The 57,671-nt window shown below is 57.7% G+C and carries 53 protein-coding genes (2 of these 53 only partly in view); 10 read left to right on the top strand and 43 right to left on the bottom strand.

Annotation, left to right across the window (positions count from 1 at the left end; all coding sequences use genetic code 11):
* Nucleotides 1–72, top strand: the 3' end of a protein-coding gene (locus tag DK870_RS13125; RefSeq protein ID WP_161548824.1) for an Mpo1-like protein. The gene continues 291 nt to the left of window position 1, outside the view; the window shows 72 of its 363 coding nt (coding positions 292–363); the start codon falls outside the window, past its left edge; its stop codon occupies nucleotides 70–72.
* 2 nt (nucleotides 73–74) lie between these two features.
* Here DK870_RS13125 and DK870_RS13120 read toward each other — a convergent pair whose 3' ends face one another.
* From DK870_RS13120 to DK870_RS13110, 3 genes are all read right to left on the bottom strand, one after another.
* On the bottom strand, nucleotides 75–872 hold the full coding sequence (locus tag DK870_RS13120) for an acyl-CoA thioesterase II (protein ID WP_161548823.1): 798 nt from the start codon (nucleotides 870–872) through the stop codon (nucleotides 75–77).
* A 90-nt stretch (nucleotides 873–962) separates the two neighbouring features.
* Nucleotides 963–1,724, bottom strand: a complete 762-nt coding sequence (locus DK870_RS13115; protein ID WP_161548822.1) for a CHAD domain-containing protein — start codon at nucleotides 1,722–1,724, stop codon at nucleotides 963–965.
* 40 nt (nucleotides 1,725–1,764) lie between these two features.
* Nucleotides 1,765–2,043 (bottom strand): hypothetical protein, encoded by a 279-nt coding sequence (locus DK870_RS13110; protein WP_017734442.1) that lies wholly within the window; start codon nucleotides 2,041–2,043, stop codon nucleotides 1,765–1,767.
* Nucleotides 2,044–2,259: 216 nt separating this feature from the next.
* On the opposite strand from DK870_RS13110, the gene DK870_RS13105 reads away from it, so the two are divergent.
* Nucleotides 2,260–3,297 (top strand): patatin-like phospholipase family protein, encoded by a 1,038-nt coding sequence (locus DK870_RS13105; RefSeq protein WP_060753234.1) that lies wholly within the window; start codon nucleotides 2,260–2,262, stop codon nucleotides 3,295–3,297.
* 126 nt (nucleotides 3,298–3,423) lie between these two features.
* On the opposite strand, the gene DK870_RS13100 is transcribed toward DK870_RS13105, so the two are convergent.
* From DK870_RS13100 to kdpF, 6 genes are all read right to left on the bottom strand, one after another.
* Nucleotides 3,424–4,113, bottom strand: a complete 690-nt coding sequence (locus DK870_RS13100) for a response regulator (protein WP_090366049.1) — start codon at nucleotides 4,111–4,113, stop codon at nucleotides 3,424–3,426.
* 37 nt (nucleotides 4,114–4,150) lie between these two features.
* Nucleotides 4,151–6,802, bottom strand: coding sequence for a sensor histidine kinase KdpD (locus DK870_RS13095; protein ID WP_161548821.1), 2,652 nt, complete (start codon nucleotides 6,800–6,802; stop codon nucleotides 4,151–4,153).
* Nucleotides 6,803–6,947: 145 nt separating this feature from the next.
* Nucleotides 6,948–7,493, bottom strand: a complete 546-nt coding sequence (gene kdpC / locus DK870_RS13090) for a potassium-transporting ATPase subunit KdpC (protein WP_161548820.1) — start codon at nucleotides 7,491–7,493, stop codon at nucleotides 6,948–6,950.
* 40 nt (nucleotides 7,494–7,533) lie between these two features.
* The gene (gene kdpB, locus DK870_RS13085) at nucleotides 7,534–9,591 is read right to left on the bottom strand and encodes a potassium-transporting ATPase subunit KdpB (protein WP_178126869.1); all 2,058 of its coding nucleotides are present in this window, start codon (nucleotides 9,589–9,591) and stop codon (nucleotides 7,534–7,536) included.
* Nucleotides 9,592–9,605: 14 nt separating this feature from the next.
* Nucleotides 9,606–11,300 carry a potassium-transporting ATPase subunit KdpA gene (gene kdpA / locus DK870_RS13080; RefSeq protein WP_161548818.1) on the bottom strand — a complete coding sequence of 565 codons (1,695 nt, stop codon included), beginning with the start codon at nucleotides 11,298–11,300 and terminating at the stop codon, nucleotides 9,606–9,608.
* Between the two features lie 9 nt (nucleotides 11,301–11,309).
* Nucleotides 11,310–11,399: a K(+)-transporting ATPase subunit F gene (gene kdpF / locus DK870_RS13075; RefSeq protein WP_057703805.1), complete on the bottom strand. Its 90-nt coding sequence runs from the start codon at nucleotides 11,397–11,399 to the stop codon at nucleotides 11,310–11,312.
* Nucleotides 11,400–11,799: 400 nt separating this feature from the next.
* Between kdpF and eat the strand changes: the two genes are divergently transcribed.
* Both eat and DK870_RS13065 read left to right on the top strand, forming a co-directional pair.
* Nucleotides 11,800–13,164, top strand: coding sequence for an ethanolamine permease (gene eat, locus DK870_RS13070; protein WP_060753228.1), 1,365 nt, complete (start codon nucleotides 11,800–11,802; stop codon nucleotides 13,162–13,164).
* A gap of 109 nt (nucleotides 13,165–13,273) precedes the next feature.
* Nucleotides 13,274–13,441, top strand: a complete 168-nt coding sequence (locus tag DK870_RS13065) for a DUF2897 family protein (RefSeq protein WP_008437727.1) — start codon at nucleotides 13,274–13,276, stop codon at nucleotides 13,439–13,441.
* 6 nt (nucleotides 13,442–13,447) lie between these two features.
* Here DK870_RS13065 and DK870_RS13060 read toward each other — a convergent pair whose 3' ends face one another.
* From DK870_RS13060 to mtnA, 27 genes are all read right to left on the bottom strand, one after another.
* On the bottom strand, nucleotides 13,448–14,296 hold the full coding sequence (locus tag DK870_RS13060) for a DUF1989 domain-containing protein (RefSeq protein ID WP_161548817.1): 849 nt from the start codon (nucleotides 14,294–14,296) through the stop codon (nucleotides 13,448–13,450).
* A gap of 14 nt (nucleotides 14,297–14,310) precedes the next feature.
* The gene (locus DK870_RS13055; protein WP_161548816.1) at nucleotides 14,311–14,955 is read right to left on the bottom strand and encodes a GntR family transcriptional regulator; all 645 of its coding nucleotides are present in this window, start codon (nucleotides 14,953–14,955) and stop codon (nucleotides 14,311–14,313) included.
* A 142-nt stretch (nucleotides 14,956–15,097) separates the two neighbouring features.
* Nucleotides 15,098–15,430 (bottom strand): helix-hairpin-helix domain-containing protein, encoded by a 333-nt coding sequence (locus tag DK870_RS13050; protein WP_060753225.1) that lies wholly within the window; start codon nucleotides 15,428–15,430, stop codon nucleotides 15,098–15,100.
* A gap of 111 nt (nucleotides 15,431–15,541) precedes the next feature.
* Nucleotides 15,542–17,536, bottom strand: a complete 1,995-nt coding sequence (locus DK870_RS13045) for a nucleoside-diphosphate sugar epimerase/dehydratase (RefSeq protein WP_104995876.1) — start codon at nucleotides 17,534–17,536, stop codon at nucleotides 15,542–15,544.
* A gap of 94 nt (nucleotides 17,537–17,630) precedes the next feature.
* On the bottom strand, nucleotides 17,631–18,659 hold the full coding sequence (locus DK870_RS13040; RefSeq protein ID WP_104995875.1) for a glycosyltransferase family 4 protein: 1,029 nt from the start codon (nucleotides 18,657–18,659) through the stop codon (nucleotides 17,631–17,633).
* The gene (locus tag DK870_RS13035) at nucleotides 18,656–19,615 is read right to left on the bottom strand and encodes an SDR family oxidoreductase (protein ID WP_161548815.1); all 960 of its coding nucleotides are present in this window, start codon (nucleotides 19,613–19,615) and stop codon (nucleotides 18,656–18,658) included. Before DK870_RS13035 ends, DK870_RS13040 begins: the two co-directional genes overlap by 4 nt.
* 14 nt (nucleotides 19,616–19,629) lie before the next feature.
* Complete coding sequence (gene wecB / locus DK870_RS13030) at nucleotides 19,630–20,757, bottom strand: non-hydrolyzing UDP-N-acetylglucosamine 2-epimerase (RefSeq protein WP_161548814.1); 1,128 nt, start codon at nucleotides 20,755–20,757, stop codon at nucleotides 19,630–19,632.
* A complete protein-coding gene (locus tag DK870_RS13025) occupies nucleotides 20,750–21,760 on the bottom strand; it encodes a nucleoside-diphosphate sugar epimerase/dehydratase (protein ID WP_104995872.1) in 1,011 nt (336 codons plus the stop codon). Before DK870_RS13025 ends, wecB begins: the two co-directional genes overlap by 8 nt.
* A gap of 15 nt (nucleotides 21,761–21,775) precedes the next feature.
* Nucleotides 21,776–22,633 (bottom strand): SDR family oxidoreductase, encoded by an 858-nt coding sequence (locus DK870_RS13020; RefSeq protein WP_104996222.1) that lies wholly within the window; start codon nucleotides 22,631–22,633, stop codon nucleotides 21,776–21,778.
* Nucleotides 22,634–22,642: 9 nt separating this feature from the next.
* Nucleotides 22,643–23,875, bottom strand: coding sequence for a glycosyltransferase family 4 protein (locus DK870_RS13015; protein WP_178126868.1), 1,233 nt, complete (start codon nucleotides 23,873–23,875; stop codon nucleotides 22,643–22,645).
* A 1-nt stretch (nucleotide 23,876) separates the two neighbouring features.
* Nucleotides 23,877–25,088: a glycosyltransferase family 4 protein gene (locus DK870_RS13010; RefSeq protein WP_104995871.1), complete on the bottom strand. Its 1,212-nt coding sequence runs from the start codon at nucleotides 25,086–25,088 to the stop codon at nucleotides 23,877–23,879.
* A gap of 15 nt (nucleotides 25,089–25,103) precedes the next feature.
* A complete protein-coding gene (locus DK870_RS13005) occupies nucleotides 25,104–26,234 on the bottom strand; it encodes an EpsG family protein (protein ID WP_161548813.1) in 1,131 nt (376 codons plus the stop codon).
* Nucleotides 26,219–27,499 (bottom strand): O-antigen translocase, encoded by a 1,281-nt coding sequence (locus DK870_RS13000; RefSeq protein ID WP_234016618.1) that lies wholly within the window; start codon nucleotides 27,497–27,499, stop codon nucleotides 26,219–26,221. Before DK870_RS13000 ends, DK870_RS13005 begins: the two co-directional genes overlap by 16 nt.
* Complete coding sequence (rffA, locus tag DK870_RS12995; RefSeq protein WP_104996218.1) at nucleotides 27,483–28,628, bottom strand: dTDP-4-amino-4,6-dideoxygalactose transaminase; 1,146 nt, start codon at nucleotides 28,626–28,628, stop codon at nucleotides 27,483–27,485. The genes DK870_RS13000 and rffA overlap by 17 nt, the downstream gene beginning before the upstream one ends.
* Nucleotides 28,612–29,184 (bottom strand): acyltransferase, encoded by a 573-nt coding sequence (locus tag DK870_RS12990; RefSeq protein WP_161548812.1) that lies wholly within the window; start codon nucleotides 29,182–29,184, stop codon nucleotides 28,612–28,614. Before DK870_RS12990 ends, rffA begins: the two co-directional genes overlap by 17 nt.
* A gap of 267 nt (nucleotides 29,185–29,451) precedes the next feature.
* The gene (locus DK870_RS12985) at nucleotides 29,452–30,729 is read right to left on the bottom strand and encodes a Wzz/FepE/Etk N-terminal domain-containing protein (protein WP_161548811.1); all 1,278 of its coding nucleotides are present in this window, start codon (nucleotides 30,727–30,729) and stop codon (nucleotides 29,452–29,454) included.
* Between the two features lie 425 nt (nucleotides 30,730–31,154).
* The gene (locus DK870_RS12980; protein ID WP_161548810.1) at nucleotides 31,155–31,397 is read right to left on the bottom strand and encodes a lipopolysaccharide assembly protein LapA domain-containing protein; all 243 of its coding nucleotides are present in this window, start codon (nucleotides 31,395–31,397) and stop codon (nucleotides 31,155–31,157) included.
* Nucleotides 31,398–31,422: 25 nt separating this feature from the next.
* Nucleotides 31,423–31,719, bottom strand: a complete 297-nt coding sequence (ihfB, locus tag DK870_RS12975; protein ID WP_003189779.1) for an integration host factor subunit beta — start codon at nucleotides 31,717–31,719, stop codon at nucleotides 31,423–31,425.
* Between the two features lie 131 nt (nucleotides 31,720–31,850).
* Nucleotides 31,851–32,135 (bottom strand): hypothetical protein, encoded by a 285-nt coding sequence (locus tag DK870_RS12970; protein ID WP_060753211.1) that lies wholly within the window; start codon nucleotides 32,133–32,135, stop codon nucleotides 31,851–31,853.
* A 161-nt stretch (nucleotides 32,136–32,296) separates the two neighbouring features.
* Nucleotides 32,297–33,982 (bottom strand): 30S ribosomal protein S1, encoded by a 1,686-nt coding sequence (rpsA, locus tag DK870_RS12965; protein ID WP_090366094.1) that lies wholly within the window; start codon nucleotides 33,980–33,982, stop codon nucleotides 32,297–32,299.
* 119 nt (nucleotides 33,983–34,101) lie between these two features.
* Entirely contained in the window at nucleotides 34,102–34,791 is a 690-nt protein-coding gene (cmk, locus tag DK870_RS12960) for a (d)CMP kinase (protein ID WP_003172653.1), read from the bottom strand.
* On the bottom strand, nucleotides 34,788–36,998 hold the full coding sequence (locus tag DK870_RS12955) for a bifunctional prephenate dehydrogenase/3-phosphoshikimate 1-carboxyvinyltransferase (RefSeq protein WP_161548878.1): 2,211 nt from the start codon (nucleotides 36,996–36,998) through the stop codon (nucleotides 34,788–34,790). Before DK870_RS12955 ends, cmk begins: the two co-directional genes overlap by 4 nt.
* 28 nt (nucleotides 36,999–37,026) lie before the next feature.
* Nucleotides 37,027–38,139, bottom strand: coding sequence for a histidinol-phosphate transaminase (gene hisC, locus DK870_RS12950; RefSeq protein WP_090366095.1), 1,113 nt, complete (start codon nucleotides 38,137–38,139; stop codon nucleotides 37,027–37,029).
* Nucleotides 38,140–38,148: 9 nt separating this feature from the next.
* Complete coding sequence (gene pheA, locus DK870_RS12945; RefSeq protein ID WP_003218812.1) at nucleotides 38,149–39,243, bottom strand: prephenate dehydratase; 1,095 nt, start codon at nucleotides 39,241–39,243, stop codon at nucleotides 38,149–38,151.
* On the bottom strand, nucleotides 39,243–40,328 hold the full coding sequence (gene serC / locus DK870_RS12940) for a 3-phosphoserine/phosphohydroxythreonine transaminase (RefSeq protein WP_161548809.1): 1,086 nt from the start codon (nucleotides 40,326–40,328) through the stop codon (nucleotides 39,243–39,245). Before serC ends, pheA begins: the two co-directional genes overlap by 1 nt.
* A gap of 231 nt (nucleotides 40,329–40,559) precedes the next feature.
* Nucleotides 40,560–43,214 carry a DNA gyrase subunit A gene (gene gyrA / locus DK870_RS12935; RefSeq protein ID WP_060753207.1) on the bottom strand — a complete coding sequence of 885 codons (2,655 nt, stop codon included), beginning with the start codon at nucleotides 43,212–43,214 and terminating at the stop codon, nucleotides 40,560–40,562.
* Between the two features lie 346 nt (nucleotides 43,215–43,560).
* Nucleotides 43,561–44,631 carry an S-methyl-5-thioribose-1-phosphate isomerase gene (mtnA, locus tag DK870_RS12930; RefSeq protein ID WP_161548808.1) on the bottom strand — a complete coding sequence of 357 codons (1,071 nt, stop codon included), beginning with the start codon at nucleotides 44,629–44,631 and terminating at the stop codon, nucleotides 43,561–43,563.
* A 109-nt stretch (nucleotides 44,632–44,740) separates the two neighbouring features.
* Between mtnA and DK870_RS12925 the strand changes: the two genes are divergently transcribed.
* From DK870_RS12925 to DK870_RS12910, 4 genes are all read left to right on the top strand, one after another.
* Nucleotides 44,741–46,072, top strand: coding sequence for a TRZ/ATZ family hydrolase (locus DK870_RS12925; protein ID WP_161548807.1), 1,332 nt, complete (start codon nucleotides 44,741–44,743; stop codon nucleotides 46,070–46,072).
* Between the two features lie 64 nt (nucleotides 46,073–46,136).
* Nucleotides 46,137–46,835, top strand: a complete 699-nt coding sequence (ubiG, locus tag DK870_RS12920) for a bifunctional 2-polyprenyl-6-hydroxyphenol methylase/3-demethylubiquinol 3-O-methyltransferase UbiG (protein ID WP_060753204.1) — start codon at nucleotides 46,137–46,139, stop codon at nucleotides 46,833–46,835.
* A gap of 4 nt (nucleotides 46,836–46,839) precedes the next feature.
* Complete coding sequence (gene mupP, locus DK870_RS12915) at nucleotides 46,840–47,511, top strand: N-acetylmuramic acid 6-phosphate phosphatase MupP (protein ID WP_060753203.1); 672 nt, start codon at nucleotides 46,840–46,842, stop codon at nucleotides 47,509–47,511.
* 200 nt (nucleotides 47,512–47,711) lie between these two features.
* The gene (locus DK870_RS12910) at nucleotides 47,712–48,452 is read left to right on the top strand and encodes a YciK family oxidoreductase (protein ID WP_104995863.1); all 741 of its coding nucleotides are present in this window, start codon (nucleotides 47,712–47,714) and stop codon (nucleotides 48,450–48,452) included.
* A 65-nt stretch (nucleotides 48,453–48,517) separates the two neighbouring features.
* Here the strand turns inward: DK870_RS12910 and DK870_RS12905 are convergent, their stop codons facing one another.
* From DK870_RS12905 to DK870_RS12880, 6 genes are read right to left on the bottom strand one after another with little or no spacing between them, the layout of a single operon-like run.
* The gene (locus tag DK870_RS12905) at nucleotides 48,518–50,032 is read right to left on the bottom strand and encodes an ABC transporter substrate-binding protein (RefSeq protein ID WP_161548806.1); all 1,515 of its coding nucleotides are present in this window, start codon (nucleotides 50,030–50,032) and stop codon (nucleotides 48,518–48,520) included.
* 16 nt (nucleotides 50,033–50,048) lie between these two features.
* Entirely contained in the window at nucleotides 50,049–51,035 is a 987-nt protein-coding gene (locus tag DK870_RS12900; RefSeq protein ID WP_060753200.1) for an ABC transporter ATP-binding protein, read from the bottom strand.
* Nucleotides 51,032–51,988 carry an ABC transporter ATP-binding protein gene (locus tag DK870_RS12895; RefSeq protein ID WP_161548805.1) on the bottom strand — a complete coding sequence of 319 codons (957 nt, stop codon included), beginning with the start codon at nucleotides 51,986–51,988 and terminating at the stop codon, nucleotides 51,032–51,034. Before DK870_RS12895 ends, DK870_RS12900 begins: the two co-directional genes overlap by 4 nt.
* On the bottom strand, nucleotides 51,985–52,842 hold the full coding sequence (locus tag DK870_RS12890; RefSeq protein WP_161548804.1) for an ABC transporter permease: 858 nt from the start codon (nucleotides 52,840–52,842) through the stop codon (nucleotides 51,985–51,987). Before DK870_RS12890 ends, DK870_RS12895 begins: the two co-directional genes overlap by 4 nt.
* Nucleotides 52,839–53,786 carry an ABC transporter permease gene (locus DK870_RS12885; RefSeq protein WP_161548803.1) on the bottom strand — a complete coding sequence of 316 codons (948 nt, stop codon included), beginning with the start codon at nucleotides 53,784–53,786 and terminating at the stop codon, nucleotides 52,839–52,841. The genes DK870_RS12890 and DK870_RS12885 overlap by 4 nt, the downstream gene beginning before the upstream one ends.
* 3 nt (nucleotides 53,787–53,789) lie before the next feature.
* Entirely contained in the window at nucleotides 53,790–54,677 is an 888-nt protein-coding gene (locus DK870_RS12880; protein WP_161548802.1) for a proline iminopeptidase-family hydrolase, read from the bottom strand.
* Between the two features lie 183 nt (nucleotides 54,678–54,860).
* On the opposite strand from DK870_RS12880, the gene DK870_RS12875 reads away from it, so the two are divergent.
* Together DK870_RS12875 and DK870_RS12870 are read left to right on the top strand one after the other, a co-directional pair.
* Nucleotides 54,861–55,625: a LuxR family transcriptional regulator gene (locus DK870_RS12875; protein WP_104995858.1), complete on the top strand. Its 765-nt coding sequence runs from the start codon at nucleotides 54,861–54,863 to the stop codon at nucleotides 55,623–55,625.
* A gap of 94 nt (nucleotides 55,626–55,719) precedes the next feature.
* The gene (locus DK870_RS12870; protein WP_161548801.1) at nucleotides 55,720–56,652 is read left to right on the top strand and encodes a proline iminopeptidase-family hydrolase; all 933 of its coding nucleotides are present in this window, start codon (nucleotides 55,720–55,722) and stop codon (nucleotides 56,650–56,652) included.
* Between the two features lie 93 nt (nucleotides 56,653–56,745).
* Here the strand turns inward: DK870_RS12870 and DK870_RS12865 are convergent, their stop codons facing one another.
* A protein-coding gene (locus DK870_RS12865) for a nucleobase:cation symporter-2 family protein (protein ID WP_060753193.1) crosses the window boundary here: on the bottom strand, nucleotides 56,746–57,671 show its 3' portion. It continues 577 nt past the right edge of the window; the window shows 926 of its 1,503 coding nt (coding positions 578–1,503); its start codon lies off the right edge, out of view; its stop codon occupies nucleotides 56,746–56,748.

The following is a 57,671-nucleotide window of genomic DNA, read 5'->3' as shown; positions in this document are numbered from 1 at the left end:
TTCGTGACGTTTCCGCGTTTTGTATTGAGCGGTGGCTGGTGGCGTGCCTGGCGACAGCGCCACCGGCATTGAGGTCAGGCGAAGACCACGACGCTCTGGCGGCTGATGGCGATCAACTCGCCGCTCGGGCTCCAGAGTGCGGCAGCAGCATGCCCGTAGCCGTCGCGGGCGTGTTCGATATTGACGTAGTACTGGCACCAGTCGAGGGTGGTCAGGTGCTGCAACGGCTGGATAAATTCGATGGTCCAGGTCAGGGTGCTGCCCGGCGCGGGTTTGCTCAGGTGCGGCAGCAAGGCCGGTGGCCAAGCGTCCACCAGAGCGAGGATATGCGCCTCGGTCAACGCCTCTTCCTTCACATCTCCGCACAGGCGCACCCAACCGCCCATATCGCGTGATTTATTGCCGGTGAACGGCAGCCCGCCGACACTCCATCGCATGGCCAGGTGCCGCATGAACTCAGGTGTCACACCTTTGATGTACGGCAACTCCTGGCATTCATCCCAGTGTTTGAACACCGGTGCAGGTTCGCTTGCGACGTCAATCTGCGACTCACGCGCAGCGCCAAAGCTGGCCTGGACCAGGGTCGCGACTTCGCCGTTCTGCACCACACGGCCGAGCAACTGGCTGACGGCTTTGCCTTCGCGCAATACTTCCACGTGGTAACTGGCGGCTACCTCAGGCTCAACCGGGCCGACGAAGGTGATCGCCAGTGAGCGTAACGGACGGTCCGCCGGTACCTGCGCGCGCAGGGCTTCATATTGCAAGGCGGCGACCAACCCACCAAACGTAGCCCGGCCCTGGCCCCATTCGGCCGGAATGGTCACATCCAGCGGGTTGCTACGGGCGGCATCGAGCAAATCACTAAAGCGCATCGGGACCTCACATCAAGAACACGGATGGGGTGATCTTAACCAGCGTGGGGTGACTGCACAGCGCCCATACCGGCCAAAAACCGGACCGGTTCAGAAACAATCGGCGCTGAGTTTATCCAGCACCCGATCCGCGTGCCCTTCTGCCTGGGCCATGGTGCGATGCCACACCGCAACGCAGGGTTGCAAATCCGCTTGGTGTTCGGCCTGGGCCAGCCACTGCCAGCAGTCGTGCCAATCGCCCAACGCGCTTTGGGCACGCTTGAGACGGGACATTGCTTTGGCGGGGAGTTTGTCCAGGTTGGGATACGCCTCGGCCGCGTAGCGCACGCGCTTGATCAGCAACCGTAGACGGTGACGGTCATGATCGGGGTCCTTCAAGGCGTCACCGAGCTTTTGCCATTGCTTGGCCAGACGCTTTTCGATGCGCGGGCGCAAGCCCTTGAGCAACTTCTGGTGCTCGGACGCACGAATAAACCTGGGGAAAGCATCGAGGATCAACAGCAGGTGGGCCACTTCGGGGGATTGCGCAACCTGCCGATAAGCCTCGGGTTGCAAGCGCAAACGCCGCGCAGCCGCCTCATGATATCCCTGCTGGTGCAGGTAGGCGGCCAGTACTTCTCGGTCGCGCAGGGGCGTGGTCAATTGACCCACCGCACTGGCGGCCAATTCAAGTTGCTCCACCCCCGGCAAGCCGCGCAGGGGCCGCAACAGGCTGCGCAGACGCCGCACGGTGGTGCGCAGATCATGCAAGGCCTCATCGTCGGTGATGGCAGCGAGGCGAGCCTGGCAGCTCAGTAACCCTACTTCCAGGCCAATGACCTGAGCGACTAACTGATCGACCAAAGCTGACATCCCTTCCTCCGCTGACGATGAAATGCTCTGTCGCTACGGCTTAACGGCCGGCACGCGACTCACGAATATAGAAGCGTGCTTTCTCGGCCTTGTTGGCGCACCCCTCAAAGGCTTCGAACTGCTGCTGGGTCTTGGCGCCAGTCAACAAAGACAGGGCCTTGGAGTAACTGACTGTCCCGGCAAAGCCTTCAGCCTTGGCCAGGTCCAGCTCATGCCAGGCGGCATCCAATTGCGTGCCACAGCTATCACGGTAAGCCGTTTTCCCAGCGCAACCGGCCAGGGCCAACACGATCACAGGCACACACATCCAGGCTTTCATTGATGACACCTCAAAATAAACAGAAACAGTCGTAGGCTGTAGACGTTGCCTACAAGGAAAAGTGCCTTGTCTGGCCGCCCAAAAGCATAACTGACGATCGCCAGAGCATACCCGAGCGCCCTGGCCAAGCAGCAAAAATATTCCGCACATCGACGAAGATTGAGCCGCCCCTCGGATGAGCGCATTGTGGTCAACTGTTTTGCGAAGGATCAGCTCATGAAGAAACGTGTGGCCTTGGTACTGGGTTCCGGCGGAGCCCGAGGGTACGCCCATATCGGCGTGATCGAAGAAATCGAACGGCGTGGCTATGACATCGCCTGTATCGCCGGCTGTTCCATGGGCGCGGTGGTGGGTGGGATCTACGCCGCCGGCAAGCTGGACGAGTATCGAAACTGGATCGAAAGCCTCGACTACCTCGACGTACTGCGCCTGGTGGATGTGAGCTTTCGCCTGGGCGCGATTCGTGGCGAGAAAGTGTTCGGGCAGATCCGCAAGATCGTTGGCGAACTCAATATCGAAGAGCTGCGCATTCCCTACACCGCCGTCGCCACCGACCTGACCAACCAACAGGAAATCTGGTTTCAGGAAGGCTGCCTGCACCAAGCCATGCGTGCCTCCGCGGCGATCCCCAGCCTGTTTACCCCCGTGATGCAGGGCAACCGCATGCTGGTCGACGGCGGCCTGCTCAACCCATTGCCGATCGTGCCGGTGGTGTCGAGCCATTGCGACTTGATCATCGCGGTCAACCTCAATGCCACCAATCAAAAACACTACCAGTTGCCGGTGATCCAGCGCCCGCCTGCGTTCAAGAGTCGCTTCAATAACCTGGCCAGATCCCTGGGCTCACACCTGCCGTTTCGACGTAAACAGGCTGAACAGTTACTGAAGCTGGAACAGGAGGCATTGCAGGCCGAAGCGGCAGAGATCAACCCATGGCTGGAGTCGGCCGAACCCGAAGCACAGCAGCCCGCCGCAGCGCCGGAAAAAGAAGGCGCACCGAAGTCCGCAACCGGGTCGTTCATCATCGACAACGTCGGCCCGGCGTCACTGCTGGACCTGATCAACCAGAGTTTCGAGGTGATGCAGACGTCATTGGCGCAGTACAAGATTGCCGGTTACCCGCCCGACGTGCTGATCAACGTGCCGAAACGGGTGTGCCGGTTTTTCGAGTTCTACAAAGCGCCGGAGTTGATCGCGCTGGGGCGGGAGATTGCCAGTGATACGCTGGATCGGTATGAGAGTGAGCAGCACTGAAGTTGAGCTGTAGCTGATGGCCTCATCGGGAGCAAGCCCCCTCCCACAGGGGACCGAGTTCTACTTTTGGAATGTGCTCAAATGTGGGGGCTTGCTCCCGATGGCGTCGGAACAGGCACCCGCAATCTAGGCATTCAACAACCGATACCCCACGCCCGCCTCGGTCACGATAAACCTTGGCTGAGTGGGGTCGTCCGCCAGCTTCTGCCGCAGATGGCCCACGACGATGCGCAGGTAGTGGCTATCCTCGGTATGGGTTGGCCCCCAGATGTCCTTGAGCAGTTGTTGCTGGGTGATCACCCGTCCCGGATGCCGGGCCAACTGCGCCAGTACCGCATATTCCTTGCGGGTAAGCGCCACTTCGGCACCGTCCAACAGCACGCGGCGATAGGCCAGGTCCACCGTCAGGGGGCCAAAATTCAAGGCGGCCTCCTGGGCCTCACCCACCGGCGCCTGGCGCAGCAATGCACGCACGCGGGCGAGAAACTCCTGGATGCCGAACGGCTTGGTCACGTAGTCATTGGCGCCGCCGTCGAGGGCCTCGACCTTCTGACCTTCGCTGGCCCGCACCGACAGCACCAGCACCGGCACGGTCGACCACTCGCGAAACTCGCGCAGCACTTGCTGGCCGTCCATGTCGGGCAGGCCAAGGTCAAGGACCAGCAAGTCCGGTTTGCTCAACGCCGCTTGGGCCAGGCCTTCGTTGCCGGTGCCGGCTTCGATCACCTTATAGCCTTGGGAGGCCAGGCTGATGCGCAGGAATTTGCGGATCTGCGGTTCGTCATCAATGACTAGAATCGTCGCGGTCTGGCTCATGGTGTCCAATCAAAATCCGTGGAGAAAAGAGGGTAGCTCAGGCCCCGTGTTCCAAGCCAGGTTGTGTCGGTAAAGGCAGGAACAAAGTGATGCAAGTGCCCCGCCCGTCGATGCCATCGGCCACGCTGATATGCCCACCGTGCGCGCCAACCATGCCCTGGCAGATCGCCAGGCCCAGGCCCGTGCCCTGCCCGCCCCGGTCACCACGGGCAGCGGTGTAGAACATATCGAAAATCTTCGCCCGCTCATCCTCGGGGATCCCCGGGCCCTCATCGGCCACCGCGAAAAACAGCTGCTCGTCCGCCACGCCGGCAGTCAGCTGCAAGCGGCCCTGAGGCGGCGAAAAACGTGCGGCGTTTTCCAGCACATTGACCAAGGCTTGTTCGATCAATGCGGCATGGACATACAACAGCGGCAGTTCAGCCGGCACATCGGTGCTTACGCGCAACGGCGCCAGCACGGCGCGCAAACGAGCGAGAGCACTGCCGACGATATCGCCGGGTGACACCCAGTCGCGCGCCAGCTTCAACGCACCATGCCCCAGGCGCGTCATATCCAGCAGGTTCTGGATGTAACGGTCGAGGCGCTCGGCTTCATCGCGGGTGCCTTCAAGCAACTCGCGGCGATCTTCCAGAGGGATCGCCTCGCCGAGAGCCAACAGACTGTCGATGCTGCCGCGCATGGAGGTCAACGGCGTGCGCAAATCGTGGGACACCGACGCCAGCAACGCGCTGCGCAACTGTTCGGTTTCGCCATGCAGCCGAGCGGATTCAAGTTCCTGGCCCAACTGAGCCCGCGCCAACGCCTGTGCCAGCGGCTGGCTCAACGCCGTGAGCAAGCGACGGCGTTGGCCGCTCAACTCCAGACCGGGCTTGGGGCTGACACCGAGCAAACCCAAAGGCCCCTCCTCGCTCGATAACGGCCACCACCACCAGCGCCCGAATGGCAAGGTGCCCGTGCCCATGCCGGCCGGTTGATCGTGTTGCCAGGCCCAATCGGCGGCGGCGCGTTCGGCTTCGGTCAGGGTCAGCGGGCTGCCGGTCTCGACCTTCCAACCGCCCTGGCCGTCACGGTTGACCAGGCACAGGTCGAGGTCACTCCAGCCTTCCAGATGATGCGCCGCCGCGCTGATCACCGCCTGGCGATCGGTGGCGGCAGTGAGTTTGCGCGACAGGTCGAGCAGTTCGCTGGTTTCTTCCTGGGTATCGCGCAGGGCCTGCAATTGCCGGCGTTGACGCGCAGCAAGGTTGCCGGTCAAGGCCGCCATCAACAAGAAGAACAGCAGGGTCAGCACGTCTTCTTCACGCTGGATGGCAAACGAGAAATTTGGTGGGATAAACAGGAAGTCGTAGGTCAGGAACGACAACGCGGCGCACACCAGGGCCGGTCCCAGGCTGCTGCGTACCGCCACCAGCAAGACGGCCGCGAGAAACACCAGGGAGATATTCGGCAGCGGCAACACACTGGCCACCGCCCAGGCCAACGCCGCCGCGACGATGGTCGCCAGCACCGCCAGGCCGTAGTCGAACCAGACCAGCCCGCGCACGTCCGGCAGGCGCGGCGGTGCGGGCATGTCGTCGCTGTCGAGCACGTTGATTTCCAGGCCCCGCGCATTGCGCAGCAAGCGCGCCGCCAAGCCACCGCCAAACAAGCGGCGGCGCCAACGCATCCGTGACTGCCCCACCAGCAACAAGCTGGCACGACGTTCGGCGGCATGCTGGATCAGGGTTTTCGCCACTTCCCCCGCCCGCAGCAGGACGACCTCACCCCCGAGCCGCTCAGCCAGTTGCTGGGCATTCTGCAGGTGCAGGCGTGATTGCTCATCGCGTGCGCGGCCGTTGTCGACATGCACCAGGCTCCAGGGTAAATGCCGACGCTGGGCCACGCGGCTGGCGTGCCGCACCAGACGTTCGGCCTGGGCATCGCCATCCACTCCCACCAACAAGCGTCCGCGTACCGTCGGTGCCGCCTGGCCGAGCTGACGATAGCCTTGAGCCAAGTCATCATCGACGTGCGCGGCGGCGGTTTGCATCGCCAGCTCGCGCAAAGCCATCAGGTTGGTCTGGGTAAAAAACGCGTCGATCGCCGCGCGCGCCTGTTCCGGCACGTAGACTTTGCCGTCGCGCAAACGCTCCAGCAGCTCGCGCGATGGCAGGTCGATCAAGAGTAATTCGTCAGCCTCTTGCAGCACCCAGTCCGGCAGGGTTTCACGCACTTGCACGCCCGTGATGCCACGGACCTGGTCGTTGAGGCTTTCCAGGTGCTGGACGTTGACCGTGGTGAACACGTTGATGCCGGCGGCGAGCAGCTCCTGGATGTCTTGCCAGCGTTTTTCGTGACGGCTGCCGGGGGCGTTGCTGTGGGCCAGTTCGTCCACCAGCACCAGCTTGGGTTTGGCGGTCAGCAGGCCGTCGAGGTCCATTTCTTCGAGCATCACGCCGCGGTATTCGCTGCGTACCAAGGGTTGCTGCGGCAGGCCACTGAGCAGGGCTTCGGTTTCGGCGCGGCCGTGGGTTTCGACCACCCCGGCGATCAGCCGCACGCCCTGGCGCAGCTGGGTGTGCGCGGCCTGGAGCATGGCGTAGGTCTTGCCCACACCCGGCGCGGCACCGAGGAAAACTTTGAGCCGGCCACGGCCGTCCCGGGGCAGTTCGGCTAACAGGGCATCGGCGCGGCCGGAGTCGCTCATGCGGGCAGTGTCCTTCAGGTATTTATCTAATCTGGCTCGATGAAGATCAACGGTGGGAGGGGGCTTGCTCCCGATAGCGGTGGGTCAGTTGCACTATCTGTAGCTGAGACACTGCTATCGGGAGCAAGCCCCCTCCCACACGGGATCAGAGTTTTTCCAGGGCCATGTTCAGTGCCAATACATTAACCACCGGCGGCCCCACCAACGGGCTTTCGATATGTTCATCCAACAACCGCTGCAAGGTCGAGACCGGCACATTCCGCGCGGCCGCCACCCGCGCCAGTTGATAGGCAATTGCCTGCGGTGGCAAGTGTGGATCAAGACCGCTGCCGGAGGTAGTCAGCGATGCCAGAGGGACCGGGCCCTGGCTGGGCACCCACTGTTTATTCGCGTCATCAAAAATGCGCGTTGCCAGCGCCGGGTTGCTTGGGCCCAGGTTGCTGGCGCTGCTGGACACCGTCGCAAAGGCACCGGCCGACGGGCGCGGATGGAACCAGCTGTCACCGGTAAAGTCCTGTGCGATCAGGCTGGAGCCGCGCACCTTGCCGCTACCATCGCGCACCAGGCTGCCATTGGCCTGGTCGGGAAACGCCACCTGGGCGACACCGGTGACGACCAAGGGGTAAGCCACGCCGGTGATCAGGGTCATGAGGACCAGCAGGCTCAGGGCCGGGCGGATCATGTTAGTCATCTTCACATCCTCAATAAATCGACAAACCAGTGGGGGTGGGTTACACCAGGTGCAGTGCGGTCAACAGCATGTCGATCGCCTTGATACCCACGAACGGCACCAGAATCCCGCCCAACCCATAGATCAGCAGGTTGCGCCGCAACAGCGCCGCCGCACTCGCCGCCTGCACGCGCACACCGCGCAGCGCCAGCGGAATCAGCACCACAATGATCAGCGCGTTGAACACGATGGCCGAGAGAATCGCGCTTTGCGGGCTCTGCAAGTGCATGACGTTGAGCACGCCCAACTGCGGGTAGATCGCGGCAAACAGCGCCGGCAGGATCGCGAAATACTTGGCCACGTCGTTGGCGATGGAAAAGGTGGTCAACGCACCACGGGTGACCAGCAACTCCTTGCCGATCTGTACCACGTCCAGCAGCTTGGTCGGGTCGCTGTCGAGGTCGACCATGTTGGCGGCTTCGCGAGCGGCCTGGGTGCCATCATTCATAGCCATGCCGACGTCGGCCTGGGCCAGTGCCGGGGCATCGTTGGCGCCGTCACCGCACATCGCCACCAACCGGCCGTCGTTCTGTTCGTGGCGAATGCGGGCAAGTTTCTTCTCCGGCGTGGCTTCGGCCAGCACGTCGTCCACACCCGCCTCGGCGGCAATCGCGGCGGCGGTCAGCGGGTTGTCGCCGGTGACCATCACCGTGCGGATGCCCAGTTTGCGCAACTCGGCGAAACGCTCGCGGATGCCAGGCTTGACCACGTCCTTGAGATGGATCGCACCCAGCAATTTGCCATCGGCGCACACCAGCAGCGGTGTGCCGCCGCTCTGGGCAATCTTGTCGATTTCGCGGGACAGTGCCGGTTGCAGATCACGACGTTGTTGGCCAATGAATGCCAGCAGCGAATCCACGGCACCTTTGCGGTACACACGGCCCTGGTAGTCGACACCCGATAAACGGGTTTCGGCACTGAACGGCACGGCGGTCAGTTGATCCAGGGTCGGCTCGGCCTGGGGGTGCAGGGCGCGCAGGTATTCGACGATGGACTTGCCTTCGGCCGTGTCGTCCGCCAGCGACGCCAGCAAGGCACCTTCGGCCAGGTCCCGGCCGCTGACGCCAGGCGCTGCGAGCACTGCCGCGCAGCGACGGTTGCCGAACGTGATGGTGCCGGTCTTATCCAGCAGCAATACGTGTACATCCCCCGCCGCTTCCACCGCACGCCCGGACTTGGCAATCACGTTGAGGCGCACCAGGCGGTCCATGCCGGCGATACCGATGGCCGACAACAGCCCACCAATGGTGGTAGGAATCAACGTCACCAGCAGTGCGACCAGGAACACCAGCGGCAAGCTGCCATTGGCGAAGTGAGCGAACGGCTGCAGGGTCACCACCACCAACAGGAAGATCAGGGTCAGGCCGATCAGCAAAATGTCCAACGCGACTTCGTTGGGGGTTTTCTGACGTTTGGCGCCTTCCACGAGGGCGATCATACGATCCAGGGTCGACTCACCGGGGTTGGCGCTGATGCGGATCAGCAACCAGTCCGACACCAGCCGGGTGTTGCCGGTGACGGCCGAACGGTCGCCGCCGGACTCGCGGATCACCGGCGCGGATTCGCCCGTGATCGCCGCTTCGTTGACCGCCGCGATCCCTTCGATGACCTCGCCGTCACCGGGGATCATTTCCCCGGCGGCAACGCGGACCACATCGCCTTTGCGCAGGCTGGTGGCCGGCACCACCTTGAAACTGCCATCGGCCTCTTTACGCCGTGCGCTCAGACCTTCACTGCCGGCCTTGAGGCTGTCGGCGCGGGCCTTGCCGCGACCTTCGGCCAAGGCTTCGGCGAAGTTGGCGAACAACACGGTGAACCACAGCCACACCGCGATTTGCACGGCGACAAAGGTCGGCACGGCGGTGTCGGGCACGAAGCACAACACGGTCGTCAGGATGGCGGTCAGTTCCACCACCAGCATGACCGGCGAGCGTTGCAGCTGCCGTGGGTCCAGCTTGACGAAAGCCTGGCCCAGCGCCCGGCGCCACAGGGCGGAGATGGCGGTTTTGGCGGGTTCCTGGGTGGCTACGGAAGCCGCATTTTTTGCAGGCATATTCATTGTCATATCCCTTATCAGAAGCCCATGCTCAAGTGTTCGGCGATGGGGCCCAACGCCAGTGTCGGCAGGAAAGTCAGGCCGCCCACCAGCAAGATGGTCACGGTCAACAACGTCACGAACAGCGGGCCGTGGGTGGGGAAGCTGTTCTGGCCGATCGGCGCGGTCTTCTTCATCGCCAGGCTGCCGGCCAGGGCCAGTACCGGGAGGATGTAGCCGAAGCGGCCGATCAACATGCCCAGGCCCAACATCAGGTTATGGAATGCGGTGTTGCCACTGAAACCGCCGAACGCCGAGCCGTTGTTGGCGCTGGCCGAGGTATAGGCATACAGCAACTGGCTGAACCCATGCGGCCCTGGGTTACTGATGGCACCGGCCGGGCCGGGCAGGCTGGCGGCGATAGCGCCGAGTACCAGCACACCCACCGGCATGACCAGCAGGGTCACGACGAGTAATTGCACTTCCTTGGCCTGCAGCTTCTTGCCCAGGTATTCGGGAGTTCGGCCGATCATCAGGCCGGCGAGGAAGACCGCGATCAACACGTTGAGCAACATGCCGTACATGCCCGCGCCGACGCCGCCGAAGATCACTTCGCCGACCATCATGTTGACCAGCGCCACCATCCCGCTCAGGGGATTGAGGCTGTCTTGCATGCCGTTGACCGAACCGTTGGACGCCGCCGTGGTAGTCACCGACCACAGCACGGTACCGGTGGTGCCGAAGCGCGCTTCTTTACCCTCAAGCGGTGCGGTTTGCTCAACCGCCGGGTTGCTCAGGGTCGGGTTGGGCTGGTATTCGGCCCACAGCGAAGTCGCGCCACCAATCAGGAACAGGGCCAGCATGCAGCCCAGGATCGCGCGGCTCTGGCGCAGGTCCTTGACGTAGTGACCGAAGGTGAACACCAGTGCCACGGGGATCAGGATGATCGCGGCCAATTCAAACAGGTTGGCCCAAGCAGTCGGGTCTTCGAAGGGATGGGCAGAGTTGACGCCGAAGAAACCGCCGCCGTTGGTGCCCAGTTGTTTGATCGCAATCTGGCTGGCCGCAGGGCCCAGCGGAATCACTTGATCCACGCCTTGCAGGGTCACGGCGTCCACGTAATGCGCGAAGGTCTGCGGTACGCCCTGCCATACCAGGAACAGCGCAAGCACCAGGCACAAGGGCAACAGGCCATAGAGGGTGGCGCGGGTCATATCGACCCAGAAGTTACCCAAGGTCTTGGTGGACTTGCGACCAATACCGCGGCAGAGCGCGACCAGGACGGCCAGGCCGGTGGCGGCGCTGACGAAGTTCTGCACGGTCAGGCCGACCATCTGGCTGAGGTAGCTCAGGGACGCTTCGCCGCTGTAGTTCTGCCAGTTGGTATTGGTCATGAAACTGACCGCGGTGTTGAAGGCCAGCGTCCACTCCTGCCCCGGCAATTTCTGCGGGTTCAGTGGGAGGTAGTCCTGGAACAGCAGGATCGCAAACAGCAACACAAAACCGGCCAGGTTAAACGCGATCAGCGCCAGCGTGTACTTCTGCCAGCTTTGCTCCTGGTGCTCGTCGACGCCCGACAGGCGATAGCAGGCTTTTTCCACCGGCGCCAAAACCGGGCTCAACCACGTGCGCTGGCCTTCCATCACCTTGTAGTAGAACCGCCCCAGGAACGGCGCCGGCACCAGCACCATGGCAAAAAAGGCGATGATCAGCCAATAGTCATAACTGTGCATAGCCCGCTCCTAGTTCCGATCCGCGCGTAACAGCGCAACCAGCAGATAAATGAACAGCGCCACGGCCAATAGCAGTGACACCGCGTCCAGAACGCTCATGGAAGTCTCTCCGTTTTGCGGCGATTGCCGCGTGTGAGGCAATTGTCCGCAGGAGCGGCGTAAAGGAACGAGACCGAGGGCGTGGGTGGGGCGTAAAGACGGCGTAAAGAGTGGCTTTACAGGAGGTTTACAGGGGCTGGGAGGGCCTCTTCGCGAGCAAGCCCGCTCCCACACTTGACCGCGTATTTTCTGATGAACCTCGGTGAAGTGTGGGAGCGGGCTTGCTCGCGAAAGCGCCAGTCGAGTCACTGCCGCACTTTGCTGGTGCAACTCCAGCGACTTTCAAACGCCAAACCGTTCCCCCGACGACAGTAGCGTGTCTTTACGACACGGTTGCGTGGGCTGGCATGGCCGCTGCAACACCTTGAATCATTCCAACCGGTTCAGGGAGCACCCCATAATGAATACACAACTCAAACCCACTTTGGGCACCTTGCACCTGTGGGGCATCGCGGTCGGCCTGGTGATTTCCGGCGAGTATTTTGGCTGGAGCTACGGCTGGGGCGTGGCAGGCACGCTGGGGTTTCTGGTGACGTCGCTGATGGTCGCGGCGATGTACACCTGCTTTATCTTCAGCTTCACCGAGCTGACGACTGCCATCCCCCATGCCGGTGGGCCGTTTGCCTACAGCCGCCGCGCCTTTGGTGAAAAAGGCGGCTTGATCGCCGGTCTCGCGACCTTGATCGAGTTTGTGTTTGCGCCCCCCGCCATCGCCTTGGCCATCGGTGCTTACCTGAATGTGCAGTTCCCCGCACTGGACCCGAAACACGCAGCCGTCGGTGCCTACATCGTGTTCATGGGCCTCAACATTCTCGGGGTGAAGCTCGCTGCCACGTTCGAACTGGTGGTGTGTGTACTCGCGGTCGCCGAATTGCTGGTCTTCATGGGCGTGGTCGCGCCGGCATTCAGCTTCAGCAACTTTGCCCTCAATGGCTGGGCCGGTGCGGATACCTTCGGCGCGCCGGCGATTGCCGGGATGTTCGCGGCGATCCCCTTCGCCATCTGGTTCTTCCTGGCTATTGAAGGTGCCGCCATGGCGGCCGAAGAGGCGAAAGATCCGAAACGCACCATCCCGAAAGCCTATATCAGCGGCATCCTGACGCTGGTAATCCTGGCCATGGGCGTGATGTTCTTTGCCGGCGGCGTGGGCGACTGGCGTGCACTGTCGAACATCAACGACCCGCTGCCCCAAGCCATGAAGGCCGTGGTCGGTAACGGTTCGGGCTGGCTGCACATGCTGGTCTGGATTGGCCTGTTCGGGCTGGTGGCCAGTTTCCACGGCATCATCCTCGGCTACTCGCGTCAGTTCTTTGCCCTGGCGCGTGCGGGCTACCTGCCGTCCTTCCTGGCCAAACTGTCGCGTTTTCAGACACCGCACCGGGCGATCATCGCCGGTGGCGTGGTCGGCATCGCCGCCATCTACAGCGATGGCCTGATCAACCTGGGCGGCATGACACTGACAGCGGCCATGATCACCATGGCGGTGTTCGGTGCCATCGTGATGTACATCATGAGCATGCTCAGCCTGTTCAAGCTGCGCAAGACCGAGCCACTGCTGGAACGTACGTTCCGCGCGCCGGGCTATCCCATCGTGCCGGGCATTGCGCTGGTGCTGGCCGTGGTGTGCCTGGTGGCCATGGCCTGGTTCAATGCGCTGATCGGCTTGATCTTCCTGGGTTTCATGCTGGTGGGGTTCGTGTACTTCCAGATGACCGCACAGGACCGCGCCGACGCACCGGCGGATGCGATGTTGACCGGGCTCTGAGATATTGAGGCGGAACGGGCCTACACTGAACTACTCAGAATGCCCGTGACTCAAAGCGGTACTACTGTGGGAAAATTCTCCCACGATAGTCCGCCTCAAGGAGAGCCTTATGCCGTGGTATGCGTGGTTGATTTTAGTGGTAGCGATCGGGTCGATCGTCGGTGGCCTGCTGATGCTGCGCGACAGCGCCAACAAGGTGGAACTCACCGACGAACAACGTAAACGCGTGGCCGAACGCAACGCCCAGGCGGACGCCAAGGATGCGCAGGATCGCTAAGCCGGTTTACTCCCAGGCCGCCTTGGCAATGTGCAAACCGTGCTGCCCCCTGTAGGCAGCACGCTCAGGCTGCGTCCAGCCGTCCAACAACTCATCCTCCAATCGGTAGATTTCGACCCCCAGCGGACGGCACACCGTCAACGGGTCCTGCGCGTCCGGCCCCCACATCGGCAGCGAGAGATCTCCGCCAGGGCAAGTCGACAATGCGCACAGCAGATCGATCTCGGCGAAGAACTCCAGGTAATCGCCCTTCTGCGCCGGACAGGCCTTCATGAAGTACATATCGTCATGATTGAGCCCGGTGCACTGGAAGATATTCAGCACGTCATGCACATCGAATTCCGTCAGGCCGTGGGGCAATACCGCACGCGTGAGGTTGGAGTGGCAATGATGATGGAAGTCCTCGCCTGTCAGCATGCGGTTCACATACGGATCGCACCGCGTGCCCAGCAGATCATGCAAACGACCGCCATGTTCATCGATGCCATAGCTGGCCAGACTGTCATCGGTGATCGTTACCAAAGGTCTTAAAAATGGCAGGTTGGACCATAACCGGTCGTGGGTGCTGACATGGGCGCCTTGCAATTGTCTCGTGCGTGCCGCCCACAGACGTTCGCGCGGGTCATTGGCGTTCCACACGTTGAAGTCACCCACCTGCGGGCCCACCGGCGTAGTGACACGGAACACATGCCCGGCCGGCACCTTCCACGCCCTCCCCGTCCGAATTGGCACCTCGAACTGTTCGATCAGCGTACGCTGGCCGGCCCGGTCACGAATACGCTCATAGAACGCCGTATCGACTTGCAGCGCAGAGCCTTTGCTGACTTGGTAAGCAGCTGGGTAGTCTTTGTACATGGGGCAACCCTCCTTCAAGGGTGATCAAACAAGGCAAGGGAAAGGCGTTCGGAATCGTCCAGGTAAAGGCTCATCGCCTCCCCTGCCGCCAATTTATCTTCCTGGATCAGTAACTGGTAAATCTCGCGGTCGCGCTCCAGCCAGGGCGACTGGAAACGCTGCTCATCAGGGGCGGCACAGAACACCAACCGCAGTTGGGCAATCACCTGGGCGAAAAACTCATCGAACAACGGGCTGCGCATCAACCTGACAATCTGCTGATGGAACAGCAGGCTGTGAGTGGCCACTGCTCGCCAATCCTCACGCTCACGGGCGAGGCTGGTTGCCTCAATCGCGTTTTGCATGTGTGCGGCCTGATCAGTCGTCAGCGCGCCGCTCTGGGCAATAGCCTGCAGCTCCAGAGTGCGGCGTACGACGAACAGGTCGCGCACCTCCTCCCTTTCCAAGCGCCGGACCATCACACCTTTGTTGCGTATATAGCGCGTCAGCCCTTCCTGCCCTAGACGATGCAGCGCTTCGCGGATGGTATTGCGCGAAGCGTTGTATCCCTTGACCAGGTCACCTTCGACCAGCGCCATACCTGGCAGCAAACGCCCGCCGATGATATCGGCACGTAATTCGAGGGCGATCTGGTCAGCCAGGGACAAATTGAGAGTCATCGTTACCTCAGGATTGTTGAACAATGCCGGGAACAGAGGTAATCACTTTTCATGCCAAGGTTGTTGGGACATCCTGCCGATAAGGTTTCAGATGCAGAAAAGGCCGGTCAATGACCGGCCTCCTGGGCGCTTTTTCACATATTCAATTGATGATCAGCCTGTCGCGATTTTTCTCCAGCAACGCCTTGCCGATGCCCTTCACTTCCAACAACTCATCTACCGCCGTGAAGGGGCCGTTGCTTTCACGATAGGCGATGATCGCCTTGGCTTTGGCCGCTCCGATACCAAACAGATCGCGACGCAGGGTTTCGGCGTCAGCGGCGTTAAGGTTGACCTTGGCGGATTGCTCGACCTGGACCTTCTGCGCCGCAACGGCGGCCGGAGCTTCCGGCTTGGCGGATGGAGCCGCGATGGTAGCGACTGAGAAGCTGGTGAGGAAGGCGAAGATAAGGGAAGAGATGTACGCGTTTTGCATTGGTGACGCTCCATGACATCGGTAAGAGAAAAGCAGCTTTTCCGAAGCTGCTTTTCTAACTTAGGTGATGTTAGGAGAGAGTCAAAAGTGAGTGAGTAACAGGGTGTTAGCTCAGGGCTCGAGGCGACGCTGCTGGTAGATCCAGTCGACAATTTCGCCGTCGGGAGAGTAGCCGCTGACGGTGTCGCGCAGTAACTGGCGGACTCGGGTGTAATCGTCCTCATCCACGGCGGCAAGCAGCTCGCTCAGCTTCCCTTTGAGTACGTCCCAAGCGAGATGGTCTTCGTTGGCGCTCATGATCATCGGGTGCTGGGTGGCGACCACGTTGTCACCGATCAGCAACTCTTCGTAAAGTTTTTCACCAGGCCGCAAGCCGGAAAACTCGATGGCTATATCGCCGTGCGGGTTCTTGTCTGAGCGAACACTCAGGCCAGACAGGTGAATCATCTTCTCCGCGAGCTCGACGATTTTTACCGGTTCCCCCATGTCCAGCACAAATACATCACCACCAAGACCCATAGAGCCTGCCTGAATCACCAACTGCGCGGCCTCAGGGATAGTCATGAAGTAACGGGTGATCTTGGGGTGGGTCACCGTGAGCGGGCCACCCGACTTGATCTGCTTGTGGAAGAGCGGAATCACCGAGCCCGAAGAACCCAGCACATTGCCAAAACGCACCATGGTAAAACGAGTTTTATTGACCCGCGAGACATTTGATTTGTCACCGAACAGTACGGGTGCCAATTCGCGACTCAGGGCTTGCAAAGTCAACTCAGCCAAGCGTTTGGTACTGCCCATGACATTGGTAGGACGAACTGCCTTGTCCGTCGAGATCAGAACAAAGTTCTCCACTCCCGCCTGCAATGCAGCCTGGGCGGTATTCAATGTGCCGATCACATTGTTCAACACCCCCTCGGCGATGTTGTGTTCAACCATGGGCACATGCTTGTAGGCGGCGGCATGATAGACCGTATCGACGTGCCAGGTTTTCATCACATCAAGCAGTTTAGACTGATTGCGCACAGAGCCCAGGATCGGCAATAGCTTCACCGGGAGCGACTCACGGGTGATTCGCTGCTCCAGTTCCGAAAGGATGCTGTAGAGGTTGAATTCGCTGTGTTCGAACAGCAGCAATGTAGTCGGTCGCAAAGCCAGGATTTGTCGGCATAGCTCGGATCCGATCGACCCACCCGCGCCGGTCACAAGGACACTTTTTCCTTTAATGCAGCGCTCCAGCAATTCGCCTTGTGCAGGCACCGCGTCACGCCCTAACAGGTCGGCAATGTCGACTTCCTGGATGTCATCCACCTTTACACGGCCGCTGGCGAGGTCCATGAAACCTGGAACGCTTCGTACGTGGAGAGGAAAGCCTTCGAGGAACCCCAGGATTTCGCGACGGCGTCCACGGTTCGATGAAGGGATTGCGAGCAGGATTTCTTGAGCGCCAGTGGCGTCGATCATTCGCTGGATGTGCTTTGGCTTATAGACTTGCAGCCCGGAGATAACGCGATCAGTAATACTGACGTCATCGTCGATAAAGGCGACTGGACGCATCACTCTGCCCATACGCAAAGCAGCAACCAATTGGTTCCCCGCAGCACCAGCACCATAGATGGCAACACGCGACAGGCCATCGTCACGACTGGTGAACGGGACATGCTGTGACGCGGCAAACCAGTCACCCAGAAAATACTGACGCATTGCCAGGCGCAGGCCACCAACCATAATGAGGCTCAACCACCAATAGTTGAAAATTATGGAACGTGGAACCACGTTCTGGTGGTTGCTGTACCAGTAGACGACCACACCGAGAATCAGTGACGACAGGCTGACCGCTTTAATAATCGCGATAAGTGCATCGTTACCGAAGTAACGCATCACCGCTCGATACATACCGAAGCGTACGAACAGAGGGATTCCGACAATAGGAGCGGCAATGAACAGCCAGAGGTGCACACGAACCGGATTAACCAGTTCGTCAACGCCCAGGCGTACGACGAACGCGAGCCACAAGGCTAACCAAACCAAAAATACATCAGTACCAATCTGAATCAGTCGTTTTTTTCGTCTAGGTAGCGCGACCAAATACGCCCGTAACTTATCCATAGCCTCTTCAAACACCTCTATACACTCCAATGCCTTGTGCTCGCAGCGCCAAATATGGAGTCGTCATAACGTCCAGTCTGGCTGCAGATACTACTTATTTGCCAACACTCGGCTTCTCAAGCTCGCCAGCATGAAATTTTATCGCCAGAGCAACCAGCGGTAGATAGCCGAGAACCAGCCCCCAGGCGCCATCCAAACCGTATAAAACAACACCCATGGATATGGGCAAAAGCCAGAATACATTGATGGCCGCCACTGCCAAAGTCACAGGCAGATGTTTGCCGAATTTACGCGAAGCAAATTGGTAAGCATGGCTGCGATGAGCTTCGTAAACCTTATCACCGCGCAATAAGCGCCGTACCAAAGTGAAGGTTGCATCGACCACAAATACCCCCAGCAATATCAACCAGGCCCAGAAGAATGACGATTGAGTCCACGCAGCCTGGATGGAGAAGCAGGCTAAGATGACACCCAAAAATCCACTTCCGGCATCACCCATGAATATTTTTGCGGGTGGGAAATTCCAGAGCAGAAACGCTCCCACCGCAGCAGCCAATAGCAAGGGCAACCAGATCATATCCTGATGTCCGCTCATCGTATAAAGCAAGCAGGCTCCCAGACATGCGCACATTGCCTCAACACTGGCGATACCATCGATTCCGTCCATGAAATTATAGAGGTTGAGCATCCACACCATATACACAGCAGCCAGTACGCTACCGACTATACCGAGCTCCAGAGTCCATCCAAAAACGCTCAGCGGAGCGAGCCCGTTGAGCCAGAACAATGCCCAAATGGCTGCGGAAAAATGGCCAACCAAACGCCAACGAGCAGCGATATGCCCGTGATCGTCCATGAAGCCCAGCACTGCAACCAGGGCTCCGGCCCCCCCTACTGCAACCAACGAGTCCGTAGATACCAGCCCAAGCCATGCCAGCAGCGGAATAACAGCAAGGAAGGCAAGCACAATCGCTACCCCACCGCCTCGAGGCGTGGGTACCGAGTGCGAGCTGCGCGCATTCGGGATATCAATGATGCTTCGCGAAAGCGCGTATCGACGGATGACAGCGGTCATCACAAATGAGACCAACGCAACAGCAGGAACAATCCACCAGTAACTCATTTCTTTTCATTTTCCATGAAATCCGACGCAGTGACCTTCAACGCCTCATTTACCGACAGTGGAGGCATCCATCCCAAGACGGAACGTGTCTTGGCGATATCGACCTGCAATGAACCACACAAGCGCTGTGACAAACTACGCTTACCCAGCATGTTCGCCCCTACGCTTAACAGTACAGCGGGCACAGGAAGAAGACGCGCCGGCTTACCCAACGCAGATGCCATTTTGCGCAGTAATGTGGTGGTTGATAAATCTTCACCATCACTGACCATAAACGTCTGATTAGCCGCAGCCGGGTGACTGACGCAAGTGATGATCAAATCGACCAGGTTATCCAAGGCAACCAGACTGCGGGCGTTATGAATAGCGCCAAAAGGCAATGGCACACCTTTATGCAGCCAACGCATCATGCTGCGAAAGTTAGCTTTCACACCTGGCCCATAGACCAGTACGGGGCGAATAATCACGACCTCCATTCCAGTGGTCGAGGCCAACTGACGCAACCCTTGCTCAGCTTCCATCTTCGAAACACCGTAAGGGTCTGACGGATTACCCGCTTGGTCGGCTGTAAAAGGTGCACCCGGTGCAGTGCTTTCGCCATTGACCTTGATCGAACTGAGAAACACAAACCGCTTTACGCCCGCTGCAGCAGCCTGACGTGCAAGGTTTAGAGTACCTTCCACATTCGCACGACGAAAAGCCTCCAGCGGGTCAGCTTCCTGGTCGTTCATGACATGTACGCGAGCCGCGCAATGCACCACGGTATCAATACCATTGAGTTCGGATGAAAAGCTCGCGGTCGAAAGGTCGTCGAACCGGACGACCTGCTCTGCTTCAGGGCAAGTAAAATTCGCCCCTCTTACAGCTACAGTGACTCGAATATCAGTGCGAGCGGCTAAAACTCGAACCAACCGACCACCAACAAATCCCGATGCTCCAGTCACAAATATCTGCACACAAAGCTCCTTGCTTATGACTTCGACCAAACGGTGCGGTTAATGTAATCGGTATAACTGTGCACGATTCGTACGACTTTCTTGGACACGGCGCCGCCGAGGTAATCATCGACCACCGCAATATTGCGCTCGCCGCGTACATGTTGTGATGTCACCACACGAACAGCGTTGAGAACGCGCTCGGTTTTCAAACCACACATGATCAGCGTACCCTCGTCCATACCTTCCGGACGCTCATGGGCGTTACGGATCGTGACGGCCGGCAGATTCAGAAGAGAAGCTTCTTCAGTGATTGTGCCGCTGTCAGAAAGAATGCAGTAAGCGCCCATCTGCAACTTGATGTAGTCCAGCAAGCCGAACGGCTTGACGAAACGAATCAATGGATGATCAAGCGACTCACCCAACGCCTCGAGACGCTTGCGCGTACGTGGATGCGTAGACACGATCACCGGGTATTGATATTGGTCAGCCAAAGCCTTCAGGGAACCCAGCAAGTCGCGAAGGTTCTCTGGGGTATCAACGTTTTCCTCACGGTGCGTGCTGACAATGAAATAACGCCCCGTTTCCAGCCCTTCTCGCGCCAACACGTCCGAGGCTTCGATCTTAGGCATGTAATGGTTCAAGACTTCTTCCATGTGGGAACCCGTCTTGATAATGGTTTCCGGGCGTACGCCTTCATCAAGCAGGTACCGACGAGCGTGCTCGGTCAGCACCATGTTGATATCGCTCAAGTGATCCAATACCTTGCGGTTCAGTTCCTCGGGCACGCGCTGGTCAAAGCAACGATTACCGGCTTCCATGTGAAACACTGGAATCTTTCTACGCTTAGCGGCGATAACCGCCAAACAGGTGTTGGTATCACCGTAAAGTAACAGAGCGTCCGGCTTTTCCTTCTCAAAAAGCTCATCGGACTTCTCAATGACCTGTGCGATGGTCTGGGCAGCGGTCTCACCGACGGCGCCTAGAAAATAGTCCGGTTTGCGAATCTCCAGGTCATCAAAAAATACCTGATTGAGCTCAAAATCATAGTTTTGACCAGAGTGGACCAAAATATGATTAGTCTGCTTATCCAACTCTGCAATCACTCGGCTCATCTTGATGAGTTCCGGGCGAGTTCCTACCAGGGTCATAACCTTAAGCATTGAGTTGCTCCTGAATGAAGTCCAGCTTGAGCAACAGCTTTTTAACACCTTCCACGTCGAGACGTTCGGTGTTGTGGGAGGTATAGTCGTCCAATTCGGAGATCTCGGTTTCGCCTTCAACGAAATACTTCTCGTAGTTGAGGTCGCGATTATCCGCCGGGATACGATAGTAACGGCCCATATCTTCAGCTTTGGCCATTTCTTCACGAGAAATCAAAGACTCATACAGTTTCTCGCCGTGGCGAGTGCCGATGACTTTAATTGAGTTCAAGCGGTTGAAGAGTTCTTTCAATGCCTGAGCCAGAACTTCTACCGTGGAAGCCGGGGCTTTCTGAACGAAAATATCGCCTTGCTCAGCGTGCTCGAATGCATGCAGCACCAAATCGACCGAGTCTTCCAGGGACATCAGGAAACGCGTCATATTAGGGTCGGTAACGGTCAGTTCACCGCCCTGCTTGAGCTGATTGATGAACAATGGAATGACAGAACCACGGGACGCCATAACGTTACCGTAGCGTGTGGAGCAAATGACCGGGCCGGCCTTCGGAATCATGCGGGACTTGGCGACTACCAACTTCTCCGCCATCGCCTTGGAAATGCCCATTGCGTTGATTGGGTAAACCGCTTTGTCGGTGCTCAAGACCACAACACGTTCCACATTATTGGCAATCGCCGCGTTCAAAACGTTCTCGGTACCCAGCACGTTGGTTTTGACGGCCTCCATCGGGTAGAACTCGCACGAGGGAACCTGCTTGAGTGCGGCGGCATGGAAAATGTAATTCACCCCAACCATAGCTTGGGAAATACTGTTGTAATCACGTACGTCGCCAATATAAAACTTTACCTTGTCATTACCGAGCGCAATGCGCATGTCTTCTTGTTTTTTTTCGTCACGGCTAAATACGCGAATTTCTTTTACGTTCGTATCAAGAAAACGCTTCAAAACCGTATTACCGAAAGAGCCAGTACCACCGGTAATCATTAAAACTTTATTATCAAACATCAAAAAACTCCTAAATTATCGCTGAGCGCGCATAAACTTAATAAGATCCGGCCAGGCCGGTGGCACATAACCGACTGCTTCACGAAAACGTGTCGAATCCAGAGAGCGGTCAATAACCAATTGTTCATCAGCTACGATGTCAATATTCTTCTCATAGACTTTGGCGATTTCATTCAGCAAGGTGAACTTGTCAATAGGTGCAACGGACACATGGTAAAGCCCGAACAATTCCTTGTGAGGCAACACAAAATCAACAATGATGCGCGCCAGCTCTGCGGTGGGTACGCCGGAGAAAATCGCTTTCGTGAAGCCTTTCACTGCCCCTTCCTGAGATAGGAACCAATCAACCAGAGAGGAGCAACTGGCCAGCTCGTGACCAATAATAGAGGTTCGCAAAGTAATCGCATGCTCTTCATCATGCAGCTCACCGATAAACTTAGATTTGCCATACAAGTCTTCCGCATCGGACGGATCCGACTCAACATACATACCTTTGGCACCGGTAAATACGCAATCGGTACTAATATGAACGAGACGAGCACCCGTCAACTTGCATAGTTTTGACAATCGATGCGGCAACATCGAATTCAATGGCAACGTTGACAGCGGATCTTTGGCTTGAGCCAACTGCTTGATCAGGCCTACACAGTTTATGACAACGTCCGGGCGATTTTTCTCGAACACACCGACTAATGATTCATAATCAAGAACGTCTATATCAGAATAGAAGTGATCTCTATGCTTCTCTTCAAAGTGCTTCGCCCCTCCTTTTCCACGCATAGTGCCGAACACACTATGTTCGGTGTGATTGGCAATGTACTTGAATACAGCACTCCCTAACATCCCCGTCACGCCAAGCACTAATATCTTCATCATTAATCTCTAAGAGTTCGCACGTTCTTTAATAATTTGGACCAACCGACGGCACTGGTTCTTCATCTCGTAATTATTACAGAAAAAACTAAAGCCTGCCGCCCCATAAGCGGCTCTTTTTTCCGGAGCTGCCGCATGCAGCATCTCTATATTCCTAGCCAGCGCGGCAGCGTCCTCAGCCGGCGAACAAAGCCCTGCTCCCGCCTGAGCGACGACTCTAGCGCCTTCACCATCCAACGCAGCCAGAATAGGCTTACCGGCCGCCATATACGCCTGGACCTTGCTGGGTATAGTCAAAGTGAATATTTCGTCGCGCTTGAGCGTGACCAGCAATGCTTCGCTCTTGGAAAACAACTCGGGCATCAATGACGATGGTAGCCGCCCCACCAGCTCCAGATTGTCCAAGTGATGTTGGCGTTTCTGCTCACGCATCCACTCAAGCCGACTGCCACTACCCACCACGACTATTTTGCAATCCAAATGGCCTAAAGCTTTGGCAGCATCAATAATGGTTTCCAAAGACTGAGCGAAGCCCAGGTTACCAGCGAAAACCACACAGAAATTGGATGATAATAATTGGTTGATTTCAAGCGGTAGTCGGTCCGTCGCTTCCACATCGACCGATGGAACACGGTAAGAATTGGGGTAGTAAACAATCTTGTCTTTAGCGGCATACTTTGATGCCGAGGAGACGAAGGCTTCGGACTGAACCAGGATGGTATCAGTCTGCGCATAAATAAAACGTACAAGAAGCCCCACGATCTTGAGCAAGAAAGGATTTTTAATGAATCCAGTGGCCTTAAGGGTTTCCGGCCATAGGTCTTGCACCCACACCATCAAGTGGGCGCCACTGGATCGCTTCAGGACAATCGCTGGAATGGCCGCAGTAATGGGTGAAACGGCGAATACTATGATTGCATCAAACTGCTTGCCGGCATTTTTTTTGGGGAAGAACCTGATCCCATTGGTCACGAACGACAGATAATTGAGCACCAAGTTCTTGGCGCCTCCGGCCTTTCTTGGCCTCAACGGGGCCCGATGAACCTTTATCGAATCCCTATACAGATGCTCACTGCACGCATTTTGATCATAACCTTCGTAGGTTTCACCCTCCGGATAGTTCGGCTGCCCCGTGAAAACTTCCACGTCATGACCTAACGCCGCCAACTCCTCGACAATATCATTGATAATAAAGCTCTCAGGATAAAAATACTGAGTCACAATCGCAATATTCAAAGACATATCAATTCACACTATCAAATCTGGATTTCAGCCCACGCGGGCCCTGTACGACCACCGACTTAAAAAACGAAAACATTGCAACCCAACGATTCATTTTCATATCAAATGACGGCTTACGACTTGACAGCTCAACAAACTTATCCGACGTTTCGACGATATCAAATGATTTTGCCTTTACGCGATGTTGGTTAGAGACTTCCAAGTACTGCTCTGGATTTAGAGCCTGCAACATGGCAATAGTATCTAGAATGCCCACCCGTACAGTTGTAGCCGTCGCTTCATTGTACGAGTAGCCAGAAACATCCGAAAACAATCCGCAGGTCAATGGCTCCTCTATGGATTCAATACCCACTACAGAAGGAATACCGGCGGCCGACGCTTCAATGATTGTTGTGCCTGAGCCAACGAAACAAAAAGCGCCCTCGAGGATAGAGGGAAGCTCTGCATACTCCACCTCCCCTTTGAAATGCACATATTTACCGACACCACACGCCTGCGCCAAAGACTCAAGAGCCGCTCGCTCAGGGCCATCACCATAAATAAAGTACTCAAAATCGGCCTGTTTGCGCAGCTCGGCCAGCTGTGAAATCACATGTTTGTTATAGACCTTAAAATCAACCAGACGGCCTACTGAAACAATCCGCAGAGAAGACTGCAGCGGACGTCGATTGGCATAGCTCTCAAAGGAAATACCCAGTGGCAGAATATCTAAATTGCTCACTTCGACATTGGCAAATGCAGACGCCATCTCAGCGGTCCTTTCGTTCGGAAACAGCGTCAACTCCACATTGCGATCATAGAGCTCTAGCATCTTCCTTCTGAAATAGATATCTCGCCCACGCCACCAGCAAATTTCTTTGGAATGGTAAATACCAATACTTAATGCTGTAAAACGAAGACGTGACTTATTAAGAAAAACATATGCCAACGTTAAAATATCTACCACATGCACAATGTCATAATGGGCCTGATCTTTTTTTGCAGGAATAAGTGCGTTAATCCAACTTGATGCCGAAAAGAAAGGCACGTGTTCCACGACATTGACGGTCGCGTAGCGAGATAGTTCCTCGAACAGACCGGCGTCACTCTTGTTTGAGAGCAGCGTCACGGTGACCTTATGTCCCGCCAGACTGAGATACTTCGCCAGCCGGACAACGTAGGTCTCAACCCCACCAATGGCCAACCCGCCCATCACAAACAAAATGTTCTTCATAAACTCACCAGAAAATCATAGAAAATCAAAAAACACTTCAGACCCGCCCGTCCAGCCCGAGTTAGTACTCAAGTTCAGGTACAACGTTCCAAAAGCATAAAGACAAACCGCCAAAAATCCGAGCTTCCTGCCGAGCAGATGAACAGCAATCATTGGAAGCAAAACATATTCAAACATCGATATGCTTGCATACCCACGCCCGGCCAAAATGGCGAAATCACCCAGCACAATCCGAAAGAAAGCAGCACAATAAAACATGCAGAAAACCAGATTAAAGGTGGGATAGCGCACCTCCAACTTTCGCCAACATATCAGCGAAAGCAATATGATTAATAAATTTTTTATATTAACCATATCAAACAACGGCAACGCGTAACTGTACATGTCAGCATTAAGATAAAGTTCAATTTTTTCGCCTACAAACCCAAACAGTGCCGCTTGGCGCAGCACTGATTTAAAGTCAATCAGCATTGCCATCAAGACAAGTATGACACTGACGAACAAGTACAAAATCCTTTTTGGCTTCATCTTATAAAGCGAAAGGGGGATAATGAAAAATACCGATGAAACGTGCACCAAAGTGGCAGCAATAACATAAAATGCCAGCTTCATGTAACGTTGTCTATGCAAATACATCGCTGCTAAAAATAGCAATCCGGAGGCAATACCCAAGCGTATTGCATTCAATTCTTTTGCAAGATAAAAATGTGTAAAATAGACCAAAACACCCAAAGCGAAATAAGGAGAAAAGTACCGTATACTTCTTATATTGAGCACTACCGCAAACAGCGAACTGAACCCAAACAAGACAAACGAGTTTTTTCCAATCACCGCCAACAACGAGAGAAACATGAAAAAGCCAAACTCGACATTAAATGTCGAGTAGCTGTAATCACAGTAAATATTTTTACAATCCAATAACGACGGAATTTCATTCGCCATCTGCAAGTAAGCGAGGTCATCGCTCCCCACACCTGCTGCTCTCAACGTCGCTAACAGTATCAGGGGGGCCCCCATCAGGACTGATATGACCACAGACGGCAGGCGCCGATCACTAAGCACGTCAAACGCCGCAACGATTACTAAGAATCCAAATACGAGGTACAACGGGAGTACAAATTCCAACCCCATTATCTGCGCGCCCAATAAACAAAGCCAACGATGGAAATCACAAAGAAAATAATATAGGCCAGCATATAGGAATACATGACGCCGTGGACGCCACCTACATCTCTCCCCACAGAAAATGTCAACCCGACAAATAGAAGTGCCTGTACTACCTCAGACAGGATGTACAACTTTGTCGCCGCTTTCGCAACAGCAACAAAACCGACGACATAAGCGGCCACCTTAAAAAAATCACCGATTAATTGAAATATGATGAAGTTTTCCAGATCGTGGAATTCAGAAGACAGCAACAGCGGAATAAAAAAGTGACGTCCGAAGTACAAGACGCTCCCTCCCGCCAAAAATACTGCCATCACCAGCAGCATGAATTTCACAACGTGGGTAGTGATGAGCCCCTTGTCCTGAATGGCCGAAATCATGGGCATGAAATAAGAAGCCAGGAAGACGCTGAAAAAACCGATATACGCGCTCGATAATTTTATGCTGCCTTGCCAAATCCCCGCTTCAGAATAACCTACCTGCGTGATAAGCGACTCCCTGATGACAATTTCCACGACCGGGAACATCACTGCGCTGACCAGTAGCATCAGCCCGAACTTGGAAAAACTCTTGGCGAGGGGCATGTCGAACCTGCGCCATTTGAGCATCCTCACCAGTGGTAATCCCCTTAGAAAAATCGGGGAAATAAGCACAGGTATGGAAAATATTGCCAACATGGCGATAGCGGCGCCGGGTAAGCCAAATGCGTAAATCAACCACCAGATGACGGGAAGTGCAAGTAGATTGGAAACGACTTGAACAATTGCATTAACTTTTAACTTTCCCAGACCGTTGAAAAAGCCGGAAAACAAAATATTAAATGCAAAAAATAGCTGAGAAAACGCAAGCAGTAAAACCACCCAATAATATTCAGCCTCTCCAAAAACAAATGCAGATATCCTTTCCGAAAATACTCCTAACAGCAATAACGAAACAACACAAAAACCTGCGGCATAAAAAACCGATGTCGAAAACAATCGATCCAATTTGAATCGATTATTCTTGAACTCCGCAACGTACTTAATCACACCATGGCTAATTCCGCCGCCGGCCAATAGGACGGCAATCGATACCAGACTCATGAAATGACCCAATTTACCCAAGCCATCTGCACCCAGGTAAAAAGCAATCAGCTTGAGTATGCAAAACCCAACAAGTATTTTAGATGCTTGGGCGGCGCTCGTAAAAAAAGCGCCGGCCAACATGCCACTACCTGCGTTGTTTAATTTACCGGCCGGCGGCATCAACGGCTCCTATTACGGAGTCAATTACGTGCTGCACTTCGGCATCTGACATGCCGTACCAGATAGGCAAACGAATCAGGCGCTCACTTTCCTGGGTAGTAAAACGATCTTCACCAGCAAACCGCCCCAATACGACGCCTGCTGGAGCGCTGTGCAGAGGTACATAGTGGAATACTGCACCGACCCCAGCTGCATTTAAGTGTTTAATACAGGCTGTGCGAGCCTTGATATTTTTTACTTTAATGTAAAACATATGGGCATTACCGACACAGTCACTTGGCGTCGTCGGTGTCTCAATCAAACCTTCTGCCACTAACCCCGACAACGAAGCGTTATACCGCTGCCAAACACTTAATCTGAAGTCATTGATTACATCGGCACGTTCAAGTTGACCAAACAGATAGGCCGCCTGTAACTCGCCTGGAAGATAACTACTACCAATATCAACCCAAGTATATTTATCAATCATGCCTCTAAAAAACTGGCTACGATTGGTGCCTTTTTCGCGGATAATCTCAGCGCGACCAATGAAACGCTTGTCATTGATCAGCAACAATCCTCCTTCACCGCCACTCGTATAGTTTTTTGTTTCATGAAAACTATAGGCCGCCAAATGGCCTATAGTGCCCAACTTACGACCTTTATAAGTGGACATCATGCCCTGTGCGGCGTCCTCCACGACAAACAGGCCGTGGCGCTGCGCAATGTCCATGATCACATCCATTTCACATGCAATGCCAGCATAATGAACGGGTACGATCGCCTTGGTATTTTCAGTAATCGCAGCTTCGATCAGGGTTTCATCAATATTCATCGTATCTGGACGAATATCGACAAATACAATCTTTGCCCCGCGCAATACGAATGCATTCGCCGTACTGACAAAAGTAAAGCTAGGCATGATGACTTCATCGCCCGGCTGAATATCAATTAAGATAGCGGCCATTTCGAGCGCTTGGGTGCATGAAGGGGTCAGGAGCGCCTTTTCACAGGAAAACGTTTCCTCAAACCAGCGCTGGCAACTAACGGTAAAATCACCATCGCCCGACATTTTGGCGCTGCGCATCGCCTGGGTCACGTATTGATCTTCATTACCTGTATAAGGCGGTTTATTAAATGGAATTTTCATCATGCTCACCGTTAAATTCTTTTTCTAATTGAAGTAAATCTTTCTTTCGTTCTTTGACCCTTTTCGCAGGGATACCAGCATAGATACCCCAGGCATCTGTGCTTTTAGTCAGGAGCGCCATCGCTCCGATGGCACAACCTTCGGCCACGTCTACGCCTGGAAATATAACGGCTCCAGCACCTACGATGACATGCTTGTGCAGATGAACTGCCGAAAACACTTCTTTCTTGTATTTTTTGGGAACGAGGGAATTGGTCAGCGTTTCCCCACTGTAGTCATCAGACTGAGAAAACACTTTAACGCCATATGCCAGCGTGCAAAAATCATCCAAAAAAACACCGGGTGTTCCACCGGCGATAAGGCACATTGGGGTTATATGATTAAACTTGCCAAGCTTTACTTTCCCAGAGATAACACAAAAGTCATCAATCCTAGAAAAGTCGCCAATTTCCATTTCATCAGCGTTATAAATACTGGCACGATCGCTGATCTTGACCTCTTTGCCGAGGCTCTTAAACCCCATTTTAGCTAACTGATCGTTTGATAAATATGCCATAAATTCCCTACAAGTAGCCCACACGGCCAGGATTTCTTCAGTGACCTTACCGCAACGCCCCATAGCGCTGTTCGGCCTTCTGAAATCTGATGGCGATTTTAGACATTTTTACGCAAAGGCAATAGCATAATCACCAAGCGCTCACGCCGCTTCAGTCACCGTCAAAAAGGCACGGCCAAATGGCCAGTGCCAGCCAGAAAATCGCAGCCTCCCATCATAGCCGGATTTCCGCTCATGCTGCATGGGGTGGTTTTGACCGCGCACGCACTACTTAATTTCCGTCCTCACCCGCAAGACAGAACGGAATAGGGCCAAGGCTATACTTAACACCAAGCCTGCTATCAAACCGCCACCAATGATAAAAGCTTTTTTGGGTTTGTATGCACTCAAAGGCTCCAGTGCGGCACGGTCTATAGAGACCAGCTTGAGATTATCCATATCAATGTTCAGATTGCGCAAACGAGCCATTTCGGCGCGCAGCGGTTCGACATCAGCGAGAAAAATATCTTCATTCTCACGACTCTTCAGCACCTCGACTTCTCGGTTGGACTGAAGCAACTGCAACTCTTTGGCAATTTGAGCTATACGAGCTTCGGAAAAATCGTCGGAACCTCGTTGAGCAAGCGCACGGCGTTCAGCTTCAAGTGCATCCACGCCCATAAAATAGAGCGGTATCTGCTGATTATTGATCTCTGTGCGCATTACGCTGCTTGAGCCAGTCCGGGCTACATCACCAAGCGAAGAAGGTGTGGTTGGCTTAACAATCCCCAATGATCGGGCAATACCAATCGCTTCGTTCAATTGTGCGATGCGATCGACGCGCAGTGTCTTGAGTTGAGCGCGCAACGCTTTAAGTTCATCCTGCAACCGCGCACGCTTAATATTATCCGCCTCGAGCAATGAAGCTATCTTGGCTTCCTTATTGGTTTCATAACTGGCGCGAGCAGCATTAAACTTTCCAGAAATCTCATTTAGACGGTTTTTAACAATAACATTCAAATCAGCCGCTATCTGTTTTCTCTCACTTTGTATAGCGTATTGCACAAAGTTATTGAGGATAGTTACACCATCAACGCCTTTCGGATAATTCATTTCAAGCCGGATATAAGCACTTAAAGAATCCGCTTTTTTTGGATCAGGCAAAATCAAGTTTATCGAGTCTCGATTGAACTCCTCGAAGCTCTGCTCAAGCGTACGCCCTGGGCGCTCAAATTCACTGAACAGCGGTTGATTTTCCCTAAAGAACCCCAAACGAGTCTCATATGACTCCAGGGACGCTCCCAGCTTGGCCAGCGCTTCGCCTGGAGGGAGCTTGTAGACCTCTGAGCGATTCAATGCATCCAACTCGTTGATTGCAACCGGCCTTAGCACGCTGCTGACTTGATACTCCGGAGTCGCTAAAAAGGCGTAGGCGGCAGCAAGAAGCACGAAGCCAGAAGTCACCAAGACAATAAGCTTTTTTTGCTGCTTGACAGTCTGAAAAAGCGCGACGAGATTTATTTCGTCAGAGGGATAAAGCGAGGGCGCGCGAAAACTACTACTCACAACAAAAACCTGCCTTCAAAGAGAAACTGCGGGCTCGTTATGCAGACAATTTTATGTATTTATTATTTTAGTTATATGACCGTCAAAACCCGGCGTCTCTGCCAAATTTTGAGCGCACAAAATGCCCGTTATCGAGAACAGATTCCATTCTGCCATCTCCCTGACATATTACAAGTCTTGACAGAGCCGTAGGATGATTCCTGACTGGCGAGAGATACAGTTCATAAGCTTGTAGGAAAACTAGGCCCGGAGCAAAGAGAGACATCAAGCGAGGAGACAAGCGCACAATATCGCGACCCGACTAGCAACCTACCAGCCCGGCAAAATCACGAGACCGCGCGACAATCAAAATGCATGAAGAAGATTTTCTGACAGACGGCGCCTAAGCCCGACATGCCGAACGCATAAAAGCAAAAGAATCGCTCTTAGCCACGCTCCGCAGGCACCGCTTTACGTCGGCGACCACCAACCACAACCCCCAATAGCGGCCCTATCAGCATCCCAGCAATCAATGCCAACACGACAAATACCGCTACCGGCATCTGCACAGTTGCCCAGCCTAGGAATGAGAGAGAAACACCCTGCTGGTTTTCCAGCACAAAACCCAAGACAGCTAGGACTGCAACCAGTACAACCAATAGCAGCACAACGCGCTTAAACCCACGCATAACCTTCTCCTAACCCCAAAAAGACTCAGACGCCTTCTTCCTCTTCTTCGTTCACCCGATCGCGCAATTCCTTGCCCGGTTTGAAATGGGGAACAAACTTACCGTCGAGACTGACGGACTGACCGGTCTTTGGGTTACGGCCAACACGCGGCGCACGGTAGTGCAATGAGAAACTGCCAAAGCCTCGGATCTCGATACGATCTCCGGTAGCCAGGCACTGGGACATTTGCTCAAGCATGGTCTTGATGGCCAACTCCACATCCTTGGATGAGAGCAGCCCTTGATGGGTGACAATACGTTCGATCAACTCCGACTTCGTCATATTTTTCCCTTCTTTTTCAAGCAGCTAGGAAAAGCGCTCCGAAGGTTTTAGCATGACTTGATGAATTTGAACAGCCCATACGGTGACTTATCTCCAGGTACGACGGACACCTGCAAAAACACCTTACGACCTCAGTTGCAGATGACCAGCATGGTACGCGTTACCGCGCCGGCAGGGTTCCACCCAAACAGGTAGTCGCCCTCTTCATCCTTGGCATCACTGGACCGAGTGACGACCTTGTAGCCTTGCGCCTTACACTCGCGCGCAGCGCGCTTTTCGCACTTGTCCCAGCCAGAACCAAGCCCTGAGCAGTCGATCTCTATGCCACTCACCCCGCGCTTGGCGTGAGTCTTGGCGCTGGTGGCAGAACACCCCACGAGCATCGCTACCGCAAGCACTACGATCAGCCTCTTCATTTAATTCCTTATTGAAAAAACAACAGAACAGTCATACTCCTGAAAACTATAGCCAGTTCCCATCCTGAGCTGTAGACCTCAACTTCCTGTTGTTGATTCAACGAATTTCAGGCACAAAAAAGGGCGACCGAAGTCGCCCTTTTTCTACAGCCTTACAGAACTTAGTTCTGCTTAGCCATTGCCTGGCGCAGCAGTGCCGCCATGGTGGTGTCAGTACTTTCAGCTTCTGGAGCAGCTTTCAAGTTCTGGATCGCTTCTTTCTCTTCAGCATCGTCTTTCGACTTGATGGAGAGCTGGATCACGCGGCTCTTGCGGTCAACGCTGATGATCTTGGCTTCTACTTCCTGGCCTTCTTTCAGAACGTTGCGCGCGTCTTCAACGCGGTCACGGCTGATTTCGGAGGCTTTCAGAGTCGCTTCGATATCGTCGGCCAGAACGATGATGGCGCCTTTAGCGTCAACTTCTTTCACAGTGCCTTTAACGATCGCGCCTTTGTCGTTGTCCTGAACGTATTCAGAGAACGGGTCGCTTTCCAGTTGCTTGATGCCCAGGGAGATGCGCTCGCGCTCTGGGTCAACCGACAGGATAACGGTGTCCAGCTCGTCGCCCTTCTTGAAACGACGAACAGCTTCTTCGCCCACTTCGTTCCAGGAGATGTCGGACAGGTGAACCAGGCCGTCGATGCCGCCGTCCAGACCAATGAAGATACCGAAATCGGTGATCGACTTGATGGTGCCGGAGATTTTATCGCCCTTGTTGAACTGGCCAGAGAAATCTTCCCATGGGTTAGATTTGCACTGCTTGATGCCCAGGGAGATACGACGACGCTCTTCGTCGATGTCCAGAACCATAACTTCCACTTCGTCGCCGACTTGTACGACTTTCGAAGGGTGGATGTTCTTGTTGGTCCAGTCCATTTCGGAAACGTGTACCAGGCCTTCCACGCCTTCTTCCAGCTCAGCGAAGCAGCCGTAGTCGGTCAGGTTGGTTACACGCGCGGTTACGCGAGTGCTTTCTGGGTAACGAGCTTTGATAGCAACCCATGGATCTTCGCCCAGCTGCTTCAAGCCCAGGGAAACGCGGTTACGCTCACGATCGTACTTCAGAACCTTGACATCGATCTCGTCGCCAACGTTGACGATTTCGGAAGGATGCTTGATACGCTTCCAAGCCATGTCGGTAATGTGCAGCAGGCCATCGACACCACCCAGATCGACGAATGCGCCGTAATCGGTGAGGTTCTTGACGATACCTTTGACTTGCTGGCCTTCCTGCAGGGATTCCAGCAGAGCTTCACGCTCGGCGGAGTTCTCTGCTTCCAGGACGCTGCGACGGGAAACGACAACGTTGTTGCGCTTCTGGTCGAGTTTGATGACCTTGAATTCGAGTTCTTTACCTTCCAGGTGCGTGGTGTCGCGCACTGGACGAACGTCGACCAAAGAACCTGGCAGGAACGCACGGATGCCGTTAACGTCGACAGTGAAGCCGCCTTTAACCTTACCGTTGATAACGCCCTTGACCACTTCTTCAGCTGCGAAGGCTGCTTCGAGAACAATCCAGCATTCAGCGCGCTTGGCTTTTTCACGGGACAGCTTGGTTTCACCGAAACCGTCTTCAACCGAGTCCAGAGCAACGTGAACTTCGTCACCGACCTTGATAGTCAGGTCACCAGCATCGTTGTAGAACTGTTCCAGCGGGATCAGAGCTTCAGACTTCAGACCAGCGTGAACGGTTACCCAGCGAGCTTGGTAATCGATATCAACGATAACACCGGTGATGATGGAGCCTGCCTGAAGGTTCAGGGTTTTTAGGCTTTCTTCAAAGAGTTCCGCAAAGCTTTCGCTCATTTTAATTCCTGTTGATAAGGGCGAAGAATACGCCCATCTCCACACCCCAGACGGTGTGGGTCAGTTTCAATTAAAAGAAGCACTACAGGACTATGACTGGTCCCCTGCAGCCTTCTTGGTCACCCGGCGATATCGCGAATGGCGATTTCACTCAAGATGCGTTCCAGCACCTGCTCGATGGACAACTCCGTGGAATCCAGCTGTATTGCATCAGCCGCCGGCTTGAGCGGGGCTACTGCACGCTGGGTATCACGCTCATCGCGCGCACGGATCTCATCTAGCAGACTCGACAGACTAACACCATCGACTTTTCCCTTCAACTGCAAGTAGCGCCGACGAGCCCGCTCCTCGGCGCTGGCAGTCAGGAAAATCTTCAGCGGCGCCTCGGGAAATACTACCGTGCCCATGTCACGGCCATCGGCCACCAGGCCCGGGGGCTCTTGAAACGCCCGCTGGCGCTGGAGCAATGCATCACGCACTGCCGGCAACGCGGCAACTTGGGAGGCCCAGGAACCTACCTGCTCGTTACGCAGGTCATCGGTCACATCATCCCCTTCCAGGATGATCCGCTGGGGATGCCCCTCCGTCGCGCCGACGAACTGCACATCAAGGTGCGCCGCCAGCAGCTTCAGGGATTCTTCGTTGGTCAGGTCGACGCCATGGTTGCGTGCAGCAAACGCCAGCAAGCGGTACAGCGCGCCGGAATCCAGCAGGCACCAGCCCAGCCGCTTGGCCAGGATGCCAGCGATCGTGCCTTTGCCCGAGCCACTTGGCCCGTCGATGGTAATCACCGGTGCTTTGATATTCACAATTGAGCCTCTTGGGCAACACGAATGCCGACTTGGGCACACAATGTAAGAAAATTCGGAAAAGATGTAGCGACGTTGGCGCAGTCACGGATACGAATCGGTGCGGCCGCCCGTAGGGAAGCCACGCTGAACGCCATGGCAATCCGATGATCACCCTGGGCATGCACTTCACCACCGCCCATCAAACCTGCGTCAATGATAATCCCATCGGGGGTCGGTTCACACTTCACCCCCAGCGCAAGCAGACCGTCGGCCATGACCTGAATGCGATCAGACTCTTTCACACGCAGCTCCTGCGCACCGCGCAACACGGTTCGCCCTTCGGCGCAGGCCGCCGCGATAAACAGCACCGGAAACTCATCGATAGCCAGCGGCACCAACGCCTCGGGAATCTCGATCCCCTTGAGTGCAGCCGAACGCACACGCAGGTCAGCAACCGGTTCACCACCGACTTCACGCGGATTTTCCAGGGTGATGTCCGCCCCCATCAACCGCAGGATATCGATCACCCCGGTACGCGTCGGATTGACGCCGACATGCTCCAGCAACAGCTCGGAACCCTCGGCAATCGAAGCCGCCACCAGGAAAAACGCCGCCGAGGAAATATCCCCCGGCACTTCGATACGGGTTGCAACCAGCGCATGGCCCGACTCTACCGATGCCGTAGCCCCTGCCACCGACACCGGATAGCCAAAACCGCGCAGCATGCGCTCGGTGTGATCACGGGTTGGCGCCGGCTCGGTCACTGAAGTCTGACCCTCGGCATACAGACCTGCCAGCAACAGGCAGGACTTAACCTGCGCACTGGCCATTGGCATTGAATAGGCCACGCCCTTGAGCACCTGACCACCATGAATGGTCAGCGGCGGACAGCCTTGCGGCCCGGTCTCGATCACCGCGCCCATCTCCCGCAGCGGCGTCGCCACGCGACTCATTGGGCGCTTCGACAGGGAGGCGTCACCCGTCAACACACTGTCGAAGCCTTGCGCCGCCAGCAGCCCGGACAGCAGGCGCATCGACGTCCCCGAATTCCCCAGGTAGATCGGCCCCGGCGCAGGCTTCAGCCCGTGCAAGCCGACACCATGAATGGCCACGCGCCCATGGTGGGGCCCTTCAATGACCACGCCCATATCACGAAAAGCCTGCAAGGTCGCCAGGGCATCTTCGCCCTCAAGGAAACCTTCGACTTCCGTCACGCCTTCGGCCAATGAGCCCAGCATGATCGACCGATGGGAAATCGACTTGTCGCCCGGCACCCGGATACTGCCGCTCAAGCGGCCGCCCGGGTCGGCCCGAAACGTCAGCTCATCAGTGTTCACAGCCGCATCCATGTAAGCCCGGCGAGCCAGGATCTTGCTGAAATGCTCACGCGCCACCCGCGCGCGGGTAAACACGCCCAATAATTGATGACCATCCCCCGCATCAACCGCGTCGCGCAAGGCGTCGAGATCACTGCGGAAAGTGTCCAGGGTGCGCAGCACCGCTTCGCGGTTGGCCAGGAAGATGTCGTGCCACATCACCGGGTCACTGCCGGCAATACGCGTGAAATCACGGAAACCACCCGCGGCGTAACGGAAAATATCGAGGTTCTCGTTACGCTTGGCCAAAGAATCCACCAGGCCAAAAGCCAGCAGATGGGGCAAATGACTGGTTGCCGCCAGCACTTCGTCGTGGCGCTCGACCTGCATATGTTCGACATCCGCACCCAACTCGCGCCAAAGACGATCGACTACAGCCAGGGCTGCCGGATCGGTTTGCTCAAGCGGCGTCAGGATCACCTTGTGCCGGCGGAACAGCTGCGCATTGGACGCCTCTACCCCGCTCTGCTCGGAACCGGCAATCGGATGGCCCGGCACAAAGCGCGCCGGCATACCGCCAAAGGCCAGTTGCGCTGCGCGCACCACATTACCCTTGGCACTGCCGACGTCCGTCAGGATCGCCTGCCCCAAATCCATACCGGCGAGCACCGCCAGCAACTTCTCCATCGCCAGGATCGGCACGGCGAGCTGGATCACATCGGCGCCCTGGCACGCGAGCGCCAGGTCCGCCTCACAGCGATCGACCACCCCCAGCTCAACCGCCAGCTTGCGCGATTGCGGGTCCAGGTCCACACCGACCACTTCGCCGCACAGCCCGCTTTCACGCAGGCCCTTGGCGAAAGAGCCACCGATCAACCCCAGGCCAACCACCACCAGGCGACCGATCATAGGCACAACAGGTTGCAATGCGGTGACATCAACCACGGGCCAGGACCTTGGCCAACGCCTCCAGGAAGCGGCTGTTTTCAGCCGGCAAACCGATGGTGATACGCAAATGGTTCGGCATGCCGTAGTTGGCCACCGGACGCACGATCACGCCTTCGCGCAGCAAGCCCTGGAATACCGGGGCGGCCACCTGAGCCAGATCGACGCAAATGAAGTTGCCCTTGGATGGAATCCAGCCCAGGCCCAACTCACGGAAACCTTCCTGCAACTGCAGCATGCCGCTTTCGTTGATGCGGCGGCCTTCTTCCAGGTGCTCGACATCCTTTACCGCCGCACAGGCCGCCGCCAGGGCGAGGCTGTTGACGTTGAACGGCTGGCGCACGCGGTTCAGCACATCGGCAACCACCGCCGTGGACAGGCCGTAGCCAACCCGCAGCGAGGCCAGGCCGTAAGCCTTGGAGAACGTGCGCGAAACCAACAGGTTCGGATAGGCTGCCAGGAAATCCAGGCCGTCCGGCAGGTCGCTGCCTTCGGCGTACTCGATATACGCCTCGTCCAGTACCACCAGCACGTGCGCAGGCACATCTTGCAGGAAGTCGTCCAACGCCTGGGCATCGAACCAGGTGCCGGTCGGATTGTTCGGGTTGGCGATAAACACCACACGCGTTTGCGCATCGATCGCCGCCAGCATGGCCGGCAGATCATGCCCCCAGTCCTTGGCTGGAATCACTCTCGCATCAGCGCCCACCGCCTGAGTGACGATCGGATAGACCGCAAACGCATGCTCACTGAACACGGCGTTCAAGCCCGGAGCCAGGTAAGCGCGGCCGACCAGCTCAAGAATATCGTTGGAACCGTTGCCCAGGGTCACCTGGTTCAGTTCGACACCGCACTTTTGCGCCAACAGTGACTTGAGGGCAAAGCCGTTGCCGTCGGGATAACGCGTCAGCTCGGCCAGCTCTTCACGAATCGCCGCCAGCACTTTAGGGCTTGGGCCCAATGGGTTCTCGTTACTCGCCAGCTTGACGATATTGGAGGGGTCCAGATCCAACTCACGCGCCAACTCGTCCACAGGCTTGCCCGGAACGTAAGGCGACAGTTGTTGCACGCCCGGCTGCGCCAGGGCGAGAAAGTTGCCACTCATGTTAAAGCCTCACAAAACCGCTTTCGGGTAAGAGCCCAGCACCTTGAGTGCCACGGCTTCCTGACTGATCTTCTCCAGCACGCCCTTGACCAGCGGGTCACGGTGATGGCCGACGAAGTCGATAAAGAACACATAGGTCCATTTACCGCTGCGCGAAGGGCGCGTCTCGATGCGCGTCAGGTCAATCCCGTTATCGTGGAACGGCACCAGTAGCTCATGCAGCGCGCCCGGCTTGTTGCTCATGGAGACGATGATCGAGGTCTTGTCGTCGCCGGTCGGCGGCACTTCCTGGCTGCCGATCATCAGGAAGCGCGTGGAGTTGTCCGGGCGGTCCTCGATCTTCTCGGCCAGGCGCGTCAGACCATACAGGCCCGCCGCCATATCACCGGCGATGGCCGCCGAGTTCCACTCACCCTTGACCCGCTTGGCTGCCTCGGCATTGCTGGACACCGCAACACGCTCGACATTCGGGTAATGGGCGTCCAGCCACTTGCGGCACTGGGCCAGGGACTGGGCGTGGGAGTAGATACGGCTGATGCTGTCGGTCTTGGTGTTCTCGCCCACCAGCAGGTGGTGGTGAATACGCAGCTCGACTTCACCGCAGATCACCATGTCGTGCTCAAGGAAGCTGTCCAGCGTGTGGTTGACGGCACCTTCGGTGGAGTTTTCCACCGGCACTACACCAAAATTCACCGCACCGGCCGCCACTTCGCGGAACACTTCGTCGATGGCCGCCATCGGCTTGCTGATCACCGCGTGGCCGAAGTGCTTCATGGCCGCCGCTTGGGTGAAGGTGCCTTCAGGACCCAGGTAGGCCACTTTCAGCGGCTGCTCCAGGGCCAGGCAGGAAGACATGATTTCGCGGAACAATCGAGCCATTTCTTCATTGCCCAGCGGGCCCTTGTTGCGCTCCATCACGCGCTTGAGCACCTGGGCCTCACGCTCGGGACGGTAGAACACCGGCACCTCGCCTTCCGCCAGGGACGCCATCTTCACCCGTGCCACTTCCTGGGCACAGCGCGCACGCTCACTGATCAGTTCCAGGACTTTCTCGTCCAGGCTGTCAATGCGTACGCGCAGGGCCTTGAGCTCTTGTTCAGACATTAGCCGTGTTCCTTTTCGAACTCTGCCATGTAGGCAACCAGTGCGTTGATCGCGTGGATGTCGACAGCGTTGTAGATGGAGGCGCGCATGCCACCCACCGAGCGGTGGCCCTTGAGGTTCAGCAGGCCGCGCTCGTCGGCACCGGCCAGGAACGGCTTGTCCAGACGGTCGTCAGCCAGACGGAACGGCACGTTCATCCACGAGCGGTCAGTCAGGTTGATCGGGTTGCTGTACAGGCCGCTGGCGTCGATGAAGTCGTACAGGACGCGCTTCTTCTGTTCGTTGAGCTTGGCCATGGCCGCCACGCCGCCCTGCTCCTTGAGCCATTCGAACACCAGGCCCGACAGGTACCAGGCAAAGGCCGGCGGGGTGTTGTACATCGAGCCGTTATCCGCCGCGACCTTGTAGTTGAGCATGGTCGGGCACAGCGAACGGGCACGACCCAGCAGGTCTTCGCGGACGATGTTGACCAGGATGCCACTTGGACCGATGTTCTTCTGCGCGCCGGCGTAGATCATGCCGTACCTGGACACATCGATCGGGCGCGAAAGAATGTCCGAGGACATGTCGCACACCAGCGGTACGTCGCCCACTTCCGGCACCCAGTCGAATTGGAGGCCACCGATGGTTTCGTTCGCGACGTAGTGTACGTAGGCAGCATCCTTCGACAGCTTCCATTCGTTCTGACCCGGAATGGCGAAGTAGTCGTAAGGCTTGGCGGTGCCCGCTACATTGACGTGACCGTAACGGGAGGCCTCTTCAATGGCCTTCTGCCCCCAGATACCGGTGTCGATATAGTCGGCAGTGCCGTCTTCGGGCAGCAGGTTCAGTGGGATCTGGGCGAACTGCTGGCTCGCGCCGCCCTGCAGGAACAGCACTTTGTAGTTGGATGGGATGTCCAGCAAGTCGCGCAGATCCTGCTCGGCCTTGGTGGCGATGGACACGAACTCATCGCTGCGATGGCTCATTTCCATCACGGAGAGGCCTTTTCCATGCCAGTCGAGGAGTTCACCCTGCGCACGCTGCAGGACTGCTTCAGGAAGCGCCGCGGGACCGGCACAGAAGTTATAGGCTCTCTTGCTCACATCCAATCTCACTCTGATCTGGTGGTAGTCACGCAAACATATCAGCCGACACCGGACCCGGTGTGGGAGCGGGCTTGCTCGCGAAAGCGATCCAACAGCCGACATCTGGAGTGAATGTCAGTCCGCCTTCGCGAGCAAGCCCGTTCCCACAAGGGATCTCCATGGTTGTCGATATTTCCATCCGGACAAACAACAAGGGGGCGAATCTTCATCCGCCCCCTGTATGTCCGCTTATTCCTGCGGTTCTTCGTCGTCTGCGGCAGCGTCGAGGGTTGGCTCGTCGACGTTGTCATCGCCGGTTGCGATCACTTCGCCATCGAACTCCTCACCTTCCAGCTCTTCGCCTTCGACTTCCGATGGCTCCTGGACACGCTCCAGGCCGACCAGTTTCTCGTCCTTGGCCAGCTTGATCAGGGTCACGCCCTGAGTGTTACGGCCCAGGCTCGAGACTTCAGCCACACGGGTACGTACCAGGGTGCCCTGGTCGGAAATCAGCATGATCTCCTCACCATCGAGCACCTGGACCGCACCGACCAGACGGCCGTTACGCTCGTTGCTGACCATGGCGATCACGCCCTGGCCGCCACGCTTGTACTCAGGGAACTCGCTGATGGCCGTGCGCTTGCCATAACCACGCTCGGAGGCAGTGAGAATCTGGCTGCCTTCTTCCGGGATCAGCATCGAAATCAGCTTCTGCCCTTCCGGCAGGCGCATACCGCGCACACCGCGGGCGGTACGGCCCATGGCGCGCACGTCGGATTCCTTGAAGCGCGTCACCTTGCCGCCGTCGGAGAACAGCATCACTTCACGCTCGCCATCGGTGATGGCTGCGGAGATCAGCACGTCGCCTTCGTCCAGCTCCAGGGCGATCAGGCCCACGCTGCGCTGACGACTGAAGGATTCCAGCGGGGTCTTCTTCACGGTGCCTTTGGCGGTCGCCATGAAGATGAAGTGACCTTCGGTGTATTCCTCGACCGGCAGCATGGTGGTGATGTACTCATCACTGTCCAGCGGCAGCAGGTTGACCAGTGGGCGACCACGGGCGGCGCGGGAAGCTTCCGGGATTTCGTAGGTTTTCAGCCAGTACACCTTGCCCTTGCTGGAGAACAGCAGCAGCGTGGTGTGGCTGTTGGCGACCAGCAGGTGAGCAATGTAGTCCTCATCTTTGACGCCGGTAGCCGATTTACCTTTACCACCACGACGCTGGGCCTGGTACGCAGCCAGAGGCTGGGTCTTGGCGTAGCCGCCGTGGGAGATGGTCACCACGCGCTCTTCTTCCGGGATCATGTCACCCAGGGTCAGGTCGAGGCGGGCATCGAGGATTTCGGTGCGGCGCACGTCGCCGTATTCGGCACGGATCACTTCCAGCTCTTCGCGGATCACTTCCATCAGGCGCACGGCGCTGCTGAGGATACGGATCAGTTCGCCGATCTGGTTGAGGATCTCCTGGTACTCGGCCAGCAGCTTCTCGTGCTCCAGGCCCGTCAGGCGGTGCAGCCGCAGTTCCAGGATGGCCTGGGCCTGTTCCGGCGACAGGAAGTACTTGCCTTCGCGCAGACCGTATTGCGGGTCCAGGGTCTCGGGACGGCAGGAGTCGGCACCGGCGCGCTCGACCATGGCCACCACGGCGCTGGATTCCCAAGGCGTGCTGACCAGCGCTTCCTTGGCTTCCGACGGCGTTGGCGAAGCCTTGATCAGCGCAATCACCGGGTCGATGTTCGACAGCGCAACCGCCTGGCCTTCCAGGATATGCCCGCGTTCACGGGCCTTGCGCAGCTCGAACACGGTACGACGGGTCACCACTTCGCGGCGGTGACGCACGAACGCTTCCAGCAGATCCTTGAGGTTCAGGATGCGCGGGCGACCATCGATCAGGGCCACGACGTTGATACCAAACACGCTTTGCAGCTGGGTCTGGGCGTAGAGGTTGTTGAGGATCACCTCAGGCACTTCGCCACGACGCAACTCGATCACCACGCGCATACCGTCCTTGTCGGACTCGTCGCGCAGCTCGGTGATGCCTTCGAGCTTCTTCTCCTTGACCAGCTCGGCGATCTTCTCGATCAGACGCGCCTTGTTCAACTGGTACGGGAGCTCGGTGATGACGATCTGCTGACGGCCACCGACCTTGTCGATGTCCTCGATGATCGAACGGGCACGCATGTAAATACGGCCACGACCGGTACGGTAGGCTTCGATGATACCGGCGCGACCGTTGATGATCGCAGCAGTCGGGAAGTCCGGACCGGGGATGTATTGCATCAGCTCATCGACGGTCAGCTCAGGGTTGTCGATAAGGGCCAGGCAACCGTCGATGACTTCACCGAGGTTGTGCGGCGGGATGTTGGTGGCCATGCCCACGGCGATACCGCTGGAACCGTTGACCAGCAGGTTGGGGATCTTGGTCGGCATGACAGCCGGGATCATTTCGGTGCCGTCGTAGTTCGGCACCCAGTCCACGGTTTCTTTGTGCAGGTCGGCCAGCAGCTCGTGCGCCAGCTTGGTCATGCGCACTTCGGTGTATCGCATCGCCGCGGCGTTGTCGCCATCGACCGAACCGAAGTTACCCTGGCCGTCTACCAGCAGGTAGCGCAGGGAAAACGGCTGGGCCATCCGAACGATGGTGTCGTACACCGCAGTGTCGCCGTGAGGGTGATACTTACCGATCACGTCACCGACAACACGGGCAGATTTCTTGTACGGCTTGTTCCAGTCGTTACCCAGCTCGCTCATCGCGAACAGCACACGCCGGTGCACGGGCTTCAAGCCATCGCGCGCATCAGGCAGTGCCCGACCGACAATTACGCTCATCGCGTAGTCGAGGTAGGACTGTTTCAGCTCGTCTTCGATATTGACCGGGAGGATTTCTTTGGCCAGTTCGCCCATGAGAAGCCTGATTCCTTTTTCGGGTGAAACCTCGTCACATCCATATGGGACGAACGAAGCTCGCCGCTGCCGGCAGGGTGCCTGACAACGACTTACGACAAATCAACGAGTTATGACACGGATCTGCGCGTTATAGGCCACCCCTCGGGGTGGCCCTGGAAACCGCCGGATGTTATCACAATCGCCGCCACGCACCTATCCCCCTGATGCGCATGGAGCGTAGTAAGTTGACGGATGACAGGCTTGAGGGCGACGAGAGGGGCTCAGAGCTGGGTTGGGGTTATTTTTCGAGGGTAAATCCAAGGCTTTTATTGACTTTCAGCGCCAGTCAGGGGCTCACCCCCCGTCAATGCAGACGTTTGCGGCACATCAACTTCGCCAGCTTCGCCGCATCCGGCCGCTCGACGATGCCCTTTTCCGTCACGATCACATCGATCAGGTCGGCCGGCGTCACATCAAACACCGGATTGTACGTATCCACCTCTAAGCGCTGCCCGACAATGTCACGCAACTCGTCAGGATCACGCTCTTCCAGGGCGACATCCTCCCCCGTCGCCATCATCAGGTCGAGGGTGGAACTGGGTGCCACTACCATGAAGCGCACGCCATGATGCATGGCGCATACCGCCAGCTGATAAGTGCCGATCTTGCCGATCACGTCACCATTGGCGGCAATACAGTCGGCACCGACGACGACCCAGGTCACGCCTTTGGTCTTGAGAATATGCGCGCCAGCGGAGTCGGCATTGACCGTCACCGGAACGCCCTCGCCCGCCAGTTCCCAGGCAGTCAGCCGCGACCCTTGCAGCCAGGGGCGGGTTTCATTGGCGTAGACCTGCTCGACCAGCCCCTCCAGGAACGCCGCGCGAATCACCCCCAGCGCCGTGCCCACGCCGCCTGTCGACAAGGCACCGGCATTGCCATGAGTGAGGATCGCCTGGGCGTTGCCCTGGTGCCTGCGGATCCGTTCGACACCCAACTGGGCCATGACGAGATTGGCTTCCCGGTCGCTCTCATGAATCGCAATGGCCTCGGCCTCCAGCACCGCCAAAGGATCGGCAGGCTTTTTGAGGCGATCCAGGCGGTCACGCATGCGCTGCAAGGCCCAGAACAAATTCGCCGCAGTTGGGCGCGAATCGGCTAACAGTGCGTAGTCTTCTTCCCACGCAGCCTGCCAGTCACCGCCCTCTGCGAGTCGAGAGCGGGCGGCCAGCACCAACCCATAGGCAGCACTGATGCCGATCGCTGACGCGCCCCGTACCACCATTGAGCGAATGGCCTGGGCCACCTCATCGACCGTGGTACAGGCTACCCAGCTTTCCCGGGACGGCAGCGCACGCTGATCGAGCAGATGCAGCGCGCCATCACGCCAATCGATGGCCTTTACTTTCTCGGCAGCCAACAGTCGGTCGCGCATCCCTTACCCCGCACTCATGAACAAAAGCCGCCGATTATAGCGATCCGCCAGCCAGGACGCTCGGGTATACTTCGCCCTTCTTTTATAGCTGCCTGGGAAGAAGCCCGCGATGATCGCCACTGCCGCCCCCCTCGACTTACTGTTACTGCCAAGCTGGCTGGTACCCGTCGAACCCGCCGGCGTGGTGCTCAAGGCACATGGCCTGGGCATTCGCGACGGGCGAATCGCTTTTATCGGGCCTCGCGAAGCCGCCTTGAAACTCGCCAGCAAAGAGACGCGTGAACTGCCGGGCATGTTGCTCAGCCCGGGCCTGATCAACGCCCACGGCCATGCGGCAATGAGCCTGTTTCGCGGCATGGCCGACGACCTGCCGTTGATGACCTGGCTGGAAAAGCACATCTGGCCCGCCGAGGCCAAATGGGTCGACGAAGCCTTTGTCCGCGACGGTACCGACCTGGCCATTGCCGAGCAGCTCAAGGGGGGCATCACTTGCTTCTCCGACATGTACTTCTTTCCCAAGGTCGCCAGCGACTGCGTACACAACAGCGGGATGCGCGCGCAGATCGCCATTCCAATCCTCGACTTCCCGATTCCCGGCGCCGCCAGCGCCGATGAGGCGATTCGCCAGGGGATCGAGCTGTTCGGCGACCTCAAGCATCATCCGCGCATCAAAATCACCTTCGGCCCCCACGCGCCCTACACCGTATGCGATGCGAACCTGGAAAAAATCCGCATAATCGCCGAAGAACTGGATGCTTCGATCCATATGCATGTGCACGAAACCGCCTCCGAAGTGCAGCAGGCCGTGGACCAGACCGGGGAACGCCCATTGGCGCGCCTGGGCCGCCTGGGCTTGCTGGGCCCGCGCTTCCAGGCCGTTCATATGACGCAAATCAGCGAAGATGACCTGGCTTTGCTGGTAGAAAGCAACACCAGCATCATCCACTGCCCGGAATCGAACCTGAAATTGGCCAGCGGCTTCTGCCCGGTGGAACGTCTGTGGCAAGCCGGCATCAATGTAGCAATCGGCACCGACGGCGCCGCCAGCAATAATGACCTGGACCTGTTGGGTGAAACCCGCACAGCCGCCATGTTGGCCAAGGCGGTCGCCGGGTCGGCCACCGCCCTGGATGCCCATCGCGCGCTGCGCATGGCCACCCTGAACGGCGCCCGGGCCATGGGCCTGGAGAGCGAAATTGGCTCGTTGGAAGTCGGCAAGGCCGCCGACATGGTGGCCTTCGATCTTTCCGGCCTGGCGCAACAACCGATCTACGACCCGGTCTCACAGCTTATATATGCCACCGGGCGCGATTGTGTGAAACACCTTTGGGTCGCCGGCAAGCAGTTGCTCGACGACCGGCGATTGACCCGCATGAACGAACCGGAACTGGTCGCCTCGGCGATCGAGTGGGGCCGGCGCATCAGCGGGCGAAACGAATAACGTCGGTTTTGGACCCCTGCGTTCAAAGCCTGCAAACCGATTTATCAGTTTTAGAGGATTCACCATGAGCAACGTCGACCACGCCGAAATCGCCAAATTCGAAGCCCTGGCTCACCGCTGGTGGGACCGCGAAAGCGAATTCAAGCCCTTGCACGACATCAACCCGCTGCGGGTCAACTGGATTGATGAACGCGTCAACCTGGCCGGCAAGAAGGTATTGGACGTCGGCTGCGGCGGCGGCATCCTCAGCGAAGCGATGGCCGTGCGCGGCGCCACCGTGATGGGCATCGACATGGGCGAAGCCCCGCTGGCCGTGGCCCAACTGCACCAACTCGAATCCGGCGTCAGCGTGGAATATCGCCAGATCACCGCCGAAGCCCTGGCCGAAGAGATGCCGGAGCAATTCGACGTGGTCACCTGCCTGGAAATGCTGGAGCACGTGCCCGACCCGTCTTCCGTGATCCGAGCGTGCTTTCGCATGGTCAAGCCGGGCGGCCAGGTGTTTTTCTCCACCATCAACCGCAACCCCAAGGCTTACCTGTTCGCGATCATCGGCGCCGAATACATCATGAAGCTGCTGCCACGCGGCACCCATGACTTCAAGAAATTCATCCGCCCCTCCGAACTGGGCGCCTGGAGCCGCCAGGCCGGGCTGACCGTCAAGGACATCATCGGCCTGACCTACAACCCGCTGACCAAGCACTACAAGCTGGCCAACGACGTTGACGTCAACTACATGATCCAGACCCTGCGCGAGGAGTAAGCCTGTGAAGTTGCGAGCAGTTCTCTTCGATATGGACGGCACCCTGCTGGACACCGCGCCGGACTTTATCGCCATCTGCCAGGCCATGCGCGCCGACCGTGGGCTGGCGCCGATCAATGACCAGCACATTCGCGATGAAATCTCCGGCGGTGCACGGGCAATGGTCGCCGTGACGTTCTCGATGGATCCGGAGTCGCCTGGTTTTGAAGAACTGCGCCTGGAATTCCTCGAGCGCTACCTCAAGGGGTGCGCGATCCACAGCAAGCTGTTCGACGGCATGGGCGAGCTGCTGGATGACATCGAAAAATCCAAGCTGATCTGGGGTGTGGTCACCAACAAGCCGCTGCGCTTTGCCGAGCCGATCATGCAGCAGTTGGGCCTGGCCGAACGCTCGGCACTGCTGATTTGCCCGGATCACGTGAAGAACAGCAAGCCGGACCCGGAACCCTTGATCCTGGCGTGCAAGATGCTCGACCTGGACCCGGCCAGCGTACTGTTCGTGGGCGATGACCTGCGTGACATCGAGTCTGGCCGCGACGCCGGCACCCGCACCGCAGCGGTCACGTTCGGCTACATCCACCCGGACGATAACCCACGTCACTGGGGCGCCGATGTGGTAGTGGATCACCCGCTGGAACTGCGCAAGGTGTTGGATAACGCGCTGTGCAGTTGCTGATTGATGACTTGCTGAAGATCAATGTGGGAGGGGCGGTGCGACGATTCGACTTGCTCCCGATTGCAGTGTGTCATTCAACACATTCATTGACTGGACCGCCGCCATCGGGAGCAAGTCGAATCGTCGCACCGCCCCTCCCACCAAGCCCCTTCCACAGGGGATCGGCGTTGGCAGCCAGTTAACTTTTGTCGAGGTTGTTTATGTTTGATTACTCTGCACGCCCGGACCTGCTCAAAGGCCGGGTCATCCTGGTGACCGGTGCCGGTCGCGGGATCGGCGCGGCAGCGGCGAAAACCTACGCCGCCCATGGCGCTACCGTGCTGCTGCTGGGCAAGACCGAAGCCAACCTGGCCCAGGTGTATGACGAGATCGAAGCCGCGGGCCAGCCTCAACCGGTGGTGATTCCGTTCAACCTGGAGACCGCCCTGCCCCATCAATACGATGAACTGGCGGCCATGATCGAAAAGGAATTCGGCCACCTCGACGGCCTGCTGCACAACGCTTCGATCATCGGCCCACGCACGCCGATCGAGCAGTTGTCCGGCGAGAACTTCATGCGGGTGATGCACGTGAACGTCAATGCGATGTTCATGCTGACGAGCACCCTGCTGCCACTGCTCAAGCTGTCCCAGGATGCCTCGGTGGTGTTCACCTCCAGCAGTGTCGGGCGCAAGGGGCGGGCGTATTGGGGTGCTTATGGCGTGTCGAAATTCGCCACTGAAGGCTTGATGCAAACCCTGGCCGATGAGCTGGAAGACGTGGCCGCGGTCCGCGCCAACAGCATCAACCCCGGCGGCACACGCACGAGCATGCGGGCCCAGGCGTACCCAGGGGAGAACCCGATGGAACGGCCTGCACCGGAAGAGATCATGCCGGTGTACCTGTACCTGATGGGGCCGGACAGTGCCGGCATCAATGGCCAGGCGTTCGACGCGCAGTAACTGAAACGCCGGTAAACCAAAATGTGGGAGGGGGCCCCCTCCCACAGTTTTTATTGCGGTGTTGTTTAGTTCTTCACCACTTCCTCGAGGGTGAAGCGGCCCAATGGGTTTTGCAGAAAGTTGCTCACATTCTTGCGTGAGATGTTGATGTACGGGCTGTAGTACAGGTCGATCCAGTTGACGTCCTGTTTCGCCAACTTCTGCAGTTCGACATACATCTGCTCACGCTTGGCCGGGTCCGCCTCGATCCGTGCCGCCGCCACCAGCGCCTTGACCTTGTCGTTCTTGTAGCGGGTCATGTAGTTCTGGTTGGTGTCGTGGCCCAGGACGAAGGTGGTTTTCTGGTCCGGGTCGAGAATGTCGTTGGTCCAGTACATCACCGAAATATCGTAGTCACCGTCCACCAGCATCTGCCAGCTCTGGGTCGGGTCGACCTTTTGCAGGTTGGCGGTCACGCCGACCTTGGCCAGTTGGTCCTTGATGATCACCGCGATCTGCTCATCGGCTTCGTTGCCGGCATTGACCACGTAGTTGAGCTTCAAGTCCTTGGCACCGGCCTGCTCCAACAGCTTCTTGGCCGCCGTCGGGTCGTACGGGCGCTGCAGGTTGTTGGCGTAGTGGTACAGCGAGCCTTTCGGGATGTAGGAATAGGCCACGGTGCCTTGACCGTAAGTGGCGGTCTTGACCAACGATTGCTTATCGATGGCCATGTCCAGCGCCTCGCGCACTTCCTGCTTGGCCAGCAGGCCGTGGGCGTGGTTGATCAGCAGATGGTCTTCACGGGTAGACGGGTCGGAGTGGATCACGACGTTCGGGTCTTTTTTCAGCTCTTCCACCCGCGAAAACGGCACGAAGATCGCGGTGTCCAGCTCGTTGTTCTGCACCATGCGCATACGGGTGTTGTCATCGGTCACGGACACCCATTCCACGCCATCCAGGCTGACGCTCTTGGCTTGCCAGAAGTTCGGGTTTTTCTTCAGGATCACCCGATCGCCCTTGCGCCACTCATCCACGGTAAACGCGCCCGAGGTCACCGGTTTTTCCGAGTAGGCGTCTTCGCCCATCTGGGTCATGGCCTTTTCCGACAGGATCGAGACGGTCGGCGACGCCAGTTGCGAGAGGAAAGCCACGGCCGGTGTTTTCAGGGTCACCACCAGGGTCTTGGCGTCCGTCGCCTTGGCGGTATTGATCAGGCTGAACGGGTCGCTCCACAGCGAGGCTTTGTTGTCGCGGATACGCAACAGGCTGAACGCGGCATCGTCGGCGGTGATTGACGAGCCATCGGAGAACTTCGCATCACGCAGCTTGAACGTATAGGTCAGGCCGTCCTTGGAAATGTCCCAGCTTTCGGCCAGCCCCGGTTCCATCTTGGTGCCCAGGTTATCCACCCGCACCAGGGTGTCGTAGACGTTGGCGAATACCCAGGTGTCGCGGTTTTGCGCGCTTTTGATCGGGTCGAACGTGGTGCTGTCTTCACGGCAGCCAATGGTCAGCACGCCAGCGGCGTGTGCAAACCCGGCTGTCAGGGACCACGCGGTGAGCGTAGCGGCGGCGAGCAACTTCAAGTGACGGGATTGCATGTCCATAACTCCTTGTTCATGAATGGCAGGAAAGGTTCAAGGGCTGTTCAAGCACGCAACTGTACCGATGCTCGTGCAGGAAATGGGTCGGCGGCAACACCACGGAACACTCCGTCCGGGCATGGCGGCAACGCGGGTGAAAGGCGCAACCGGCCGGTAAATTCAACGGGCTGGGCGGCTCACCCGGCAGAAGCTGCGCAGGCAATGGCCGATGCGGGTCGATCTCGGGAATCGCCTCGATCAATGCCGCGGTATACGGATGGCGCGGCGCGCTGAACACCGCTTCCACCGGCCCTTCTTCGACGATCTTTCCCAGGTACATCACCGCCACGCGGTCGCACAGGCGCCGCACGATGGCCAAGTCATGGGCGATAAACAGGATCGCCAGGTTCATGCGCTGCTGCAGTTCCAGCAACAGGTTGATGATCTGGCCCTGGATCGAGACATCCAAAGCCGCCACGCACTCATCGGCGATGATCAAGCGCGGCTCCACCGCCAGGGCGCGGGCGATACCGACGCGCTGGCACTGGCCGCCGCTGAGGGAGCCGGGCTTGCGGCTGGCCAGCTCGGGGCGCAGGCCGACCAGATCGAGCAGTTCATCAACGCGGCGTGGAATCCCCGCCGGTGCGACTTTGCGCTGTACCCGCAGCACTTCGGCAAGGGTTTCGCCCACCGTGTGGCGGGGGTTCAGCGCGGCGTACGGGTCCTGGAAGATCATCGCGGTTTCATGGCGCAGGCGCGCAATGTCAATGGCGCTGCCGTGGGCCATGTCGATGCCATCGAACAACACCTGGCCGGCACTGATCGGGTTGAGGTGCAGGATCGCGCGCCCCAGGGTGCTTTTTCCGCTGCCGGATTCGCCCACCAAACCGAGGGTCTCGCCGGCGGCCAGGTTCAGCGAAACCCCGTTGACCGCCCTCACCCACTGCCGGTTCAGGCCGAACAAACCCGTACCAGATGCGGCAAAGCGCACTTCAAGATCCTTGATCTGCAACAGGCTCACGGACGGCCTCCCAACGGATAGTGACACGCCACCTGCGCGCCTTCGGGCAGCCGCTCGAAGCACAACGCGCCCACCTGTGGGCAACGCGGGTTGAAGCGACAACCGTCCGGCAATGCATCCAGCAAAGGCGGCTGGCCGGGGATGGTGCGCAGCAAGGCGTGGCCGCTGCTGTGGGCCGGCTGGCAATCGATCAGGCCGGCGGTGTAAGGGTGCTGCGGATGGGCCAGCAAGTCGTACTTGCTGCCGTGCTCGCACAGGCGCCCGGCGTACATCACGGCGATGGAGTCGCAGGTCTGCGCCACCACGCCCAGGTCATGGGTGATCATGATGATCGACAGGCCACGCTGGTCGCGCAGGTCCAGCAACAAGCGCAGGATTTGCGCCTGCACCGTCACATCCAGAGCGGTGGTCGGCTCATCGGCAATCAATACTTTCGGGTTGCAGCCCAACGCCACGGCGATCATCGCGCGCTGGCGCATGCCGCCGGAAAACTCGTGAGGATAGTTGTCGACCCGCGCCTGCGGATCGGGAATGCCCACCTGACGCAGCACTTCGATCGCCTGCCGGCGGGCGTCTTTTTTCGATGCACCTTGATGCAAGCGGATGCCTTCGCCGATCTGCTCGCCGATACGCATCAAGGGGTCAAGGTGGCTGCTGGGGTTCTGGAAGATCATGCCCAACTGGCCACCCCGCACGGCACGCATCCCGGCGTCGTCCAATGACAACAAGTCCTGCCCGGCCAAGCGCACGCTCCCGCCCTGCACACGCAGGCCGGGCGACGGCAGCAACCGCATCAGCCCGCGACACGTCAGGGTCTTGCCGGAACCGCTCTCACCCACCAGGCCGAGGACTTCGCCTTCAGCTAGGCCGAAAGACACGCGATCAACCAGCGTGACATCCCGCCCGGCGTTATGCGCGATCACGCTGAGATCCTTGACCTGCAACAGGCTCATGAGCGATCCCCCAACACTTGCGCCACGCCGTCGGCCAACAGGCTGAAGCCCATGGCCAGCGTCACAATGGCCAACCCCGGAAAGGTGCAGATCCACCACGCGGTGGTGATAAACGCTTGCCCTTCGGCGACCATCGTCCCCCACTCAGCCGTCGGCGGCTGCACGCCCAGGCCCAGGTAACTCACTGCGGCACCGTTGAGCAGCACCAGCACTGCGTCAGACATGGAAAACACGATCGAACCGAACATTGCGTTGGGCAGCAGGTGCCTGAACAGGATGCGCCCATGGCCGAAGCCCAGGCTCTTGGCGGCCAAGGCAAAGTCGCTTTCCTTGAGCACCAGGATCTGCGAGCGGATCAGCCGCGCATACGACACCCAGCCCACCAGCGCCATGGCGATATAAAAACTCTTCAGGCCCGGGCCGAGGATGGCCATGATCGCCAGCATCAACACCAGGAACGGGAATGCCAGGATCACATCGATCACGCGCATGCAAAAGCTGTCGAAGCGCCCGCCGATATAGCCGGAAACCGCGCCGATGAATGTGCCGATCATGAATGGAAAAATCACCCCGACGACGGCCAGTTGCAGGTCGATGCGCGCGCCCCAGATCACCCGTGAAAGGATGTCTCGGCCATAGTTGTCCGTGCCGAACGGATGGGCCAGGCTCGGCGCCAGCAAACTGAGGTCAGTGTGCTGCGCAATCGGGTCATACGGCGCAATCCAGGGTGCGCACAGTGCCAGGGCAAACCAGCCGAACAGTATCAGCAGGCCCCACGCCGCGGTCAGCCGACCATTGCGAAAACCAAAACGCAGGCGCACGCGCCACGGAGCGATCAGTGGGCGACTGCTCATTGCATCTTCACTCGCGGGTCGAGGGCCACCGTCACCACATCGGCAAGGAAGTTGACCACCACCGTCGCACAGGCCAGCACCATAGCCACGCCCTGCACCACCATGTAGTCGCGGGTAAAGATCCCGCGCACCAACAATTGGCCAATGCCCGGAATCGCAAACAGGCTCTCGATCACCACCGTGCCGCTGATCAGCCAGCCGATGTTGACGGCCAGCAGGTTGACCGCCGGCACCAGCGAATTGGGCAGCACATGCCGGCGAAACACGGCCGCCTCCGACAGTCCACGCGCGCGTGCAGCGGTGACGTGATCGGCCTGCAGCTCCATCAACATGCTCGCCCGCAGGTTGCGTACCAGCACCGCCGACAGCGCCAGTGCGATGGTCAGACATGGCAGCAGCATATGGTGAGCCTTATCCAGCCAGGTCCGCCCATAGCCGGACACCGGGAACAAGCCCCACTGCACACTCAACAACAGGATCAACATCAAGCCCAGCCAGAATGCCGGCATGCCCAGGCCGACCGTCGTGAACACGCGGATCAGGTTGTCCACCCACCCGCCTTTATTGCGTGCCGCCAGCGTCGCCAGCGGCAGCGCAATCAGCAGCGCCAGCACCACGCTGCCCAGCACTAGTACTAAAGTCGGTTCGATGCGGGTGACGATCAGCTTCAGGGCATCGACCTTGTACAACAACGACTGGCCGAGATCGCCCTTGAGCAGGTTCTTGAGGAAGTAGAAATACTGCAGCCACAGAGGCTGATCAAGACCGTACTGGACGCGAATTTTCAGCAGCGCATCCGGCGTGCTGCGCGAGCCGAGCAAGGCCCGCGCCGGATCGCCGGGAATGGAACGCACCAGCACGAAGGTGATCAAGCTGATGCCGAACAACACCGGCAGCAATTGCAGCGGCCGGGAGAGCACAAAGCGATAGCGCGCCAGGTTCATCCGTTAGCCTCGGTGGCGAGCGAGGAAGTCCAGCAACACCGGGAAGTACGCTTGGGGCTCCTCATAAAACGGCATATGGCTGCTGTTGGGAAAAACGTGCAACTCGGCGTGCCTGGCGGCTTGCTTCATGCGCATCGCGCAGGCCGGGGTCAGCTCGTCATGCTGGCCGGTGGTGATCAATATCGGCATCTTGAACTCGGCCATCTCGGGGATGCGGTTCCAGTCCTTGAGATTGCCGATATACAGGAACTCGTTGGGGCCTTGCATGGTTTCGTACGGGCCCATGTTCCAGTCGCCAAGGGAGCGCTTGACCGGCTCGGGCCATTCGTCCAGGCGGCACACGTGGCGGTAGTTGAGCAAGGTGATTGCCGCCTGGTACTGCGGGTGCTCGAGGGTGCCCATGGCTTCGTGGCGCTGCATCATGGCCACGGTTTCGCTGCCCAGGGCACCGCGCAGGCGGTCAAGCTCTTGGGACAGGTGCGGGATGTCGCCGACGGTGTTTTCCAGGATCAGGCTTTTCAGCGCATCGGGGTAGTGAATGGCGTATTCGATGCCCAGCCAACCGCCCCAGGAATGCCCCAGCAAGTGCACACGGCCCAGGCCCAAGGTTTGGCGCACGGTTTCGACTTCTTCCACATAACGGCGGATTTCCCACAGGGAAACATCGGTCGGTCTGGCTGATGCGCCCGTGCCAAGCTGGTCGAATGCAACCACTCGCAGGTTATGGTCCTTGAGCCAGCCATGGGCGTCGCGCAAGTAATCACACGGCAAGCCGGGACCGCCGTTGAGACACAAGAGCACCTCATCGCCGTCCCCAAAGCTGTAGGCCACGAGGTTATGGCCATCGACTTGCACGTTGTACTGCTGGTCGGGGGCAATTTCACGCCACATGCATACATTCCTTGTGTTGTATCGGCCTGGCGGGTAGCGGCCGCTGATCAGGCCAACACTACCGAGGATGCCACGCGGCCATAACCTGGTATTTCTTATAGGTTTGGCCTGGCAGTCCTTCGCCGGGGCGTGGCATTCTACTTGCAGCAAGTCGAGATTCAAATGAATTCGGGAGCAGAACGGATGCTGGCCAAGCTGACCGCCTTCAATAATCGCCTCATGCCGGGCAGGAGCCTGGATGAACAGATGGACAACACTTTCATCCTCGCCCAACAATTGGGCTTCGATGCACTGGTGTATGACTACACCCCGGTGCCCATCGACCTCAATGGCACGCTCATCACCCCCTCGGTGCTGCAACTGCGCAACACGCCCAACGACTGGCAGGCCTTGTGGTGCAGCGAAGGGTTTTACCAGATTGACCCGGTGCAGCATCTGGCACTGAGCACGGTGTCGCCGTTTGTCTGGTCCTACGAGGCGAAAGCCGAGACGGCCTTGCAGAAAATCATCGACCCCTGCCACGCGCCGGTATCGTCCTACCTGCATGAACAGCAACTGACCTGCGGGGTAAGCGTGCCTATTCATTTGCCCCGTGGCGGTTTTGCCTCCCTGACCGGCCTGCGCACCGGAAAGGCGCACACGGTGCTGAAGGATGCCCAGCAGACCCTGACGGATTTCAGCCTGATTACCCATGCCCTGCAGGAAGCGGCCTACCCGCTGTTCAGCAAGGAGCTACGCACCTACCCGCACATCCATTTGACCAAGCGTGAACGCGAGTGCCTGAAATGGGCCGCCGACGGCTTGACCGCCGCCGAAATCGCCAAGCAACTGAGCCGTTCATTGGCGGTAGTCACCCTGCACCTGACTTCAGCCATGCACAAATTGGGGGCCAAGAACCGTGTGCAGGCGGTGGTACGCGCCACCCATTACCGCCTGCTCGAAGATTGAGCCGCCGGCAAAAACCTATCTGTTTTGCTAGTTACCTAAATTTTGCGTGCAGACTATCGTGTCCCTGATCCTTTTTTTCACAGCAGGGTACGAAATGGAATTCATCGACAAAGTCCGCGAAGGCTATGCAACCTTTGGCGCCTACCAGACCTGGTACCGCGTCACCGGCGACCTGAGCAGCGGCCGCACTCCCTTGGTGGTCATCCATGGCGGCCCTGGTTGCACCCATGACTATGTCGACGCCTTCAAGGACGTCGCCGCCAGCGGCCACGCGGTCATTCACTACGACCAACTGGGCAATGGCCGCTCCACCCACTTGCCCGACAAAGACCCGTCGTTCTGGACCATCAGCCTGTTCCTCGAAGAACTGAACAACCTGCTGGACCACCTGCAAATCAGCGATAACTACGCGATCCTCGGCCAATCCTGGGGCGGTATGCTCGGCAGCGAACACGCGATCTTGCAACCCGAGGGCCTGCGTGCCTTTATCCCGGCCAACTCGCCGACCTGCATGCGCACCTGGGTCAGTGAGGCCAACCGCCTGCGCAAATTGTTGCCGGAAGGCGTGCATGAAACCCTGCTCAAGCATGAACAGGCCGGCAGCTACCAGGACCCGGAATACGTAGCCGCTTCGCGGATTTTCTATGACCAGCACGTATGCAGGGTCAACCCATGGCCGGAAGAAGTGGCGCGTACCTTCGCCCAGGTCGATTCAGACCCGACGGTGTACCACGCCATGAGCGGCCCGACCGAGTTTCACGTCATCGGCAGCTTGAAAGACTGGAACGTGATCGGCCGCCTGTCGGCGATCAACGTACCGACGCTGGTGATCTCCGGCCGGCACGACGAGGCCACGCCGTTGGTGGTCAAGCCGTTCCTGGATGAGATCGCGGACGTGCGCTGGGCACTGTTCGAAGATTCCAGCCACATGCCCCACGTGGAAGAACGCCAGGCGTGCATGGGGACCGTGGTGAAGTTTCTGGATGAGGCGTGTTCGGTGCCGCACAACGTACTGAAAGCCAGTTGAGATCCAAAAGCGGGCTTGCTCGCGAATGCGGTGGGCCAGTTACACATGTGCTGACTGACACTGCGCATTCGCGAGCAAGCCCGCTCCCACATTTTAGACTTCGCTAGTCTCAGGTCTGGATGTTTTCCTGGGGGCATCGGCCACCAACGGAATCTCCTTCCCTTCAGCGTCAAACAACTTGCCGCCACTGAAGTAATCCCCATCGCGCAACGCCGCCACATCGTGGAAGCACAAACTGCGCTCCGTCCCCGCCACGAACACCGATTGCTGGTCCGAGTTACCGGCGGTGAAGTGGTTGAACGCCAGGTTCAACAAAATCGCCATGATCGCTGACGAACTGATCCCTGAATGGAAAATCGTCGCGAACCAGGCAGGAAAGTGATCGTAGAAACTCGGCGCGGCGATGGGGATCATGCCGAAGCCGATCGAAGTGGCGACGATGATCAGGTTCATGTTGTTGCGATAGTCGACCTTGGACAAGGTGCGAATACCACTGGCCGCTACGGTGCCGAACAGCACGATACCAGCGCCACCGAGTACCGAGGTCGGCACGGCTGCGATCACCCGCCCCATGAAGGGCAGCAAGCCGAGTACCACCAGGAATACCCCGCCCGTGGCCACCACAAAACGACTTTTCACACCGGTCACCGCCACCAGCCCGACATTCTGTGCGAACGCGCTCTGCGTGAAAGACCCGAAAATCGGCGCGAACATGCTCGACAGCATGTCAGCCCGCAGGCCATTACCGAGACGCTTGGAATCGACTTTGGTATCGATGATCTCGCCCACGGCGAGGATATCCGCCGAGGTCTCCACCAACGTCACCATGACCACAATGCACATGGAGATGATCGCGGCCACATGGAAAGTCGGTACACCGAAATGGAAAGGTGCCGGGAAACCGAACATCGGCCCCTGGGTCACCCCGGAAAAATCCGCCATGCCAAGCAATACCGCGATGACGGTGCCGATGACCATCGCCAGCAGGATCGACAGGCGCGAAATGGTCGCACTGCCGA

The sequence above is a fragment of the Pseudomonas sp. Q1 genome (genome assembly GCF_009935975.1).
GTDB classification, from domain to species: domain Bacteria; phylum Pseudomonadota; class Gammaproteobacteria; order Pseudomonadales; family Pseudomonadaceae; genus Aquipseudomonas; species Aquipseudomonas palleroniana.
The sequence above is the reverse complement of the archived record's forward strand: the minus strand, read 5'-3'. Positions and strand labels throughout refer to the sequence as shown.

Coding starts and splice junctions, on each gene's coding strand:
- DK870_RS13115 (WP_161548822.1), bottom strand. CDS start 1,724: ATGTCAGCTTTGGTCGATCAGTTAGTCGCTCAGGTCATTGGCCTGGAA.
- DK870_RS12875 (WP_104995858.1), top strand. CDS start 54,861: ATGCTGGCCAAGCTGACCGCCTTCAATAATCGCCTCATGCCGGGCAGG.
- kdpA (WP_161548818.1), bottom strand. CDS start 11,300: ATGCACAGTTATGACTATTGGCTGATCATCGCCTTTTTTGCCATGGTG.
- DK870_RS13040 (WP_104995875.1), bottom strand. CDS start 18,659: ATGAGTTACTGGTGGATTGTTCCTGCTGTTGCGTTGGTCTCATTTGTG.
- DK870_RS12955 (WP_161548878.1), bottom strand. CDS start 36,998: ATGATCGGTCGCCTGGTGGTGGTTGGCCTGGGGTTGATCGGTGGCTCT.
- mtnA (WP_161548808.1), bottom strand. CDS start 44,631: ATGCGCGACCGACTGTTGGCTGCCGAGAAAGTAAAGGCCATCGATTGG.
- DK870_RS13000 (WP_234016618.1), bottom strand. CDS start 27,499: ATGCCGCCGGCCGGTAAATTAAACAACGCAGGTAGTGGCATGTTGGCC.
- pheA (WP_003218812.1), bottom strand. CDS start 39,243: ATGTCTGAACAAGAGCTCAAGGCCCTGCGCGTACGCATTGACAGCCTG.
- DK870_RS12870 (WP_161548801.1), top strand. CDS start 55,720: ATGGAATTCATCGACAAAGTCCGCGAAGGCTATGCAACCTTTGGCGCC.
- DK870_RS12895 (WP_161548805.1), bottom strand. CDS start 51,988: ATGAGCCTGTTGCAGGTCAAGGATCTCAGCGTGATCGCGCATAACGCC.
- ihfB (WP_003189779.1), bottom strand. CDS start 31,719: ATGACGAAGTCGGAGTTGATCGAACGTATTGTCACCCATCAAGGGCTG.
- DK870_RS13045 (WP_104995876.1), bottom strand. CDS start 17,536: ATGGATAAGTTACGGGCGTATTTGGTCGCGCTACCTAGACGAAAAAAA.
- DK870_RS12910 (WP_104995863.1), top strand. CDS start 47,712: ATGTTTGATTACTCTGCACGCCCGGACCTGCTCAAAGGCCGGGTCATC.
- DK870_RS13100 (WP_090366049.1), bottom strand. CDS start 4,113: ATGAGCCAGACCGCGACGATTCTAGTCATTGATGACGAACCGCAGATC.
- DK870_RS12885 (WP_161548803.1), bottom strand. CDS start 53,786: ATGAACCTGGCGCGCTATCGCTTTGTGCTCTCCCGGCCGCTGCAATTG.
- DK870_RS13060 (WP_161548817.1), bottom strand. CDS start 14,296: ATGTACAAAGACTACCCAGCTGCTTACCAAGTCAGCAAAGGCTCTGCG.
- eat (WP_060753228.1), top strand. CDS start 11,800: ATGAATACACAACTCAAACCCACTTTGGGCACCTTGCACCTGTGGGGC.
- DK870_RS13050 (WP_060753225.1), bottom strand. CDS start 15,430: ATGCAAAACGCGTACATCTCTTCCCTTATCTTCGCCTTCCTCACCAGC.
- DK870_RS12990 (WP_161548812.1), bottom strand. CDS start 29,184: ATGGCATATTTATCAAACGATCAGTTAGCTAAAATGGGGTTTAAGAGC.
- DK870_RS13055 (WP_161548816.1), bottom strand. CDS start 14,955: ATGACTCTCAATTTGTCCCTGGCTGACCAGATCGCCCTCGAATTACGT.
- rpsA (WP_090366094.1), bottom strand. CDS start 33,982: ATGAGCGAAAGCTTTGCGGAACTCTTTGAAGAAAGCCTAAAAACCCTG.
- DK870_RS12890 (WP_161548804.1), bottom strand. CDS start 52,842: ATGAGCAGTCGCCCACTGATCGCTCCGTGGCGCGTGCGCCTGCGTTTT.
- ubiG (WP_060753204.1), top strand. CDS start 46,137: ATGAGCAACGTCGACCACGCCGAAATCGCCAAATTCGAAGCCCTGGCT.
- DK870_RS13065 (WP_008437727.1), top strand. CDS start 13,274: ATGCCGTGGTATGCGTGGTTGATTTTAGTGGTAGCGATCGGGTCGATC.
- gyrA (WP_060753207.1), bottom strand. CDS start 43,214: ATGGGCGAACTGGCCAAAGAAATCCTCCCGGTCAATATCGAAGACGAG.
- DK870_RS13105 (WP_060753234.1), top strand. CDS start 2,260: ATGAAGAAACGTGTGGCCTTGGTACTGGGTTCCGGCGGAGCCCGAGGG.
- kdpB (WP_178126869.1), bottom strand. CDS start 9,591: ATGAATATGCCTGCAAAAAATGCGGCTTCCGTAGCCACCCAGGAACCC.
- DK870_RS13110 (WP_017734442.1), bottom strand. CDS start 2,043: ATGAAAGCCTGGATGTGTGTGCCTGTGATCGTGTTGGCCCTGGCCGGT.
- DK870_RS13015 (WP_178126868.1), bottom strand. CDS start 23,875: ATGTCTTTGAATATTGCGATTGTGACTCAGTATTTTTATCCTGAGAGC.
- DK870_RS13025 (WP_104995872.1), bottom strand. CDS start 21,760: ATGTTTGATAATAAAGTTTTAATGATTACCGGTGGTACTGGCTCTTTC.
- DK870_RS12880 (WP_161548802.1), bottom strand. CDS start 54,677: ATGTGGCGTGAAATTGCCCCCGACCAGCAGTACAACGTGCAAGTCGAT.
- DK870_RS13120 (WP_161548823.1), bottom strand. CDS start 872: ATGCGCTTTAGTGATTTGCTCGATGCCGCCCGTAGCAACCCGCTGGAT.
- kdpF (WP_057703805.1), bottom strand. CDS start 11,399: ATGAGCGTTCTGGACGCGGTGTCACTGCTATTGGCCGTGGCGCTGTTC.
- DK870_RS12970 (WP_060753211.1), bottom strand. CDS start 32,135: ATGAAGAGGCTGATCGTAGTGCTTGCGGTAGCGATGCTCGTGGGGTGT.
- DK870_RS13010 (WP_104995871.1), bottom strand. CDS start 25,088: ATGAAGAACATTTTGTTTGTGATGGGCGGGTTGGCCATTGGTGGGGTT.
- wecB (WP_161548814.1), bottom strand. CDS start 20,757: ATGCTTAAGGTTATGACCCTGGTAGGAACTCGCCCGGAACTCATCAAG.
- DK870_RS12905 (WP_161548806.1), bottom strand. CDS start 50,032: ATGCAATCCCGTCACTTGAAGTTGCTCGCCGCCGCTACGCTCACCGCG.
- DK870_RS12925 (WP_161548807.1), top strand. CDS start 44,741: ATGATCGCCACTGCCGCCCCCCTCGACTTACTGTTACTGCCAAGCTGG.
- rffA (WP_104996218.1), bottom strand. CDS start 28,628: ATGAAAATTCCATTTAATAAACCGCCTTATACAGGTAATGAAGATCAA.
- hisC (WP_090366095.1), bottom strand. CDS start 38,139: ATGAGTGGCAACTTTCTCGCCCTGGCGCAGCCGGGCGTGCAACAACTG.
- DK870_RS13020 (WP_104996222.1), bottom strand. CDS start 22,633: ATGAAGATATTAGTGCTTGGCGTGACGGGGATGTTAGGGAGTGCTGTA.
- DK870_RS13095 (WP_161548821.1), bottom strand. CDS start 6,802: ATGAGCGACTCCGGCCGCGCCGATGCCCTGTTAGCCGAACTGCCCCGG.
- DK870_RS12980 (WP_161548810.1), bottom strand. CDS start 31,397: ATGCGTGGGTTTAAGCGCGTTGTGCTGCTATTGGTTGTACTGGTTGCA.
- kdpC (WP_161548820.1), bottom strand. CDS start 7,493: ATGACTAACATGATCCGCCCGGCCCTGAGCCTGCTGGTCCTCATGACC.